46 protein-coding genes and 1 pseudogene (2 of these 47 running past the window's edge) are annotated in these 57,671 nt (G+C 69.7%); 28 read left to right on the top strand and 19 right to left on the bottom strand.

The genetic code is table 11. The features are described 5' to 3' along the window. The 23 genes from AB5J51_RS10680 to AB5J51_RS10570 form a co-directional block, all read left to right on the top strand. Positions 1–418 carry the 3' portion of a hydrolase gene (locus tag AB5J51_RS10680; RefSeq protein WP_229335867.1) on the top strand. Its footprint begins 245 nt before the window's first position, so the window shows 418 of its 663 coding nt (coding positions 246–663); the start codon falls outside the window, past its left edge; it ends in the stop codon at positions 416–418. A 5-nt stretch (positions 419–423) separates the two neighbouring features. Continuing rightward, complete coding sequence (locus AB5J51_RS10675; RefSeq protein WP_369777555.1) at positions 424–930, top strand: DoxX family protein; 507 nt, start codon at positions 424–426, stop codon at positions 928–930. 94 nt (positions 931–1,024) lie between these two features. Continuing rightward, a complete protein-coding gene (locus tag AB5J51_RS10670; RefSeq protein ID WP_369777554.1) occupies positions 1,025–1,603 on the top strand; it encodes a Dps family protein in 579 nt (192 codons plus the stop codon). Then, positions 1,603–3,030 carry an NAD(P)/FAD-dependent oxidoreductase gene (locus tag AB5J51_RS10665; protein ID WP_369777553.1) on the top strand — a complete coding sequence of 476 codons (1,428 nt, stop codon included), beginning with the start codon at positions 1,603–1,605 and terminating at the stop codon, positions 3,028–3,030. The genes AB5J51_RS10670 and AB5J51_RS10665 overlap by 1 nt, the downstream gene beginning before the upstream one ends. A gap of 121 nt (positions 3,031–3,151) precedes the next feature. After that, positions 3,152–3,982 (top strand): alpha/beta fold hydrolase, encoded by an 831-nt coding sequence (locus AB5J51_RS10660; protein WP_369777552.1) that lies wholly within the window; start codon positions 3,152–3,154, stop codon positions 3,980–3,982. Between the two features lie 47 nt (positions 3,983–4,029). Beyond that, positions 4,030–4,983, top strand: a complete 954-nt coding sequence (locus AB5J51_RS10655; protein ID WP_369777551.1) for an alpha/beta hydrolase — start codon at positions 4,030–4,032, stop codon at positions 4,981–4,983. Next, positions 4,980–6,866, top strand: coding sequence for an amidohydrolase (locus tag AB5J51_RS10650; RefSeq protein WP_369777549.1), 1,887 nt, complete (start codon positions 4,980–4,982; stop codon positions 6,864–6,866). The genes AB5J51_RS10655 and AB5J51_RS10650 overlap by 4 nt, the downstream gene beginning before the upstream one ends. Before the next feature lie 16 nt (positions 6,867–6,882). Next, complete coding sequence (locus tag AB5J51_RS10645) at positions 6,883–7,620, top strand: GPR1/FUN34/YaaH family transporter (RefSeq protein ID WP_369777548.1); 738 nt, start codon at positions 6,883–6,885, stop codon at positions 7,618–7,620. 45 nt (positions 7,621–7,665) lie between these two features. Beyond that, complete coding sequence (locus AB5J51_RS10640) at positions 7,666–7,980, top strand: GNAT family N-acetyltransferase (protein WP_369777547.1); 315 nt, start codon at positions 7,666–7,668, stop codon at positions 7,978–7,980. Between the two features lie 83 nt (positions 7,981–8,063). After that, positions 8,064–8,789 (top strand): alpha/beta fold hydrolase, encoded by a 726-nt coding sequence (locus AB5J51_RS10635; protein ID WP_369777546.1) that lies wholly within the window; start codon positions 8,064–8,066, stop codon positions 8,787–8,789. A 104-nt stretch (positions 8,790–8,893) separates the two neighbouring features. Next, positions 8,894–10,225 carry an ABC transporter substrate-binding protein gene (locus AB5J51_RS10630; protein ID WP_369777545.1) on the top strand — a complete coding sequence of 444 codons (1,332 nt, stop codon included), beginning with the start codon at positions 8,894–8,896 and terminating at the stop codon, positions 10,223–10,225. Beyond that, a complete protein-coding gene (locus AB5J51_RS10625) occupies positions 10,225–11,190 on the top strand; it encodes a carbohydrate ABC transporter permease (protein ID WP_369777544.1) in 966 nt (321 codons plus the stop codon). The genes AB5J51_RS10630 and AB5J51_RS10625 overlap by 1 nt, the downstream gene beginning before the upstream one ends. Beyond that, positions 11,187–12,074 (top strand): carbohydrate ABC transporter permease, encoded by an 888-nt coding sequence (locus AB5J51_RS10620; protein WP_345195806.1) that lies wholly within the window; start codon positions 11,187–11,189, stop codon positions 12,072–12,074. The genes AB5J51_RS10625 and AB5J51_RS10620 overlap by 4 nt, the downstream gene beginning before the upstream one ends. Further along, the gene (locus tag AB5J51_RS10615; RefSeq protein WP_369777543.1) at positions 12,071–14,839 is read left to right on the top strand and encodes an AAA family ATPase; all 2,769 of its coding nucleotides are present in this window, start codon (positions 12,071–12,073) and stop codon (positions 14,837–14,839) included. Before AB5J51_RS10620 ends, AB5J51_RS10615 begins: the two co-directional genes overlap by 4 nt. A 134-nt stretch (positions 14,840–14,973) precedes the next feature. Beyond that, positions 14,974–15,810, top strand: a complete 837-nt coding sequence (locus AB5J51_RS10610; protein WP_369777542.1) for an alpha/beta fold hydrolase — start codon at positions 14,974–14,976, stop codon at positions 15,808–15,810. A gap of 104 nt (positions 15,811–15,914) precedes the next feature. After that, positions 15,915–17,000: an LLM class flavin-dependent oxidoreductase gene (locus tag AB5J51_RS10605; protein WP_345195824.1), complete on the top strand. Its 1,086-nt coding sequence runs from the start codon at positions 15,915–15,917 to the stop codon at positions 16,998–17,000. After that, positions 16,997–17,611, top strand: coding sequence for an FMN reductase (locus AB5J51_RS10600; RefSeq protein ID WP_369777541.1), 615 nt, complete (start codon positions 16,997–16,999; stop codon positions 17,609–17,611). Before AB5J51_RS10605 ends, AB5J51_RS10600 begins: the two co-directional genes overlap by 4 nt. Before the next feature lie 61 nt (positions 17,612–17,672). Continuing rightward, on the top strand, positions 17,673–20,546 hold the full coding sequence (locus AB5J51_RS10595) for an AAA family ATPase (protein ID WP_369777540.1): 2,874 nt from the start codon (positions 17,673–17,675) through the stop codon (positions 20,544–20,546). A gap of 137 nt (positions 20,547–20,683) precedes the next feature. Next, a complete protein-coding gene (locus AB5J51_RS10590) occupies positions 20,684–21,931 on the top strand; it encodes a PucR family transcriptional regulator (RefSeq protein WP_369777538.1) in 1,248 nt (415 codons plus the stop codon). 138 nt (positions 21,932–22,069) lie between these two features. Beyond that, on the top strand, positions 22,070–22,921 hold the full coding sequence (locus AB5J51_RS10585; protein WP_345195840.1) for an alpha/beta hydrolase: 852 nt from the start codon (positions 22,070–22,072) through the stop codon (positions 22,919–22,921). A gap of 41 nt (positions 22,922–22,962) precedes the next feature. Next, positions 22,963–23,871, top strand: coding sequence for a helix-turn-helix domain-containing protein (locus AB5J51_RS10580; protein WP_369777537.1), 909 nt, complete (start codon positions 22,963–22,965; stop codon positions 23,869–23,871). 170 nt (positions 23,872–24,041) lie between these two features. Next, positions 24,042–24,755 (top strand): alpha/beta fold hydrolase, encoded by a 714-nt coding sequence (locus AB5J51_RS10575; RefSeq protein ID WP_369777535.1) that lies wholly within the window; start codon positions 24,042–24,044, stop codon positions 24,753–24,755. A gap of 226 nt (positions 24,756–24,981) precedes the next feature. After that, entirely contained in the window at positions 24,982–25,875 is an 894-nt protein-coding gene (locus tag AB5J51_RS10570) for an IS982 family transposase (RefSeq protein ID WP_369777534.1), read from the top strand. 143 nt (positions 25,876–26,018) lie between these two features. Here AB5J51_RS10570 and AB5J51_RS10565 read toward each other — a convergent pair. The 10 genes and pseudogenes from AB5J51_RS10565 to AB5J51_RS10520 all read right to left on the bottom strand — a co-directional run. Continuing rightward, positions 26,019–26,210: pseudogene (locus AB5J51_RS10565) on the bottom strand (CorA family divalent cation transporter); the annotation flags it as partial. Positions 26,211–26,888: 678 nt separating this feature from the next. Continuing rightward, positions 26,889–27,269 (bottom strand): hypothetical protein, encoded by a 381-nt coding sequence (locus tag AB5J51_RS10560; RefSeq protein WP_369777533.1) that lies wholly within the window; start codon positions 27,267–27,269, stop codon positions 26,889–26,891. 2 nt (positions 27,270–27,271) lie between these two features. Then, positions 27,272–29,248, bottom strand: coding sequence for a hypothetical protein (locus AB5J51_RS10555; protein ID WP_369777532.1), 1,977 nt, complete (start codon positions 29,246–29,248; stop codon positions 27,272–27,274). A gap of 638 nt (positions 29,249–29,886) precedes the next feature. Then, on the bottom strand, positions 29,887–30,732 hold the full coding sequence (gene drmC / locus AB5J51_RS10550) for a DISARM system phospholipase D-like protein DrmC (RefSeq protein WP_369777531.1): 846 nt from the start codon (positions 30,730–30,732) through the stop codon (positions 29,887–29,889). Further along, positions 30,729–32,600 (bottom strand): DrmB family protein, encoded by a 1,872-nt coding sequence (gene drmB / locus AB5J51_RS10545; protein ID WP_369777530.1) that lies wholly within the window; start codon positions 32,598–32,600, stop codon positions 30,729–30,731. The genes drmC and drmB overlap by 4 nt, the downstream gene beginning before the upstream one ends. Then, positions 32,597–36,124, bottom strand: a complete 3,528-nt coding sequence (gene drmA, locus AB5J51_RS10540) for a DISARM system helicase DrmA (protein ID WP_369777528.1) — start codon at positions 36,122–36,124, stop codon at positions 32,597–32,599. The genes drmB and drmA overlap by 4 nt, the downstream gene beginning before the upstream one ends. A gap of 88 nt (positions 36,125–36,212) precedes the next feature. Then, complete coding sequence (locus AB5J51_RS10535) at positions 36,213–40,328, bottom strand: DNA methyltransferase (RefSeq protein ID WP_369777527.1); 4,116 nt, start codon at positions 40,326–40,328, stop codon at positions 36,213–36,215. After that, positions 40,328–43,600 carry a DISARM system SNF2-like helicase DrmD gene (gene drmD, locus AB5J51_RS10530; protein WP_369777526.1) on the bottom strand — a complete coding sequence of 1,091 codons (3,273 nt, stop codon included), beginning with the start codon at positions 43,598–43,600 and terminating at the stop codon, positions 40,328–40,330. The genes AB5J51_RS10535 and drmD overlap by 1 nt, the downstream gene beginning before the upstream one ends. Before the next feature lie 301 nt (positions 43,601–43,901). After that, entirely contained in the window at positions 43,902–44,063 is a 162-nt protein-coding gene (locus AB5J51_RS10525; RefSeq protein ID WP_369777524.1) for a hypothetical protein, read from the bottom strand. A gap of 162 nt (positions 44,064–44,225) precedes the next feature. After that, positions 44,226–44,387 carry a hypothetical protein gene (locus AB5J51_RS10520; protein ID WP_369777523.1) on the bottom strand — a complete coding sequence of 54 codons (162 nt, stop codon included), beginning with the start codon at positions 44,385–44,387 and terminating at the stop codon, positions 44,226–44,228. 274 nt (positions 44,388–44,661) lie between these two features. Between AB5J51_RS10520 and AB5J51_RS10515 the strand changes: the two genes are divergently transcribed. Then, positions 44,662–46,716 (top strand): GNAT family N-acetyltransferase, encoded by a 2,055-nt coding sequence (locus tag AB5J51_RS10515; RefSeq protein WP_327738248.1) that lies wholly within the window; start codon positions 44,662–44,664, stop codon positions 46,714–46,716. Further along, on the top strand, positions 46,713–47,192 hold the full coding sequence (locus AB5J51_RS10510) for an ASCH domain-containing protein (RefSeq protein WP_327738249.1): 480 nt from the start codon (positions 46,713–46,715) through the stop codon (positions 47,190–47,192). Before AB5J51_RS10515 ends, AB5J51_RS10510 begins: the two co-directional genes overlap by 4 nt. Positions 47,193–47,500: 308 nt before the next feature. Here the strand turns inward: AB5J51_RS10510 and AB5J51_RS10505 are convergent, their stop codons facing one another. From AB5J51_RS10505 to AB5J51_RS10475, 7 genes are all read right to left on the bottom strand, one after another. Then, positions 47,501–48,559, bottom strand: coding sequence for a serine hydrolase (locus tag AB5J51_RS10505; protein WP_037848310.1), 1,059 nt, complete (start codon positions 48,557–48,559; stop codon positions 47,501–47,503). Between the two features lie 88 nt (positions 48,560–48,647). Then, positions 48,648–49,745, bottom strand: a complete 1,098-nt coding sequence (locus tag AB5J51_RS10500) for a glycosyltransferase family 4 protein (RefSeq protein WP_369777522.1) — start codon at positions 49,743–49,745, stop codon at positions 48,648–48,650. Continuing rightward, positions 49,742–50,278: a deoxycytidine triphosphate deaminase gene (locus AB5J51_RS10495; RefSeq protein ID WP_327738251.1), complete on the bottom strand. Its 537-nt coding sequence runs from the start codon at positions 50,276–50,278 to the stop codon at positions 49,742–49,744. Before AB5J51_RS10495 ends, AB5J51_RS10500 begins: the two co-directional genes overlap by 4 nt. Then, positions 50,275–50,811 carry a dCTP deaminase gene (dcd, locus tag AB5J51_RS10490; protein ID WP_327738252.1) on the bottom strand — a complete coding sequence of 179 codons (537 nt, stop codon included), beginning with the start codon at positions 50,809–50,811 and terminating at the stop codon, positions 50,275–50,277. Before dcd ends, AB5J51_RS10495 begins: the two co-directional genes overlap by 4 nt. Beyond that, on the bottom strand, positions 50,808–52,037 hold the full coding sequence (locus AB5J51_RS10485; RefSeq protein WP_327738253.1) for a metallophosphoesterase: 1,230 nt from the start codon (positions 52,035–52,037) through the stop codon (positions 50,808–50,810). Before AB5J51_RS10485 ends, dcd begins: the two co-directional genes overlap by 4 nt. Continuing rightward, positions 52,034–53,359: a UDP-N-acetylglucosamine 1-carboxyvinyltransferase gene (locus AB5J51_RS10480; protein WP_369777519.1), complete on the bottom strand. Its 1,326-nt coding sequence runs from the start codon at positions 53,357–53,359 to the stop codon at positions 52,034–52,036. The genes AB5J51_RS10485 and AB5J51_RS10480 overlap by 4 nt, the downstream gene beginning before the upstream one ends. Before the next feature lie 2 nt (positions 53,360–53,361). Next, positions 53,362–53,799 (bottom strand): ATP-binding protein, encoded by a 438-nt coding sequence (locus tag AB5J51_RS10475; RefSeq protein WP_327738254.1) that lies wholly within the window; start codon positions 53,797–53,799, stop codon positions 53,362–53,364. A gap of 176 nt (positions 53,800–53,975) precedes the next feature. Here AB5J51_RS10475 and AB5J51_RS10470 point away from each other — a divergent pair, with 176 nt between their 5' ends. The 3 genes from AB5J51_RS10470 to AB5J51_RS10460 are packed head-to-tail and all read left to right on the top strand — an operon-like array spanning position 53,976 to position 56,263. Further along, positions 53,976–55,244 (top strand): helix-turn-helix transcriptional regulator, encoded by a 1,269-nt coding sequence (locus AB5J51_RS10470; RefSeq protein ID WP_327738255.1) that lies wholly within the window; start codon positions 53,976–53,978, stop codon positions 55,242–55,244. Next, positions 55,241–55,795: a flavoprotein gene (locus AB5J51_RS10465; protein WP_369777518.1), complete on the top strand. Its 555-nt coding sequence runs from the start codon at positions 55,241–55,243 to the stop codon at positions 55,793–55,795. The genes AB5J51_RS10470 and AB5J51_RS10465 overlap by 4 nt, the downstream gene beginning before the upstream one ends. Before the next feature lie 54 nt (positions 55,796–55,849). Further along, positions 55,850–56,263 (top strand): NUDIX hydrolase, encoded by a 414-nt coding sequence (locus AB5J51_RS10460; protein ID WP_327738257.1) that lies wholly within the window; start codon positions 55,850–55,852, stop codon positions 56,261–56,263. Positions 56,264–56,334: 71 nt separating this feature from the next. Here the strand turns inward: AB5J51_RS10460 and mobC are convergent, their stop codons facing one another. Both mobC and AB5J51_RS10450 read right to left on the bottom strand, forming a co-directional pair. After that, the gene (gene mobC / locus AB5J51_RS10455; RefSeq protein ID WP_327738258.1) at positions 56,335–56,664 is read right to left on the bottom strand and encodes a plasmid mobilization relaxosome protein MobC; all 330 of its coding nucleotides are present in this window, start codon (positions 56,662–56,664) and stop codon (positions 56,335–56,337) included. Between the two features lie 429 nt (positions 56,665–57,093). Then, a protein-coding gene (locus tag AB5J51_RS10450) for a DUF2637 domain-containing protein (RefSeq protein WP_369777517.1) crosses the window boundary here: on the bottom strand, positions 57,094–57,671 show its 3' portion. The gene runs 286 nt beyond the window's last position; only the last 578 of its 864 coding nucleotides appear in the window; the start codon falls outside the window, past its right edge — the gene reads right to left on this strand; it ends in the stop codon at positions 57,094–57,096.

Genomic DNA, 57,671 nt, shown 5'->3' with positions numbered 1-57,671 from the left:
GGTGTTCCCCAAGCACGAGGCCATCGACCGCACGACCATGAACGCCTGGGAGGACGAGGCGCTCGTGGCGGCGGTCAAGGCGACCGGGCGCAAGAAGATCATCCTGTCCGGGCTGTGGACCGAGGTCTGCCTGGTGCTGCCCGCGCTGTCCGCGCTTGAGCAGGGATACGAGGTGTACGTGGTCTCCGACGCCTCCGGCGGCGTCAGCCCGGCCGCCCACGAGCACGCGCTCCAGCGGATGATCGCCGCCGGAGCGGTGCCGGTGACCTGGGTACAGGTGCTCCTGGAACTCCAGCGCGACTGGGCGCGCCAGGAGTCGTACGGCGCGGTCATGGAGATCGTCAAGGCCCACGCGGGTGCGTACGGCCTGGGCGTCGTGTACGCGCAGAGCGTCATCGGCGCGCACGCGGCCGGCTGACCCCTGTGGACACCGGCATTCTGATCCTGCGTCTGCTGGTGGGACTGCTCGTCGCCGGCCACGGTGTGCAGAAGATCAGCTCGCACCTGGGCGGCAAGGGACTTGAGGGCGGTACCGAGGAGTTCCGCGCCGACGGCTTCCGCGGCGGTGCCCTCACCGCCCTGGCGGCGGGCGGCGGCCAGATCGGGTCGGGTCTGCTGCTCGCGGCCGGCCTCCTGACCCCGCTCGCCGCGACCGGGGTCATCGGGGTCATGACGGTCGCCCTCACCGTGAAGTGGCGCCACGGCCTCTGGGTGCAGAACGACGGGTACGAGTACCCGCTCGTCCTCATCGGCACCGCCGCCGCCCTCGCCGCCACCGGACCCGGTGACTGGTCCCTCGACGCGGCCCTCGGCCTCACGCCGTACCCGCTGTGGTGGGCGGCCCTCGCGCTCGTGGCCGGTCTCGGCAGCGGACTCCTCACCCGGCTCGTCCTGCACCGGACCGCCGCCCCGGCGATCGCCGAGCGCTGAGCGCGAGCCGCACAGACCGGGTCCGGCCGCCCGCGTACCCCCCCGACCGGGCGGCCGGGCCCTTCCCACCTTCTCTCCCGAACAGGAGCACGCGATGGACACCCTCACGACCCCGCACGGCGGCGGCCAGCCGCTGCTGCACCAGAAGGGCGCCGAGACCCAGGCGTTCGGCACGCTCAAGCAGTTGCCGATCGGCCTCGGCCACGACACCCGCATGTACGCCTGCCAGCGGCTGAACCGCGTCCTCGCCGACACGCAGATCCTCTACTCCCTCTACAAGAAGCACCACTGGCTCATGCGCGGGGCGACCTTCTACTCGCTCCACCTGATGCTGGACAAGCACGCGGAGGCCCAACTGGCCATCGTGGACGCGCTGGCCGAGCGGGTCCAGAGCCTCGGCGGCGTCGCCGCCGGAGACCCGCGTCACGTCGCGGAGCTGACGTCGATCCCCCGGCCGCCGGACGGCGTCGAGCCGGTGCCCGTCATGCTGTCGCGGCTCCTCGACGCGCACGAGCGGATCCTGATCGACGCCCGGGACGCCGCCGCCCGGCTCTCCGGGGAGGGCGACGAGGGCAGCGCCGACCTGCTCGTCTCCGATGTCATCCGCACCGGCGAGGCGCAGGTGTGGTTCCTGGCCGAACACCTGGTGGACACCCCACTGGTGCACGGCTGATGGAGGACACGTACGACGTCGTCGTGGTCGGCGGCGGGCCGGGCGGCGAGGTCGCCGCAGACCGGGTCGTCCGGTCGGGGCTGACCGCCGTCGTCGTCGAGGCCGACGCCGTCGGCGGCGAGTGCTCCTACCGTGCCTGCGTCCCGAGCAAGGCCCTGCTGCGACCCGGCGCCGCCCGGGCGGAGGCCCGCTCGGTCGACGGGGCCCGGCAGGCGGTCACGGCGGCACTCGACCCGGCGCGCGTCCTGGCCCGCCGTGACCGTTTCACCGGGCGGGGCGACGACACCGGCCAGGCCCACTGGCTCGACGGTGCGGGCATCGCGCTCGTACGGGGGCACGGACGGCTCGCCGGTGAGCGCCGGGTGGAGGTGACCGGGGCCGACGGCACGGTCCGTACCCTGCGGGCCCGGCGCGCGGTCGTGGTCTGCACCGGCACGGAGCCCGCCCTTCCGCCAGTGGAGGGGCTCGACCGGATCGGTGTGTGGACCAGCCGGCAGGCCACCACGGCCGACGCGGTGCCCGAGCGGCTCGTCGTCATCGGCGGGGGAGTGGTGGCCTGCGAGATGGCCACCGCGTGGCGCTCGCTCGGCTCCTCCGTCACCCTGCTGGTCCGCGACCAGGCCCTGCTGACCGGCTGGGAGCCGTGCGCCGGCGAAGAGGTCGCCCGGGGTCTGAGCGATCTGGGCGTCACGATCCGCTTCGGGGTGTCGGCCGTCCGGGTCGCCCGTGACGAGGACACCCGTGCGGTGACCGTGGACACCGACGACGGCACCGCCCTCGTCTGCGACGAGGTCCTGGCCGCGGCCGGCAGGCGCCCGCGGACCGCGGACCTCGGCCTGGACTCCGTCGGACTGGCGGCACGCGACTGGCTCCCGGTCGACGACACCTGCCGCGTCACGGCAGTCGAGGGCGACTGGCTCTATGCCGTCGGCGACGTGAACCACCGTGCGCCGCTGACCCATATGGCCAAGTACCAGGCCCGCGCCTGCGCGGCGGCGATCGCCGAGCGATCCGCGGGGCGCCCGGTCGTCACCGGAGGCCGGCAGCCGTGGAGCGCGGAAGCCGACCACGTCGCCGTCCCGCAGGCCGTCTTCACCCGTCCGGAGGTCGCGAGCGTCGGTCTCACGGAACGCGCGGCACGCGAAGCGGGTCTCGCGGTGCGCACGGTGGAGTACCGCATCGACGACGTCGCCGGCGCCGCGCTCCACGCGGACGACTACCGCGGCCTCGCCAAGCTCGTCGTCGACGAGACCCGGGGAGTCGTCGTCGGCTGCACGCTCACCGGCCCGATGGCGACCGAACTCATCCACACGGCAACGGTCGCCATCGTGGGAGAAGTCCCGCTCGAACGCCTGTGGCACGCCGTCCCCGCCTTCCCGACGGTCAGCGAGATCTGGCTGCGGCTCCTGGAGGCGTACGGCCTCTGAGGCGAGGCCCCGCCCGACCGCCGCACCCGCTCGGCCCAATCGGCGCGCCCTCCCGCCCGACCGGCACACCCCCGCCCGCCCGAGCGCACCCGAATGCCTCACCACCCGACAAGGAAGCCCCATGCATCCCAAGAGGCGCACCCTCGCCCTCGCCCTGCCGGCCACACTGGCCGCCCTGATGGGCGCCGCACCCGCCGCACCCGCGAGCGTCCCGGCCGCCGCCGGCGCCGACCGGCACGGTCCCAAGCCCACGATCGTCCTGGTCCACGGGGCGTTCGCCGACGCCTCCAGCTGGAGCGGCACGATCAGGCGGCTGCAGCGCGCCGGCTACCCCGTCCTGGCCCCCGCCAACCCGCTGCGCGGTCTCGCCGCGGACACCGCCTACCTGCGCAGCGTGCTGGCCGCCGTCGAGGGCCCCGTCGTCCTGGTCGGCCACTCCTACGGCGGCGCCGTCATCAGTGGCGCCGCGCTGGGCGACAGCCGTGTGAAGGCCCTCGTCTACATCGCCGCGTTCACCCCGGACAAGGGCGAGAGCGCGGCCGAGCTCGCCGCCAAGTTCCCCGGCTCCACCCTCGGCGACACCGTGAACCCGCGGTCGTACCCGCTGCCCGGCGGTGGCACCGGCACCGAACTCGTCATCGAACGGGCCAAGTTCCACCGGCAGTTCGCCGCCGACGTCCCCATCGCCGACGCGGCCGTCATGGCCGCGACCCAGCGCCCGGTCGCCACTGCCGCGCTGGAGGAGAAGGCCGGGGAAGCGGCCTGGAAGACGATCCCGTCCTGGGCGCTGATCGCCAGCGCCGACAAGAACATCCCGCCGGCCGCCGAACGGTGGATGGCCCGGCGCGCCGGCTCGCACATCACCGAAGTGGACGCGTCGCACGCCGTGGCCGTCTCCCGCCCGGCCGTGGTCACCGACGTGATCCTCGACGCCGTGCGGGCGACCCGCTGAGCCCCCGACCTGCGCCCTCTCGTACATCCCCAGAAGGAGAACCCCACATGAAGGACCGTCCGATCCTCGAACCCGCCGCCCAGGCCTTCGCCGACGCCACCGCCCAGCCGCCGTACCTCTACCAGATCCCCGTCGCCGAAGGCCGTAAGGCCGTGGACGGTGTCCAGAGCGGTGAGGGCGTCCCCCTGCCCGAGGTCGACGAGGAGTGGATCACCGTCCACGGCGGCCCGACCGGCGACGTCCGCGCCCGGATCGTCCGCCCCCGCGGCGCAACCGGCCCGCTTCCCGTCATCCTCTACATCCACGGCGCGGGCTGGGTCTTCGGCAACGCCCACACCCACGACCGGCTCGTCCGCGAACTCGCCGTCGGCACCCGGGCGGCCGTGGTGTTCCCCGAGTACGACCTCTCGCCCGAGGCGCGCTACCCCGTCGCGATCGAGCAGAACTACAGCGTCGCCCAGTGGGTCGCCCGCGAGGGACACCACAAGGACCTCGACGGCACGCGGATCGCCGTCGCGGGCGACTCGGTCGGCGGCAACATGAGCGCCGCCCTCACCCTCATGGCCAAGCAGCGCGGCGACGTCACGCTCGTCCAGCAGGTCCTCTTCTACCCGGTCACGGACGCGAGCTTCGACACCGGCTCGTACCACCAGTTCGGCGAGGGCTACTTCCTGCGCCGCGACGCCATGAAGTGGTTCTGGGACCAGTACACGACCGCCGAGGCCGAGCGGGCCCAGATCACCGCCTCCCCGCTGCGCGCCTCCACCGAGCAGCTCAGCGGCCTGCCGCCGGCCCTGGTCATCACGGCCGAGGCCGACGTCCTGCGCGACGAGGGCGAGGCGTACGCGGCGAAGCTCCGCGCCGCCGGCGTCCCCGTCACCGCCCTGCGCGTCCAGGGCGTCATCCACGACTTCGTGATGCTGAACGCACTGCGCGAGACGCAGGCCGCGGAACTCGCCATCGGTCTCGCCACCGACACCCTGCGCAAGGCCCTCGCATGACCGGGCCGTCGACGAGCATGCCGGTGGCGGGCCTCGTCCCCGCCCCGCGTCGGGAACACGAGCACGCCGACCTCCTCGTCCGCAACGCCAAGGTCTTCACCGGTGACCCCGACCGCCCCGAGGCCCGTGCCGTCGCCCTCCGCGGCGGCCGGGTCGCGGCCCTCGGCGACGACCACGACCTCGCCCACCTCGTCGGGCCGGGAACGAAGGTCGTCGACGCGCTCGGCCGCCGGGTGATCCCCGGCCTCAACGACTCGCACCTGCATGTCATCCGGGGCGGCCTGAACTACGTCCTGGAGCTGCGCTGGGACGGCGTACGAAGCCTCCGACACGCCCTCGCGATGCTGCGCGAGCAGGCCGGCCGCACCCCGAAGGGGCAGTGGATCCGGGTGGTGGGCGGCTGGACCGCCGAGCAGTTCGCCGAGTGCAGGATGCCGACCGTCGCGGAGCTGAACGCCGCCGCCCCCGACACTCCGGTCTTCGTCCTGCACCTGTACCAGTCGGCGCTGATGAACCGGGCCGCGGTGCAGGCAGCCGGATTCACCCGCGACACCCCGGATCCCCGCGGCGGGCAGATCGTCCGCGGCCGGGACGGCGAACCCAATGGCGTGCTCCTCGCGGCGCCGAGCGCCCTCATCCTGTACTCGACCCTGGCCAATGCGCCGGCCCTCGACGAGGCCGACAAGCGGACGTCGACGCGCCACTTCCTGCGCGAGCTGAACCGCTTCGGACTGACGTCCGCGGTCGACGCCGCCGGCGGGTTCCAGAACTTCCCCGACAACTACGCCACGGTCGCCGACCTCGCCAGGTCGGGGGAGCTGACCCTCCGGATCGCCTACCACCTCTTCCCGCAGACGGCCGGGCAGGAGCTCGCCGACCTGAAGCGCTGGACCGAGATGGTCAAGCCCGGGGACGGGGACGAGTGGCTCCGGCTCAACGGCGCGGGAGAGAACCTGACCTGGGCCGCCGCCGACTTCGAGAACTTCTCCGAGCCCCGGCCCGAACTCGGCGCCGGCTACGAGACCGAATTCGAGAGCGCCGTCCGGCTTCTCCTTGAGAACGGCTGGGGCTTTAGGCTCCACGCGACCTACGACGAGACGATCCGCCGCGACCTGGCCGTCTTCGAGAAGCTCGCGGCCGAAGGACTCTTCCCCGGCGGCAACCGCTGGCTCTTCGACCACGCGGAGACGGTCTCGGCCGACAGCCTCGACCGGATCGCCGCCCTCGGCGGCGCCGTCTCGGTCCAGAACCGGATGTCCTTCCAGGGCGCCGCGTTCCTCGACCGCTACGGCGCCGGGGCCGCCGCCCACACCCCGCCGGTCCGGGCCATGCTCGACCGAGGCCTGACCGTCGCCGCAGGAACCGATGCCACCCGCGTCTCCTCGTACAACCCGTGGGTCGCCCTCCACTGGCTGGTCACCGGGCGCACCGTCGGCGGCACGGCCCTTTACCCGGCCGGGAACCTGATCGACCGGGAGACCGCCCTCGGCCTCTACACCCGGGGCGGAGCGCAGCTCACCGGCGAGCAGGACGTCAAGGGGACTCTGCGAGAGGGGACTTACGGCGACCTCGCGATCCTCTCCGACGACTTCCTCACCGTGCCCGAGGACGTCATTCCCGACATCGAGTCCGTCCTCACTGTCGTCGGCGGCCGGATCGTCTACGCGACCGCCGAGTACGAGGGGCTCGACGAGGCCATCCCGCCGGTGGCCCCCGAGTGGAGCCCGGTGGCCCACTTCGGCGGGTACCAGAGCGGTGCCCGCCAGGCATCGGCCGTGGCCGAGGCCGTCGCCGAGTCCGAGCAGCACCGCCGCTGGCGCGTCGCACGCGGCTCCGTTCCCGACACGACGCCGTCCTTCGTCGATCCCTGCTTCGATCACTGAAAGAGAGATCCACCCGATGTCCGCAGCCTCCCCCGCCGCCGACGGCGGCGACACGCCGCCAACCCTGCCGGACGTTCCCCCGGGACGCCGTTTCGAGCCGGACCTCCGGTCGATGACACGGATCAACCTGCGCCCCATCGCCTCACCCATGCCGCTCGGCTTCTTCACGATAGCCATCGGCTCCGTGATGACGGGCTGCCTGCAGCTCGGGATCTTCGACCAGACGGCCCGCAGCGCCGTCGCCTTCACCGTACTGCCGGCCTTCGCCCTGCAACTCCTGGTGAGCTTCCTGGCCTTCGGAGCCCGTGACGTGATCGCGGCGACGCTGATGGCGGTGTTCGCCGGCAGCTGGCTGCCCTACTCGCTCATCATGCTCAGCGGCGCGGCCGACGGCCTTCAGGTCCTCGGCGTGTTCAACCTGGCGCTCCTCTGCTTCGGGGCCCTGATGACCGCCGTGACCCGGCCCAAGCGCGCGCTGTGGCTCGTCCTCGCGGTCTCCCTGCCCCGCTGGGCGGCCACCGGCCTCGCGGGCATCACCGGCGCCGAATGGCTGACGCGCACGTCCGGCGCGCTCGGCCTCGTGGTGGCGCTCGTCGCGATGTACACGGCGTTCGCCCTGATGCTCGAGGACATGCGCAGCGAGCAGGTCCTGCCCATCGGCCGCAGCGGCCCCGCCCACCTCGCCGTGGAAGGCGACCTGTCCGTCCAACTCCGCAACCTGGAACGCCAGGCGGGCGTACGCCGCACGCTCTGACCGCACCCACCCACCCCGTCACACGACGACCGCACAGGAGCACCCATGGAACCGCAGGTGACGGACCGGCCCGAGAAGTCCCGGTATGAGATCCTCGCCGGCGAAGCCGGCGCCGAGACCGCCGGCTTCGCCGAGTACCACCTCTCGGAGGGCGAGATCGCCTTCATCCACACCGAGATCGACAGCCGGTCCGCCGGCCGGGGCCTGGGCGGGCTCCTCGCCCGCGGGGTCCTCGACGACGCCCGGGCCCGAGGGCTGCGCGTCCTGCCGTACTGCCCCTTCATCCGGGGCTGGATCGGCAAGCACCCCGAGTACACCGACCTGGTGCCCGAGGCGAGGCGCGCCCGCTTCGGCCTGTGAAGCACCACACGAACACCACACATCCGCCTCCCGTCTCCCGCATCCCCTGCCCCATCCCCCTTCCAGCACCGAGGAGTTCCCCCATGCCCCGACACGCCCGCCCCACCGTCGTCCTGGTCCACGGCGCCTTCGCCGACGCCTCCAGCTTCGCCCGCGTCATCCCCGAGCTGACCGCTGCCGGCATGGAAGTGGTGGCCCCGGCGGTGCCCAACCGCAGCCTCGTCGACGACGCCGCGTACATCGCCTCGGTGATCCGCGCCGTCGAAGGCCCCGTGATCCTGGTCGGGCACTCCTACGGCGGTGCCGTCATCACCCTCGCCGGCACGGAGGACAACGTCCGCGCACTGGTGTACCTCGCGGGATACGCGCTGGAGGAGGGCGAGAGCCTGGGCGAGCTGCAGGGCCGCTTCCCCGACTCCGGTCTCGCCGACGCGCTTGTCTACACCCCGTTCCCGGTGGCCGGCTCCACCGAGACCGGCACCGACGTCTCGGTGGAGATCGAGAGGTTCCCCGCCCTCTTCGCGGCGGACGTCGACCCCGGCCTCGCCGCGGTGCTCGCCGTCTCCCAGCGCCCCCTGGCCGCACGGGCCTTCTCGGAGGCGGCGCCTGTCGCGGCGTGGAAGACCAAGCCCTCGTGGGGTCTGGTCGCCTCCTCCGACCGCACGATCAACCCCGATGTGGAGCGCTACGGGTACGAGCGCGCCGGCATGACCACCGTCGAGGTCGACTCCTCCCATCTGGTCATGCTTGCCCAGCCCAAGGCCGTGGCGGAGCTGATCCAGGACGCGGCCCGGTCCACCGCCCACTGACCCGATCGTTCAGGATCGAACGATTAGTCGATAATGTTCGAGCGCTGGTAGCTTCTGATCGCCCCCGAGGACCCCTTCGGCGGGTGATCGGAGAAGATGCGCCCATGAGGTTCGGCGCGAGGCTCGCGCTCGCCGTCATCCCCCTCGCCGCCCTTGCCGCTGCCTGTGGTGTTCCGCAGGACGGTGGCTCGCGGTCGCACACCGCCGTGGACTGTGGGCCGTACGCCAGGTACGGCAAGCACCCCGGCACCAAGGTCACCGTCTACGCGGAGAACCGGGACCGGGAGGCCGACCTGTTCGAAGAGACCTGGGCGGACTTCGCGGACTGCACGGGAATCGACGTCCAGTACGAGGGGGACGGGGAGTTCGAGGCCCAGATCCAGCTCCGGGTCGACGGCGGGAGTGTGCCGGACGTGGCGTTCTTCCCTCAGCCCGGGCTCCTGGAACGCTTTGCGCGGGCGGGGAAGCTCAAGCCCGCGAGCGCCGGGGTCGTGGCCCTCGCGAAGCAGGGCTGGTCGGCTGACTGGAACAGCTACGCGACCGTGAACGGCACCCTCTACGGCACGCCGCTGGTCGCGAACGTGAAGTCGTTCGTTTGGTACTCGCCGAAGTTCTTCCGCGACAGGGGACTGAGCGTTCCCCGTACGTGGTCCGAGCTGATGGCCGTGACGGAGAAGGCCGCGGCGTCGGGCGTCAAGCCGTGGTGCGCGGGCATCGAGTCCGCCGAGGCGACCGGCTGGCCCGTCACGGACTGGATCGAGGACGTCCTGCTGCGTCAGCAGGGCACGGACGTCTACGACCAGTGGGTCACCCACAAGATCCCGTTCAACGACCCGCGGGTGATCATGGCCATGGACACCGTGGGGTCCATCCTCAAGAACGACCGGTACGCCAACGGCGGTTTCGGTCCGGCCCGTTCGATGGCGTCGATCTCCTTCCAGGAGGCCGGCACACCGGTTCTCTCCGGCGACTGTGCGATGCACCGCCAGGCCTCGTTCTATGCCGACATGTGGCCGAAGGGAACCGAGATCGGACCGGACAAGGACGTCTACGCCTTCCTCCTGCCGGGGGCAGACCCGGCCGACCGCCCCGTACTGGGCGGTGGGGTGTTCACCGCGGCGTTCGCCGACCGTCCCGAAGTGCGGGCGTTCCAGGAGTATCTGGCCTCCGCGGACTTCGCGAACGCGCGTATGAAGAAGGGCCCGTTCGTCTCGGCGAACAAGGGCGTGGATCCGGCGAACGCCGCCACCCCGGTCGACAGGCTCTCGATCCAGCTGCTCCAGGACCCCGGGACACAGTTCAGGTTCGACGGTTCGGACCTGATGCCCGCGTCGGTCGGCGCCGGGACGTTCTGGAAGGGAGCCGTCGACTGGATCGGCGGCGCGAGCACCCGGCAGGTCGCCGACTCCATCGAACGGTCCTGGCCGAGCCACTGATGTCGTTCGACGCCGTCGCCCAGCAGCCCAAGCTGCTGTACCTGCTCCAGGGCGTCGCCGCCTTCGCGGCGGTGGTCTCCCTGATCCTGCTGGCGCTGCACCGGGGGCCGTTTCGAAGAAGGGCCGCGGCCCTTCTCCTGCTGGCCCCCGCGCTGCTGCTACTCACGGTCGGTCTTCTCCTGCCCGGTCTGCGCACCCTGGTCCTGTCGTTCACCGACAGCGGGGGAGACGCGTGGGCCGGCTTCGACAACTACGTGTGGATGGTCACCGACCCCCGGGCGATGGTGGCGCTGCGCAACACCCTGGCGTGGGTGGTGCTCGTGCCGTTGCTGGCAGCCTCGGTCGGTCTGCTCTACGCGGCGGCCGTCGTACGGTCGCGGTTCAGAGCGTTCGCGCTGTCCCTCGTCCTGATGCCGATGGCGATCTCCTTCGTCGGCGCGGGTGTCGTCTGGAAGTTCGTCTACGCCTACCGTCCCGCGGAGGCCGGGCAGATCGGGCTGCTGAACCAGCTCGTCGTCGCGTTCGGCGGCGAACCGAGGCAATGGCTCGTGCACTCTCCCTGGAACGTCCTGTTCCTCATCGTGGTGATGGTGTGGACACAGGCGGGCTTCGCAGCCGTCCTGCTGGCCGCCGCGATCAGGGCCGTTCCCGGAGAGCTGACCGAGGCGGCCCGACTCGACGGCGCGTCCCCCCGGCAGATCTTCTGGCGGATCACCATGCCGTCGATCAGGCCCACGCTGCTCGTCGTGGTCCTCGCCCAGACGATCGGCACCTTCAAGGCCTTCGACATCGTCAGGACCATGACCGGCGGACAGTTCGACACGGGCGTCATCGCCCACGAGATGTACGACCAGACCTTCCGCTACGGCGAGACGGGCCGCGGTGCGGCGCTCGCCGTGCTCCTCTTCGTCCTCGTCACCCCCTTCGTCGCCCACCAGGTCCGGGCACAGCGGAGGACGGCGTGAACGGCGTCCGGGAGCGTCTGGCCTCCCGCGCCTTCACGTCGATCGCCGTGGTGATCGCGGTCCTCTGGACGACACCGACCCTCGGTCTGCTGCTCTCCTCGTTCCGTCCCGAGGAGGAGATCAAGACGACGGGCTGGTGGACCGTGTTCGGTACGCCGCATCTCACGCTCGACAACTACGGCGAGGTGCTGTCCGGGGGCGGGAACGGGTCGGGGCGGCTCGCGGAGTACTTCGTCAACTCCGTCGTCATCACCCTTCCCTCGGTGCTGTTCCCGCTCGTGCTGGCCTTCTTCGCGGCGTACGCCCTGGCGTGGATCGACTTCAGGGGGCGGGACGCGCTCGTCGTCGGCATCTTCGCGCTCCAGGTCGTGCCGCTCCAGATGGCGCTCGTCCCCCTCCTGAAGCTGTTCTCCCAGGGCTGGCTGTTCCTGCCCGCGTGGAACCTCACCGGTCCGGCGCGTTTCGGCCAGGTCTGGTTCGCCCACACGGTCTTCGCGCTGCCGTTCGCGGTGTTCCTCCTGCACAACTTCCTGGCAGGGCTGCCCCGGGACCTGATCGAGGCCGCCCGCGTCGATGGCGCGTCACACGGGACGCTGCTGCTCCGGATCGTGCTGCCCCTGGCCCGCCCGGCCCTGGTCTCCTTCGCCATCATCCAGTTCATCTGGGTGTGGAACGACCTCCTCGTGGCACTGACCCTGCTGGGCGGAACGGCCGAGACCGCGCCGATGACGGTCAGACTGGCGAGCCTGGCCGGGACGTACGGCAACGAGTGGCAGCGGCTCACCGCAGGAGCCTTCGTGGCGGCGTTCGTCCCGCTGCTCGTCTTCTTCTCCCTCCGGCGGCACTTCGCGCGGGGACTGCTCGCCGGATCGGTCAAGGGATGAGCCCCGAGCGGCCCGAGGGAGAAGGCATGGCGGTGCCCGGGAGCGCGGGGCTGAGCCGGCCCGGGCTGCGGGGCCGTGAAGCCGAGCTGGAGCGGCTGCGCGCCCTGGTCGAGGCGGTGCGCGACGGCGAGGGAGGAGCGATCGCGCTGCTCCTGGGCGAGCCCGGGATCGGGAAGACCGTACTGCTGCAGGAGACCGTCTCGATCGCGCGGGCTCACGGGTTCGTCATCAGCCATGGACGCGCCGAGGAACTGCACGAGCTGGCACCGCTCGCCTCACTGGCCTCCGGCCTCCTGCACGGTGACCCGCCGTTGCTGTCCAGCACGGACTTCGCAGACCTCGCGGGCCATCACGACCAGCGCGTCTGGCTCGTCGAACGACTGGCCCAGCTGATCGAGGAACGCTCGGCGGGCACGCCCGTACTGATCGCGGTCGACGACGTCCAATGGGCCGACCCGCTGAGCCGGTTCGCCCTGAGTGTCATGCCGACACGGCTGCTCAGCTGCCCGGTCCTCTGGCTGCTCACGGGCAGGAACGACCCGGAACTGTACGGGCAGGGGCCGCGGACGACGACCCTCCCCCTCCGGCCGCTGTCCGACACGGCCCTGGCCGAGCTGGGACGGGACGTCCTCGGGGGGGACGTGCCGACGGAGGTCGCGGAACTCCTCGACGGGGCGGGAGGCAACCCCTTCCTCGCGGCCGAGATGCTCACGGGCATCGCGGCGTCGGGCGCGGACGCGTCGGAGCCTCCGGAGCGGCTGGTCCTCGGCGTACGCGACCGGCTGGCCGACCTCCGGCCGGACACCCTCCACTTCCTGCGGATCGGCTCGGTCCTCGGCCGCGCGTTCTCGCTCGCGGACGCCGCCGCCCTGTGCGGTCGGCCCGCCTCCGGACTCAGCGCCGAAGTGGACGAGGCGATCGCCGCCGCCCTCCTCCACGACGACGGCGAGCGCCTCCGGTTCCGCCACGACCTGCTCCGCCAGGCGGTGTACGCCGATCTCGCCCCCTCCGTACGCCGGGCGCTGCACCGGGAGGCCGCGAGCCGGCTCGTCGCGGCGGGCCGGAGCTCCACCGACGCGGTCCCGCATCTGCTGAAGAGCGCCGAACCAGGCGACCAGGAGGCGATCGGGCTGCTCGGCACGGCCGCCACGGACGTGATCGCCGTGATGCCCGACCTCGCCGCCGACCTGGCCGTACGCGCCCTGGAACTCGTACCGCCCCATGCGCCCATGGTGTTCGACGTGGGAGAACGGGCCATCGTCGCGCTGACCCGCGCGGGCCGGTACACCCAGGCACGGGATACCGGCGACACGCTGCTCGCCCGGCAGCCGCCCCTTGACGTCTTCGCCCGTCTGCAGTCCGTACTCGGCGACACGCTGTGGCACCTCGACGACGTCCACGAGCTGACCCGCCGCTCGACGGCCGCACTGGCAGCCGTCACCGACCCGACGATCCGCGCCCGGCTCATCGCCCGGCAGGCCCTCGCCCGGTCCCGCGGGCGCGACCTCGGGGCCGCTCGCGAGACCGGCGAACGGGCGCTCGCCGAGGCGGAGCGGTCCGGTGACCGGGAGGCCCGTGTCCTCGCGCTGTGGGGCCTCGGCGAGATCGCCCTCAACGCGGGCGACTGCGCCGCCGCCGTCGAACACCACACGGCGCTGAGCGTGTTCGACACGGCCTTCCTGCCCGAGGAGGCCGTCGCCCGGATCCACATGGACGACTTCGACACCGTACGGCGACTGCTCCGGACGGCGGGCGGCGCTCCCCTGCGCCCCGCCATGCTGATCTGGGCCCAGGGAACCCTGAACATGGGGCTCGGCCGGCTCGACGACGCGGACGCCGACCTCGTCACCGCCGAGCGGCTCGAAGCGGACCTCCACCTGCCCGGCAACCTGGTCAACATCCGCGTCAACCGCGGCTTCCTCGCGATGCTGCGCGGCGACCGCGAAGCCGCGCGGGAACACCTGGACGTCGTGCGGGCGACCGTGGCCGATCGGCCGAACACGGGCAACCACGCCACGCACCAGTACTTCGAGGCCGTCGTCGCCGACGCCGACGGCGACCACGCGGCAGCGGCCGAACTGGTCCGATCCGTGCAGTGTGACCACCCCTTCCTCCGATGGCGGCTCCTGCGCCCCCATGTCGTCCAGGCCGTGCGGATCGCCCTGCGCGGCGGGGACCGGAACCTGGCCGAGGACCTCGCGGCCCAGGCTGTCGAACACGCCACCCGCAACCCCGGCGTGCCGACCGCCCAGGGGGTGGCCGCCCACGCGTCCGCCCTGGCGAACGCCGACCACGAACTCTTGGAGCGGTCGGTGCGCATCCTCCTCACCGGCCCCCGGCCGCTGCCCCTCGCCGCCGCATCCGCCGACCTCGGGCGCGCGCTCCTCACAGCAGGCGACCCCGCCGCGACACCCGCCCTGACCAGGGCCCACGACATCTACGCCCAGGCGGGAGCCGATGTCGAGGCCGACCGGGTCCGGGCCGATCTGGAACGGGCCACCAGCCGCTCCGGCCGGCGCACCGGAGGCCTGCGGCCGCGCCCCGCCCAGGGCTGGGACGCGCTCACGGCCTCGGAACGCAAGGTGGCCCGGCTGATCGCCGCGGGTCACACCAACCGGTCGGCCGCGGAGGCCCTCGTCGTCTCCCCGCACACGGTCAACACCCATCTGGCGTCGATCTTCCGCAAGCTCTCGGTGCGCTCGCGGGTCCACCTGGCCCGGATCGCGCTTGCGGAGGGCGACGCCGGAACAGCCAGCGGCGGCTGAGTGACCTCTGCGCCCCCGTGCAAGGTGTGGTGCGCGGTACGGCAACAGGAGGTGCGGGACCGGTCCTAGCGTGACGGGCATGCCGCGCCGCTTCGACGCGCGGACCAGCCGACCTGAATCGAGGAAGCATCCCCATGCCGTACATCACCGTGGGCCAGGAGAACACCAACCCCATAGAGCTGTACTTCGAGGACCAGGGTGGCGGGCAGCCCGTCGTCCTCATCCACGGCTTCCCGCTCGACGGCCACTCCTGGGAACGCCAGGGCGCCGCGCTGCTCGACGCCGGCTACCGCGTGATCACGTACGACCGCCGCGGTTTCGGGCGGTCCTCGCAGCCGACCACCGGCTACGACTACGACACCTTCGCGGCCGACCTGAACACCGTGATGGAGACCCTCGACCTGAAGGACGCCGTCCTGGTCGGTTTCTCCATGGGCACCGGCGAGGTCGCCCGCTACGTGTCCACGTACGGCTCCGGCCGTGTCGCCAAGGTCGCCTTCCTGGCCTCGCTCGAGCCCTGCCTGCTGAAGAGCGACGACAACCCGGACGGCGTCGCCCCGAAGGAGTTCTTCGACGGCGTCGTCGCCGCCGTCAAGGCCGACCGCTACGCCTACTACACGGCCTTCTTCAACGACTTCTACAACCTCGACGAGAACCTGGGCACCCGCATCAGCGCGGAGGCCGTTCGCAACAGCTGGAACACCGCGGCCCGCGGCGGCTCCTTCGCCGCGTCCGCCGCGCCGGCGACCTGGTACACCGACTTCCGCGCCGACATACCGACCGTCGACGTGCCGGCCCTGATCCTGCACGGCACCGCCGACCGCATCCTGCCGGCCGAGGGCACGGCGCGCCCGTTCCACAAGGCGCTCCCGTCGGCCGACTACGTCGAGATCGAGGGCGCCCCGCACGGTCTGCTGTGGACCCACGCCGAGGAGGTCAACACCGCCCTCCTCGCCTTCCTGGCGAAGTGACGCCGCACCGCCCACCCGCCGGGTGACGCCGGAGCCCCCGGCGTCACCCCGGCCCCCGGTTCCCCGGCGCGGGAACCGGACGAGCTCAGGAGAGCAGACACCCCATGCAGTTCGGCATCTTCACCGTCGGGGACGTGACCCCCGACCCCACCAACGGTCGCACTCCGACCGAACGCGAGCGCATCAAGGCGATGGTGGCCATCGCGCTCAAGGCCGAGGAGGTCGGCCTGGACGTCTTCGCGACCGGCGAGCACCACAACCCGCCGTTCGTACCGTCGTCGCCGACCACCATGCTCGGCTACATCGCCGCCCGCACCGAGAAGCTGATCCTGTCCACGTCCACGACGCTGATCACCACGAACGACCCGGTGAAGATCGCCGAGGACTACGCGATGCTCCAGCACCTGGCCGACGGCCGGGTCGACCTCATGCTGGGGCGCGGCAACACCGGTCCGGTCTACCCGTGGTTCGGCCAGGACATCCGCCAGGGCATCAACCTCGCCAAGGAGAACTACGCGCTGCTGCGCCGGCTGTGGCGCGAGGACGTCGTGGACTGGGAGGGCACGTTCCGGACGCCGCTCCAGGCCTTCACCTCGACACCGCGGCCCCTGGACGGCGTCCCGCCCTTCGTCTGGCACGGCTCCATCAGGTCCCCCGAGATCGCGGAGCAGGCCGCCTTCTACGGAGACGGCTTCTTCCACAACAACATCTTCTGGCCGGCCGACCACACCCGGCGCATGGTGCAGCTCTACCGGCGCCGGTTCGCGCACCACGGCCACGGCCGGCCGGAGGACGCCATCGTCGGCCTGGGCGGACAGGTCTTCATGCGGAAGAACTCCCAGGACGCCGTACGGGAGTTCCGTCCCTACTTCGACAACGCTCCCGTGTACGGCCACGGCCCGTCGCTGGAGGACTTCACCGAGCAGACCCCGTTGACGGTGGGCTCTCCCCAGCAGGTCATCGAGCGGACCCTGTCGTTCCGGGAGAGCGTCGGCGACTACCAGCGCCAGCTGTTCCTGATGGACCACGCGGGCCTGCCCCTGAAGACAGTCCTTGAACAGCTGGACATCCTCGGCGAAGAGGTCGTGCCCGTGCTGCGGAGGGAGTTCGCGAAGGGACGTCCGGCCGACGTGCCGCAGGCCCCCACGCACGCGTCCCTTCGAGCCGTCCGGGAGGTGTCCGCCGCATGAAGCTGATCGTCGTCTCCGCGGGGCTGAGCACCCCCTCCTCCACCCGCCTGCTCGCGGACCGGCTGGCCGAGGCGGCCCGCGACGAACTCGCCGCCCGGGGGCAGGCGCCGTCGACCGAGGTCGTGGAGCTGCGGGAACTGGCCGGCGACATCGCCAACCACCTCGTGACCGGCTTTCCGCCGCCGCGACTGAGCGCCGCGATCGACGCGGCGACGGCAGCTGACGGCCTGATCGTGGTGACTCCCGTGTTCGCGGCTTCCTACAGCGGTCTCTTCAAGTCCTTCTTCGACGTGATCGATCCGGATGCCCTCTCAGGGAAGCCGGTCGTGATCGCGGCGACGGGCGGTACCGCCCGCCACTCCCTGGTCCTTGAGCACGCCGTACGCCCGCTCTTCGCCCATCTCCGCGCCGTCGCCGTCCCCACCGCCGTGTTCGCGGCCTCCGAGGACTGGGGCTCGGGGGGAGACGAGTACACCGACGGCCTGCCCGGCCGCGTCCGCCGGGCGGGCGCCGATCTCGCCGCGCTCATGGCGGCGCGCCCGGTCGGTGAAGAGCCCGAGGACGACGTCACCATCCTCGAACGGCAACTCGCCGACCTGCGCTTCGACTGAGAGTCGGCCCCTGGGCCGGGCGACGGCGATGTGGTTCATATGGTTCATACTGTTCCGCCGTATGAGCGTGAACCGAGTGACGACAAGGACCGTGCCCGAGGAAACCGAGGGCGTACGGACGCCGCTGCGCGGCAGGGACGCAGAACTGGCGTTCATCGAGGCGCGGCTCGAAGCGCTCGACCGGGGCGAAGGCGGGATCATCCGCGTCGAGGGCCCCATAGGCATCGGCAGGTCCAGGATCCTCGCGGAGGCCGCGGCAGCCGCGAGGCGGCGGGGGACGAGGGTGTTCGAGGGAGCGGCGGACCCCGACGAACAGTTCGTGCCGCTCGGCCCGCTCCTCGACGGTCTGCTCTCCGGCGAGGAACCGCTGTCGGGCGCCGTCCGTCTCAGGGGCCTCGCCACGACGCCCGGCCAGCGCTTCTGGCTGCTCCAGGAACTGGGGGACCGCCTGCGGGAGACGGCTCGAAACGGCCCCCTGCTCGTCGTCCTCGACGACCTCCAGTGGTGCGACGACCTGACCCTTCTCACCTTCAACACCCTCGCGGCCGGACTCTCGTCGCACGCCATCCTGTGGCTGGTCGCCGTGCGCGGCGGCAGCGTGCCGTCGGGAGTGCGCACGACCCTGGACCGGATCCGCCAGGCAGGCGCACACGAGCTGGCGCTGGGAGCGCTGGACGACCAGGCGACGACACGGATCATCGAGGGCGTCCTCGGCGCCGCTCCCGACCCGGACGTCCTCCGCGTCGCCCGCCGCGCCGAAGGAGTCCCGCAGCTGCTGGTCGAGCTGCTCGGCTCGCTGCGGGAGGCAGTGACGATCGAGAACGGCACGGCCAGGCTGTCGGCCGGACCACCCGCCCCACGGGAACTCCCCTCGGTCGTGCGCCGCCTCGGCCAGCTGTCCGACGAGGCACGGGAGCTGGTGCAGACGGCGGCCGCCGTGGGCGCCCCGGTCACCGTCGCGCTGCTGGCCGAACTGCTCGGCAGGTCCCCGGCGGCGCTCATCACAGCGGTCCGGGAATCCCTCGACGCCGATCTGCTCACCGAAAGCGGCGATCGCCTCGCCTTCCGCCACGACCTGATCCGCGAGGCGGTCCAAGCCGGCCTCCCCCTGTCCCTGCGTCAGGCCCTGCGTGGTCAAGCCGCCGAGCTGCCGCCGGGGAGCGCGGCCTCCTCTGTCGAGCATCCCGGGCCGTCGGCCGGGAGAGCACCGGCAGATGCGGCGGAGGCCGGGAGAGCGGGTGCGGGAGACGTGGCGGAGGCCGACCGGCTGCGCACCGCCGCGGCGGAACTCGCGGCCACCGCTCCCGGACCCGCCGCGGAACGCAGCCTCAAGGCTCTGGAACTCACGGTGGCGGACGCTCCGGAGCGGCCGCGGGTCATCGCCGAGACGATCCCGCTGCTCTGGCAGACGGGCCGGGCCGCCCAGGCACGTGAGCTGGGTGTCTCCGCCCTGGCGACCGGCGGTCTCGGACCTGAGGACGAGGCGCGCATACGCCTTGCCCTGGCACGCCTCGCCGTACCGTTCGACTTCTCCGAGGCGGTCCGGCAGGCCCGCGCCGGGGCGGCACTGCCCGGGATCCCCGTGGACGTGAGGGGGCGACTGCTCGCCATGCTCGCGGTCGGCCTCTCGATGTCGGGCGAGCACTCGGCGGCCGAGCAGGTCGCCGCGGAGGCGTGGGAGACCGCAGCGGCAGCGGCGGACCGCTCCGCCGAGGCCACGTTGACGACGGTCCGCTCGGCCGTGAGTTTCCACCGCATGGACTTGACCGAGGCGTTCCGGCAGGCCGAGCGGGCCGCCGCGCTGGCCGACGCCCTGGGCGTCAGCACCTCGCTGTGGGTTCCGGAGGCCTTGTGGCACGCTCTCCTGTCGAACACCACCGGACGCTCCGCGGAGGCGCTCGCCGCCGCGGAGGACGGCATCCGGATCACCAGGGAGCAGGGCCGGACGGCGGCCACCCGTATGTGGCTCATGACCCGCTCCCGCATCCTTCTGGAGGCCGGACGGCTGACGGACGCCCGGGCCGACGCCGAGGCCGCGTCCGCGACGACCGACGATCTCGGCCCGGGAAACCTCGCCGACGTCACGCTCCGGTACGTGATGATGCGCGTCGCCCTCCACACCAACGACCAGCAGACCGCACGAACGTACGCGGCGGAGGCGAGGCGCATGCGGAGCGACGGCGCACCCGTCGTCCGGTACTTCGGCTCCTGGATGCTGGCACTGATGGCCGACTTCGAAGGCCGGCCCGACCGTGCCATGGCCGAACTCGACGAGGTGATGACGTCGCCCGCCGCGGACCGGCCGGCCTACGCCGGCTTGGTCGACCCTGCCGACGCCCCGTTCCTCGTCCGCCTGGCGCTGCGTGCCGGCGCGCACGAACGGGCCGCGCAGGCAGTGGCCCTGGCCGAGCGACTGGCCGTGCTCAACCCCGACCTCACGTTCCTCGCCGCCACCGCCGCGCACGCCCGGGGGCTCCTCGACAACGACCTCGCCCCTCTCGTACGCGCCGTCCGGCTGTACGAGGACTGCCCTCGGCCGTTGGCCCGGGCGTCGGCACTGGAGGACGCCGGACGCAAGCTGGCGGCCACCCGCATGCCCGAAGCGGTGCCGTACTTCGATACGGCCCTCGCGCTCTACGCGCGAGCGGGCGCCGAGCGGGACGTCGCACGCGTCCGCCGGCGCCTGCGGGCCGCTGGTGTCCGCCGCCGGCCCTCGACGGCCGGACTCTCCGGTGCATGGCCCGAGCTGACGGCCGCGGAGATACGGGTGGTACGGCTCGTGGCCCGTGGGCTGACCAACCAACAGGTGGCCGAGCACCTCTCCCTCTCGCCGCACACGGTGGGTTCGCACCTGCGCCGGGCCTTCACCAAGCTGGACCTCACCTCGCGCGTGGAGCTGGCCCGGCTGGTGAAGCATCGCGACAGCGGAGAGTAGTCGCTTCGTATCCCCCGTGGGCGTCATGGCAATGGACGATTCGTGTGATGTGCCGACGTCGTCGCTTCCTCAGAATGATCAAGAGCCGCGGACTGGAAAAGTCCGCGGGGAGCCGTTGGTCGAGAGAGGAACAGCGCATGACCGCAAGGCTCCAGCGAGCCCGCCCCGGCAGCCCCGAGCTCCAGGCGCTTGTCGACGAGCTCGCGGAGCGGCTCGGCCGGTCCGTCGCCGTCGACGACCCGCTGGTCCGCATGGTCTGCACGAGCCGCCACTTCGGCGACGAGGACCCGGTGCGCATCGGCACCCTGTTGCAGGGCCGCGCCGACAACGCGACCATCCGCTACGTCCTCGCCCAAGGCGTGACCCAGTGGTCCCGAGCCGGATTCATCGATGGCCGTGACGATCTCGGACTGCTGCCCCGTTACGTCGTGCCCCTGCGCGAGCGCGGGCACCTTTTCGGACTGCTCCTGGTGGTCGTGCCCGAGAAGACGCTCGCAGAGCACGAGACACGTGCCATCGCCCGGGCCGCGGACGCCATGGCCGCCCAGATGCACGGAGAGCACATCGCCACCGACACCCGGAAGGCCGACGAGCGGGACCTCGTCCTCGAACTCGTCGGCACCGACGTCGCCGCCCGTACCACCGCACGGCGGCGAGGTAAGGAACTCGGACTGCTCGGAGCAGCCGAGCACGTCCTGGTCACCGTCGTCCAGCTGAGCTGCGCGACGGAGCACGTGCGGCAGTCCGAGGCGGCCCTGTGGGGGGCGCTGGAGGGGTTCCGGCAGACGCGTTCGGCCACGGGCCTCATCGCGATCGGCAAGGAGCGGGCGATACTGCTCCAGCTGCGCGATCGCCCACCCGGCCAGGACGAGGTCACCGCACAGTCCGCTCGCATCCTGGACGAACTCCGCACCTTCCTGGGCCCGTCGGCGGGCCCCGTGATCGGCGTCGGCGGCCGGCACCCCAGCCTGGACGGTGCATGGACGTCGTACGAGCAGGCGCTCGTGGCGGCACGCGCGGCACGCCGACTGCCCACCCTGAACAGCGCCAGTGACTGGGAGCTGCTCGGGGAGCTCGCGGTGCTGCTCCAGCTCCCCGAGCACGCCCTGAACGCGTCTTTGGTCCCGAAGCCGCTCCGTACCCTGAGCGGCGCTCATGGCGGCGACCGCCTGCGGGACACCCTGCGCTGCTTCCTCGAACACGCGGGATCGATTCCCCGGACCGCGGACACGCTGGGAATCCACCGCACCTCGCTCTACTACCGCCTGCGCCAGATTCAGGAGATCACCGGACTCGACCTCGACGACGGCGCCCACCGGCTCACTCTGCACCTCGGCCTCAGGATCGAGGAACTCCTCGCCCCGGGCGGCGACGGGGCCGTCTGACCACGGACTCGCTTCGACAAAGCGAGGAGGATCCACGGCCCGATTCCTACAGCTCGCGGTGGTGCGGGCGGCGGGCCCCATTCGATGATGTTCGGGACGGGCGGGAGTGATGTACCGCCTCTGACCAGGGGAGAGGTCATGAAGGAACTGATCACGACGGACGGCGCGCGGCTCGCGTACCAGGACACCGGCGGGGAGGGCGTCCCACTGGTGATGCTGCACGGCTGGGGGCAGACGCAGGCGATGTTCCGCCACCAGATCGAGGGGTTGGCGCCCGGCCGTCGCGTCGTCACCGTCGACCTTCGCGGCCATGGGAAATCCGGCAAGCCGCGTCACGGCTACCGGATCGCCCGGCTCTCCCGCGATGTGCTCGAACTCGTCGACCATCTCGGTCTCGACCGTTTCGACGCACTGGGCTGGTCCATGGGCGTTTCGGTGTGGTGGAGCTTCATCGACCAGTACGGGACCGGACGGATCCGGCGCTTCGTCGCCGTCGACCAGCCCGCGGCGGTCGCCGCCGTGCCCTGGATGACCGAGCGGGAACAGCGGGACTCCGGTGCCATCTTCGATGTATCGGGGCTGTTGTACCTGGGTGCGGCCCTCGCGGGGCCGGAGGGCGACGCGGTCCGCGCCGACTTCGTGCGCGGCATGTTCTCCGGCGAGCCCGACTCCGAGGTACTGGCCTTCGTCGGCGAGGAGATCCGGTCGACACCCGCCTACGCGGGCGTACCGCTGCTGTTCGACCACTGCGCGCAGGACTGGCGCGACGTGCTTCCCCGGATCGATGTGCCGACCCTGGTGATCGGCTGCGAGGGAAGCCATGTGCACCCCGATTCGCAGCGCTTCGTCGCCGAGCGGATTCCCGGCGCACGCCTGCACGTTTTCGCCTCCGACGTCGCGAGCTCGCACTTTCCCTTCCTGGAGAACCCGCCGGCCTTCAACGCCGTGGTGGAGAAGTTCCTGGCCGAGGAGCCGGCGAACGGGGCGTGAATCCGCCCTCCGCCCGCACGCACCTACGGCTAGGAATCCCCATGACCCTCACACTGATGTCACGTGCGCCCCAACGCGTGCCCCGGCAAGCGCCGGATCCGACCTCGCCCTCCTCCCGCTCGGGGTGGCTGGTCCAGATGCTCTCCGAGATGCCGGAGACGAACGACCGGACCCACGTCTACCTCGGCGTCCATGTCCGTGGGCCCGTCACCGTCGTCCACGAGCGCGCCAAGACCTTGTTGGAGCCGAACGACCTGGTCTTCTGCGACTCCGCCCGACGGCATCTGCTGCAGTTCGGAGAAGACTGCCAGATGATCTTCTTCCGAGTGCCCCGGTGCTATCTGGGCGTCACGGAGTCGGAACTGAACCAGGTGCTCGGCGTACCCGTACGCGGCGGGGAGGGGATCGGGGCGCTGGCGTCCGACTTCCTGACCGCGCTCGCCGCCGAGGCGGAGTTCCGACGGTCCACGATCGGGGACCGGCGTGCCCGGACGGCCGTACACCTCCTCTCCGTCCTGGTCATGGAGCTCCTCGAAGCGGACACGACGGACGAGGCCGACGACGCGTCCGGGGCCGTCACCGAGATGCTGTCCCGTATCCACGGCTACATCGAAGAGCATCTGATGGACCCGGACCTCTCACCGGAGTCGATCGCACGCGCCCACCACATCTCCGTCCGGTACCTGCAGAAGCTCTTCCAGAACGACGGCAGCACGGTGAGCCAATGGGTGCGGCGGCGCAGGCTCGAGTTCTGCCGGCTCGAACTGGGCCGCTCCAACCGGAGGATCACCATGGCCGCGGTGGCACACCGCTGGGGCTTCAGCAGCCCCTCGCACTTCAGCCGCACGTTCCGCGGGGCCTACGGCATGAGCCCCAGCGAATGGCAGGCGCTGGCGACGTCGGCCTTCGCGACGACGACTGCCGGCGCCCAGGACGAGCGAGGGCGCTGAGACGCGTGTGCGCCGTCGTGTCAGCGCGGATGCACGCACGTACAAGAGGTACCACTTGCACGGCCCTACCGTGAGTAACCGTCGCACGGACCTCTTGCCGCATTCCGGGCCGCGCCCTGACCGTCGTGACGACGCCCCACACGTGGCCCGACACCGAGAAGAGAACTCGCATGACCAACCCCACCGTCGTCCTCGTGCACGGTGCCTTCGCCGACGCGACAGGCTGGATAGGCGTCATCTCGGAACTGCGGAGCAGCGGTATCCCGGTGATCGCTCCGTCGAACCCGCTGCGGGGCCTGACGTCGGACGCCGCCTACCTCGCCTCCGTCCTGGCCCAGGTCGACGGCCCGGCCGTACTCGTCGGCCACGCCTACGGCGGTGCGCTGATCACCGTGGCCGGCACCGCGGAGAACGTCGTCGCGCTGGTCTACGTCGCCGCCTACGTGCCCCACGAGGGCGAGAGCCTCGGCCAACTCCAAGGGAGCTTCCCCGAGTCCCCGCTGACGGGCAGCCTGAAGGAGTGGACCTACCCGCTCCTCGACGGCGACTCCGGGGTCGAGGTCACCATCGAGGAGACGGCCTTTCCCTCCGTCTTCGCGGCGGACGTGCCCGAGGACGTCGCCGGCGTCCTGGCAGCGGCCCAACGCCCGCTCGCCACGGCCGCCTTCACCGAGACCGCGTCCGCGGCGGCGTGGCGGTCGAAACCGTCCTGGGCGCTGGTGGCCGGGGCGGACCGCACGATCAGCCCCGAGGTCCAGCGCTTCGGCGCCGCACGAGCCGGAGCCGTCGTCGTCGAACTTCCGGACGCCTCCCACGCCGTCGTCCTCTCCGAGCCCACACGGGTCGCCGACCTGATCAGGGACGCGGTACGGGCGACGAGCTGACCGACCGACCTCCGCGACGACAGGACCGGGACCGGGCCAGTCGTCGACCGACCGGCGGGCCGGCTTGATGGCGCAGGCGTGAGGAGCGGTTAGCGACTGCGCTTCTCCCCAGAGGCTCCCCAGCGTCCTTGGAACCTCGAAAGCCCAGGTCAGGTGCCCCTTTGGGGCTAGACGAGTAAGTCCGAAGTCTTCGAGCGCATGAAGCGAGGGTCTCGTTGGTTCGCTTGTGACGACAAACCTCGAAACCCTCGCGACAGCACTGTACGTGAGGATCGATGACTCTCTGGCAGGCACGCGGCGGCCGGGCCGTCCTCCGAGGCTGACGGATGCCGAGCTGTTGACGCTTGCGGTGATGCAGGCCGTGCTCGGCTTCGTCTCCGAGGCCAGGTGGCTGCGTTTCGCTCGCTGCCATCTGGCCGCCGAGTTCCCCTACCTGCCCGGGCAGTCCGGCTACAACAAGCGCCTGCGGGCCGCGAACAGACTGATCGGCCGGTTCATCCGAACCCTGGCCCGGGACACCGATCTGTGGCACGACGACGTGTGGATCGTGGACTCCACCCCGGTGGAGTGCGCCCGGTCCCGGCCCACCGTCAAGCGGTCCGACCTGGCTGGCTGGGCCGCTTACTCCTACTGCCCCTCGCACTCGCGGTTCTTCTGGGGTCTTCGCCTGCACCTGCTCTGCACCCCCGGCGGACTCCCGGTCGCCTGGGCCCTGGCCAACCCGAAAACGGACGAGCGGGAAGTCCTGGCCGGCATGCTCACCCAGGACGCCGATCTGCTGGCCACCCACCCCGGGCAGACCGTCATCGGCGACAAGGGCTACGTCTCCAAGCACCTCGACGCCTTCATGACCGACCACGGCCTGACCCTGCTCCGGCCCAGCTACCGCAACCGCACACCGCGGCCCGGCGAGCACCTGCTCAAGCCGGTCCGCCAGCTGATCGAGTCGGTCAACGACACCCTCAAGGGCCAGCTCGACCTCGAACGCCACGGAGCCAGGACCCCAGCCGGAGTCCTGGCCCGCGTCGGGCAACGGATCCTGGCCCTGACCGCGGCGATCTGGCACAACCGGGCCAACGGAACACCGTTAACCAGGTCACTCATCGCCTACGACCACTGACCAGCACTTCGGACTTACTCGTCTAGGCGAGGAGATCGCCCGCATCTATTCCCCCCCCCAGCGCCCCCGCGGCTGCTTCTGGGTCGATCTGTGAGTGAGGTGAAAGTGAAGTGCGAAGGATGACTGAGCGTCATGCGATGGACTTAGAGCCAGTCCCGCCGCTTGAAAATCACGTACAAACTGACGCAAACCATCCCCATGAGGCAGATCGCAAGGGGGTATCCGAAGCTCCAACCCAACTCAGGCATGTACTCAAAGTTCATGCCGTAGATGGTGCCGACCAGGGTGGGGGCGAAGAGGATGGCGGCCCAGCTGGAGATCTTCTTGATCTCCTCGTACTCAGGGGGCTGACCTGCGGAAATCGACTAGATAGGCGGTCTGACCTGCGGCGATCCGTCTTTCGGGCCCTTTCGCCGTGCTGCCCGTTGATGCGGCCGATCCTCCCCAGCCGCCCCCCAACGGGGCTTCATTCTCCCCAGATTCTCCCCAGCGGAGGCTGCTCACGGGGAGGGATCGCGGCTGGCTGGGACCGTGATCCGGGTGTCATGACAGGCTAAGCGATGTAGCGGCAGCAGGGCCGGAGCAGGTGGCCGCCTTTTGCTTTGCGGTCGATCGCGGTTGGGGCCGACAAAGAGGTGCACGGCGCGGTTTGCGGCGACCACGTGCTCGTACCGGCGTCACGCAGTTTCTCGGCGCCGCAGGACGCACCATACTTGTGCAGGAGGTTCCGGTAGGACTCGCGGGCCTCCCAGTCCCCGAGGGGCATGTCTTGGCCGGGGCAGTTATCGTCCGCGCAGCGGAAGCAGTAGTGGAACTCCAACGGGGACCCACTCCAGGCGGCGCCAAGACGGACCGCGGAGATCAGCTCCCGCCCTGTAACGCAGGTCAGGATCCCGACCAGGCAGTACTGCTCGTGGCTCGCCTCGTGGAGGCGGTGCGGCGGGAGCCAATCGGCTCCCCGCCGGCTCCCGGGGGCAGTCGGTCGGCGGTCCGGCGAGGACTGCCCGGTGGAGCTACCCGAGCAGAGCGGCGACCGCGGCAGTGAGACCCTGCAGCACAGTGACAGCTGCTGCGGCCGACCCGATGGCGAGCCCGAGGTCTTCGAGGTTGTCCCGGATGCGGCGCTGGTCGGGTTGGGCGCTGTTCAGCTCCTCGCCGATGCGCCCGGCCGTGCGGCGTGCCAGATCGGCGTTGCTCAGCTCCTCCGCGTGTTCCTCGATGGCCGCGCCGAGCTCGGAGAGCTTGGCCAGTGCGGCCTGGAGGCGGGTGTCGTCTTGGCCTGAGCCGACGTACGACTGCTGTTGATTCCCGCCGATCCGGCCGGTGTTGACCTGGTTTCCGTTGCCCGTGACCTGCATGCCGCCACTCGCCTCGCGGCCCCGCCAGATACTCATGATCATCCCTTCTGCTGTGCGCTGTCGGTCTTGGTGCTCTGCGTCTGATCTCCGTGCACGGTCCCGGTGTTGACCTGGTTGTGGTCGCCACTGATGAAGAACTGGGTGACGACCTCCTGCGCCTGCCGTTTGAAGTCGCCCGTGTAGACACCGTGGTCATCGAGGAAGGCGCTGACCGTGCTGAACATCCGTGACTGGAGGATCGAGACATGCCGGGCTGCGTCCTCGACCTGGTGCATGTCCTCTGGTTCGTCGAGGGCGCAGTGCTCACGGAGGCCGACTGGCTTTCCAGTGTCTTTCTGCTCTGTCTTGTCCAGGACAGGGGCCACCTGCTGCTGCACGGAACGCCCGAGCAGGCCGTTGACGATCGCGTCCAGGGCCTGGACAAGCCCGGCATGGGACCGGCGTGCCAGCGCGGCTGTGTCACCGAGGGCGTGAACCGGAGTGAGCAGGATCTTCTTGGCGAGCTCCCATCCCTTCGCGGACTCGGAGCGAGCCTCGTCCTTCAGAGGGGCCAAGACGTGCGGCCGGGTCACGAAGTGGAGCGTTTTGCCCTCCAGTGCGGCGTGGGCGAACACCGTGACGACGATGTCTCCGTCCCAGTCGACTACCTGCGCCGCCAGATATCGACGTGAATGGTGGCCTGAGGGAGCTCTCCCCCCTTCCTCGATCATTTCCCGTGCTTCTGGCCACGTGCCATCGAGCCCCTTGCGCATTACGCCGGCCTTGCGGCTGGGCTTGCGCGGGAGCTTCTTCCACCGGGATTCCGGGACGGCGAGAGTCTCAAAGATGTCGCAGTTCGGCAGTGCGTGGGTCTCCACGAGAACGCCACTGAGGCGCTCGACCTCGTCGCGGACTTTGTCCAGCAACTCGTCCGCCTCGAACTTGCGGATGCCCGCCCCCTCCTTCCCCCACGGGTCTTCTACCTCGGAGGGTGGCCGTGACCGGCGTGTCAGGTCTTCGCTGTCGTGCTTGTCGTCCTCCGCGTCGTCGGCACGACGGGCGGCGGTGAGCTGGATGCGTGGCCCAGTGGCGCGCCAGGCATCAAGACCGGCGCCGACGAAGCGGTTGATCCGGTCTTCCTTCCGGTACGGGACGCTCTGCCACCGCTCGTTCACTTCACATTCGGCAATCCGGGCCGCCGCGCGCGGGGCAAGGCGTGGCCGGGTGGCAGGGCTGTTGCGCCACGGACCCAACGAGGCCAGGTAGGCCAGGGCCGTGCAGCGGTCCACCGTGTAGACGACGGCGAGTAGGAGGGCCGTCCACACAGCAGTTGCGACGGAGTCCCGTAGCGCGAATGTGAGGGTGGGCATATGTGGCTGTAGCCGGGTCCAGGCCAGGTAGCCACCCGCGATCACGAGGAGCATGGGAACGAGGGAGCTGAAGCCCCAGCGAAGCGTCGCGCGAAGGAGACCTGCTTTGAGGAGGTAGTGGTGGAGCAGTGTCATCACCACCAGCGCCAGCGCGCCCCACGGATGGCGCACCGCCACCAGGCCCACCACACCCGCCAGGAAAACACCGCGTAGCCGGCGCTGACGGTGGGCAGCCACGCCGTGCGTGAGGACGAGGGCAAGGCTGAACCCGAAGGAGGGGACAGACCGCTTCCGTGCGTTGAGCACGTTGTCCAAAGTCCATCGGACGAGTTCCTCGCCGGCGAACGGGCCCAGGTGCCGGATGTCCCGTCTTTTGCGGCCCCGGACGCGGTCCTGCCACTGGCCCATCAGGTCGCGTGCCTGACCGATCCGGTTCACGCGCTCGTGCATGGCCCCTGCGAGCAGACGGGTCACCTTGTTCGTGGAAGGCGGCTCATCGCGTTCCGCGTAGGTCGTACGCAGCGACCGACGGCCATCGGCCTCGGTGTCCTTACCGGGGACCCTCTGGAGCGGAATACCCGGAACTGCCTCGGCATGACCTGGCTCGGCGGTGATCGCGTGGGGCGAACCGCTGGGCACGGAGGCTCGCCAAAACAGCAAGGACATAGGCCATCTCCCCCGAGACCAGCTGCTCTTTAGCGGTCCATCCTGCCCACGAACGATTGGATCAGTCCGGGAAAGTAGGAGACGCGCCACCAAAACGGTCGAAGCTGTGGCGGGAACCATCACCCAGCGGATCCACATTGCCGCAGGTGGGAAGCGCCCGCATGCGCCGGGAGGTCCCATTCACCGTAACGCCATGTTGGCTAGTTCCCGCTCCTGGCTGCCGTACCGGCGCTGGCCCTTTGCTGGCTGAGTGGCCGCCGTTCCGAGGCGCCGTCTCCCGGAGGCTCCCCACGTAGTGCCGTGAATGGTCCGTATCTGCTTCGTGAGGTCCGCCTCTGTCTCCGCGCGGGCCTGGCGGACCGGGGCCCGCTGCGGCGGCGCCGAGTCGATCTGCCGCGTGCTTACCGAGCACGCCGCAGCATCGCACCCTCCACCACTACGCCCATCACCACAGCCAGGGATCTTCGGCTGCCCGCCAGGTGAGAGACATCGAACTCAGGGGCGTGATCTACGAGGCCAACTACCCTCTCTACAGGGGGAGAAAACTCTAGCAGGGGCTGAACCGGCAAGGAACTGGCCGGTTGTTCGTTCGATCGCACCAGCCACCCACAGGGTGTGGCAGCGGTTTGCGTGTGGCCCTATGAGGCTGGTTGCCAGGGCAGTCGGATCAAGGGACCGTCCGTTGAGTGCATCAGGTTGATGAAGTGATCGACGAGACTGGTGACGGCGCTGGGGTCGCGGATGACAGCACCTACCTCCAGGTTGTCGCTGTATGCGTTGTCGGTGAGGTTGGCGCTGCCGAGTAGGGCGATGTTGCGGTCGGCGGCGATGACCTTGGCGTGCATGCTGCCGTATCGGCCACCGGGCCCGTGCCGCTCGTTGTTCGCCCACTGCCACAGGCGTACGTCCGGATGGAAGCGCAGTTCGTAGAACGCAGTGCGCCCGTCGCCCTCTCCGTGCAGTCGGCCTCCGGAAGCGCGGGCGGTCTCCAGGACCAGATCCACGCTTACGCCGCGGTCTGCGGCTGCTCTGATCTCGCTGACGATCTCCTGGATGCCGAACGCGGCGTAGCTGGTGACCAGGAGCGTGGCGTTGGCAGCCCGGATTACCTGGATTGCGGCGGATGCGGTGAGCCTGACCGACACCGCGTCGCTCATTGGTCCTGAGACGGCGATTTCGACGTGATGGGTGGCGAGGTCCTGCTCGTATCGGTTGCCGGCGGCTTCGAGGGCCAGGGCCAGGGCACATCCCGGCAGTTGTGGATCAGTGGACCGCCACGCGGACAGCAGCAGGTCAGCGCGCGGTCCGAGACCTACGCCCGGGTGCGCGGCGACGAGGCGGGATTCCGTGCGTCCGTCAGGGGCATGCATCGTCCGCAGGACGTTGATCCAGGCAGCGAGGTGCGTTGCGGGGAGAGTAGCGACGAGGCCGGAGAGTACTTCGGGCAGGCTGGGCGCACTTTCGTAGACGCTGTGGCCGGTCATGCTGTGAAGAACCCGCCTGGTCGGCCGCTGAATGTTTCTACGAGCAGTTCGCGATCGAGGAAGTGGTTGCCCCGTTCGCAGGACGTTTCCGCCGCGAACAGACAGGCGTGACAGGCAGCACCGTGCAGGCGACCGTGGGCGACCGGGTCGTGGTCGGCGCACAGCGGATCCGAGCCGCACAGCCGCGCAGCTTCGAGCGCTTGATCGATCAACGCACCAAGTCTGTGCTGTCCACCGAGGCTGACCAGCCCGCCGAGGGTGCCCTCGCTGTCGGGGGCTGCGGTGTAGAGCAGGATGCCGGCCATTGGATCTGCACCGGAGCGCGCGTAGATCCGCTCGCCTATTCCGGAGGCGCCGTACCCGCACTCAAGAGCGAACTCTCGGATCAGGACGTGGGAGAAGGTGTGCAGCAGCACATAGCGGATGCCTGGCCACTCTGCGGCGGTGCGGCGCTGGGTGCACCACTTCTCGTGTGCCTTCATCAGCGTTCTGGTCCGGCGGATGACATTCGGGTCCTGTTCCCAGGCGCTGATCCGCTTCTCGTCGAAGCGAAGGAAGATCCCCTCGCCGCGGGTTTCCGCGCAGGGCAGCCAGATCGGCGCGGAGCTGGAGAGGGGCGCGCGGTTCTCCTCCAGGGCCTCGCCTCCGCTGGTCGCGGAGCCCCATTCCGGCGCGTCGATCCGACTGAATCCGTATAGCGCGGATACCTCGCGCAAGCGCTTGACCAGGCGCACCTGGCCGAGCCAGTCGCGGTGTACGGCTGGGACGGGCTCGTTGCTGACGCTGAAGTCAGGGTGGTTCTGCGGGCTGCCGATGAAGGCAAGCCATTCCGGTCCGGAGATGTCCAATGCGTCGGTGTCTTCGGCGGTGCTGGCCTGGTTCTCTCCCTGGTGTCGCGAGATCGCGTCCAACACCTCGTCCGCGCCGAAGCGTTCGAGTTGTGGCCACATAACCTGGGTGGGAAGGACCAGGCGCGCGGTCTCGCGGGGCAGCTGTGCCACCACCCGGAGCCCGGCCCAATGTTCGGCCACGGCGCTGTCCACCGGATTCTCGGCGTGCGGGATGGAGAAAACCCGCAACTGCATGGCGAACCAGCCGTTCGTCGCGCCCAGTGCCATGGTCCGGGTCTGTTCGGTGCAAGATTCGAAGGTTCCCAGGTGCGGGTGCCGACCCCGGCAGGCAGGGAGTACCTGTTCGCTACGGGTACCGATCGCCTCGGCCATGGATCGGGCCTTCACCTCGCAGGAGCATTCGACGAAGATGTTCGCGGCCTCGCCGGTGGTACCGCGCTCGACGAGCTTCAGTGTGTGGTCCGCCCCGTAGGGGGCGCCACGGTGGACGAAGTACATCCACGGGAAGTCGTCCACATGGCCGGCCGGGCAGGCAGAGACGAACCTGGCCGGCACCGCGGTCGGCCGTTTACGGCCGGTCTCGCGGCAGGAGTGGACGAAGCGGGTCTGGTCGGGTGCCACGCTGTTGGGCAGCAGGTGAAAGAGCCCGGAATCGGCCGGGGCGAGCCGGTTGCACCGAGTGTCGGTGCAGCGCAGCCAGCCCGGGAACACCGCGACCGGCACACCGATCCGGGACCAGGCGCCGGTGAAGTCGTTTGGATCCTCCGGCGTGTACGGAGGCATCCGCAGGTTCTGCACCTGGGCGCCGACCTTGCTGCGCACCGCCGCCAGCAGCCGTTCCTCCGGTACGATAGCGGCCTTCTCCAGCTCCCACTCGTCGAGCCCGAGGACCATCACAGAGAGATTCGGGAGGTCCGCGACTGCGCCGACACCGTAGGTGTGAAGCAGTTGGCTGGGCCTCAGCTCCCCGACCCGCAGGTTGCTTGCCGAGCGCGTCCCGTCGGCGGTGATGGTCATGAGAGGTCCCCTTCGTGTCCGGCGCCGTTGGCGTCCGGGTTCGGGCGCGGGAGGAACGGGTGCTGCTCGTGGTCGTCGGCGTTACCCGGAGCGGTCCGCAGCACCAGTCGGATACCTGGCTCGACTTCACGCAGCGAGGTGGGACAGGATGTGCGCTTCCACGGGCCTGAGTCCGGGCTGTGGAGCAAGCCAACGATGTCGTCGGCCTTGCCCTTGGCGTTGAACGCGAGTCGGGCGGCGGGGCGGCGCTGTTCGCGTGCCCACAAGTCCAGGATGCTGTCGAGTTCCTCGCGTACCCGGCTTCCGACGGACCGGTCGGTGGCGACCTCGCCGGCGCGGCGCTCCAGGTAGCGGACGATGTGGTCGGCCTTGCTGCTGTGCGTATCGAAGGTCTGCGCACCGAGGTTGCCGTTGTCGCCGGCCTCGAGGTTGCGGGCGAGCGCCACCAGTACCCCGGTGAGGCCACGGTCTATCGCGCGTTCGGCGAACGGGGTGACCGAGAGCGCTTCGACATGCCGGTACACGGTGGCGTGGAAGTGTTCGAAGGTCTCGTAGTGGGACAGGTCGCGCGGGCGGGCCCAGTTGAACACGGTGAAGACGAGGCCGGGGGCGGCGCGGCCGACGCGGCTGGTGGCCTGGATGTACTCGGCGGTGGATTTCGGCTGGTTGGCGACAATCATGACGCCGAGGCGGGAGACGTCGACTCCGACGGCGATCATATTGGTTGCCAGGAGCACGTCGATCGGTGTCAGTTTGTTCGCCCGGGGGAAGGTGTACTCCAGTTGCTGCAGGATGTCCGGGATCTTCTCCGAGGTCAGGCGCGAGGTGAGTTCCTCAAGCCGCAGGTCGTAGCGCCTCGACAAGCCGCGTTCGTTGATCCGCTCCAGTCGGGTGGAGACATCGTCCTCGACCGACAGACGCATGCCGCCCAGATCGCGCAGGCTGTTGAAGTAGCCGACGAGGGTCATGTAGGGATCCGTCACCGGGTTGTGCCCGTACTTCTTGTGCACGGTCTGCGCGGCGGCGAGCACCGCGACGTACACCCGGATCATCGTGGACTTCGTGCGCACTCCCTGCGCGCAGATCCCGATGTAGCGGCGGCCGGGGTGCGAGTCCTTGGGCCGCTGTCTGGCGAAGAAGCTGTCCCCGATCTCCAGGCCCTGTGGTGGGAAGACCCCGGTGCGCCGGTCGAACAGGGCATGAATCTGCCGTTCGGCGCGCCTCACAGTGGCCGTCGAGGCGATCACCTTGGGCCGCGCCGTCTTGCCCGGCGCGTACTCCCAGGTGGCAAGGCGGTCCACGGCAGCTTCGTACAAGCCGGTCAGCGAACCGAGCGGACCGGAGATCAGGTGCAGCTCGTCCTGCACGATCAGGTCCGGGGGACGCACCGGCATGGCCGCGGTGAGCGTAGCGGCGCGATAGCGTCCTTCCGCGAGATGGCTGGTGGCTTCCCAGTCCTCCTCGGCGATCTGGGCGGTGACGTAGCCGTGCCGGGAGCAGTGCTGGGAGGCGCGGCCGAACAGGGCCTGGGTGCGCCCGTTCCAGGTGAGCTGCGCGAACTTGTCGACGGTCGCGATCACAAGGCTCGGCAACAGCCGGTAGATTTCCTCGTCAACGACGACGACCGGCAGACCTTCACCGTTCGGGTCGCCACCGCCGAAGGGGCAGCCGAACAGCTCGGGGCAGCGCAGGAAGGTGCGGCGAAGGGTCTTGTCGACCTGGACGTCCCGGCCCTTCTCGATCTTCGTTCCGCACCATGGGCAACTGGTGAGCTGGTAGGGGCTGCCAGAGTTCTGATGGGGTTTCCCGCTCGCCCTGCGGACGTCCTTGACCCAGTCCATGGCCTTGTCGGTCGTGTTCGGGGACACCTTCCCCCCGACCCACAGGCCGATCCGGAACGGTTCTGCACCCCATCGAGCCTCGTCGCCGCGGCGCAGGACCTCGCACGCGCAGATCAGCGCCGTGGCACGCTGGAACTGCTGGATCGTCAGCAGCCGCAGGGTGTAGCGCATCAGGACGGCGACCCCGTGGCCCGCGTCGAGACCGCCGAGGTCCGGTCGCAGCCGGCGGATGGCGAGGGTGTACGCGGTCAGGCCGAGGTACGCCTCGGTCTTGCCGCCACCGGTGGGGAACCACAGGAGGTCCGCCACTGCTTCGGCTCCCGTGGCACGTTCCGGATGCGCCGGATCGGTCAGCGCGGGAAGGTTCAGCAACAGGAACGCGAGCTGGAAGGGACGCCAGGAGCGGTTGGCCGGCTTGTCCTCGTCGCGGAACACCGAGTCAGGGTCGCGGGATCCGTCACGGCGTCGGGCGGAGGCGACCCGTGTGTGGATACGCTGCAGGTGCATCGCGCTGTTCGCGAAGCGGAAGGCGGCCAGGGCATCCGGGTCACCGAGCACCAGCTCGATGCCCGCTTCGATCCGGTCGGCTGCCCGCTTCGCCTCGGCCAGCGCCTCCGCGGCCTGATCTGCGTACTCGTCGAGATACTGGCCGTCCTGTCCGATCCGCGCCTCGGCCCGCTCGATCCACGCCCGATAACCGGCCACAAGCGGCATCAGTCCCGCTCGCAGGCGCTGCGGCTCGCACGCGCCGAGTTCCTCCATGTCGACCAACAGGTCCACCAGCTCCGGGAGGTCCGGATCGCTGTCGAACGACGGCGCGTCGGTTTGCGCGATGTCGTACTCCGGCGCGGCCTTGGTGTAGACAGAGACCGCTCTCATCGGGTCGGAGCCACTGGCCGTCGCGCTCACCCCTGTCGCGTGCCCCACCGCGAACTCCGGGCTGAACCGGTAGGCCATGGCCAACCGCCGCTGCTCGCCCTGGTCGAGGGCATCGCCTCCGGATCCAGGCTCGTGCCGGGGCAGGAACACCGCCGCGCCGTCCACGCCCTCCGCTGACAGCTCGGCCTGGAACACCCAGTGCAGCGCGGAGTTGGAGTCGGTCTCGGTGGTATTGACAAGGAAGAGCGTGACCAGCCAGTCGTCATGGAAACGCCGCACCCGGCCGCGCAGCACTACCTTCTCGTCCTCGGAGTCGAGCACCAGAGCCTCGACCAGGCCCTCGACCAGCTTGACCGGAACGCAGCCGGTGTGGGGCGTGCGCCGCCAGATCAGCTTTTCGATGCTCGGATCCGTCGAGTGTGAGCGGACGTAACGTGCCCACCGCCCGGTCACCTCCAGCCGGTCGGCATCACCGCGTACCCGCGCGGTGAATCCGACCGATGACGGGGCCAGACTCGGCACGTTCGGCGCGTCCGTGTCCGGCGACCCTTCATCCGTGCCCGGCAGCTCACTGTCGCCGAGCGAGGCGTCCATCTCCTCCGGCACGATCGTTGTGCCGTTCGGCGCGAGCCGCCCGAGCACGTACCAGTCGGTCGGGGAGTCAGCAACCTCCTCCTGGTCGCCGCCCACCGGTCCGAGCAGGTCCAGCACCACGAGCTTGGCCAGCTCGTCACGTATCGAGCCTGGGGACGGGACAGCCAGCACCGGGCTGTTCGACGTCGCGGGCGGCAACTTATCGCTCATGGGTCACAACGATAGGACGAGCCACTGACAGCGCGGCGCAACGCAGCCAAAGCTTGTGCCGCACGTGGGCTCCGGTGCTGGAAGGCCCCTACCAGAGCCCATCACCGGGATCCGGGGTCGCTGCGGGGACAACAGTCTTCCTGGGCTTGGCGGGGCCCTTTTTGTTGTGGAGGCCACGGCGGACCTCGTCTTCGTACAGGGCGTGGTTGAGTTCGAGGAGACGGTCGTTCATCTCGATCTGGACATCCGGGGCGACAGTCCAGCGCAGGCCATGGACTGTCTCGTGGAAGCCGTGGTTCAGCACGAGCGGCGTCCAGCCGAAGTGCGCCGCGAGAGGGTGGGCGAGGTAGGACTCAGTGACGGCTTCGTCGATCTCGACATGGATATCGCGCAGGCGCTGGATATCGGCGTCGAGGTTTGCTGGGTTGTGGACCTCGTTGTAGAGGTCGGTCATGCCGAGTTGTGGTGTCCGCGATAGCTGGACATGGCGACGGTAGGTATCTAGATCCTCGCCGGCAGCCCGGGTGCGCGGGGTGAGTTCCGGCTGCGGGAACGTGTCGAAGCCGTCGGAGGGGGTGTAGCGGGGGTCTGATTTCATCGTCGACTCACCCTTGACCGTCCACCAGTTGAAGTGCCAGGCGCTGGTGAGTAGTGCGAGCATGGCGGCGTGATCAGATTCATAAAAGACGACCAACTGATCAGAGTAAATCTGGCCAGTTGGGACAACGTTCGGGAGGCCGTATTTGCTTACCCGGCCAATAACGACTACCTTATCGAGACTCGAAATGGCGTCACGCATCGCCTTTCGCTTATCCCCGTACTGCCACCAGCGCTGCGGCAGCGGCTTGCGGCGTACATATTCACCATTGGGCTTGACTTCTTGCCGCCAAGGCTTGACTTCGCGCTCGACAATGGCGAGCGGATCCGGATATTCTTGCGCCTCCGAAAGGGACATTTCAAAGAAATCGATAGCCCAGCGACTCGCCAGTGATTGCGGATCGTTATTAACGTCATCGCCGATCAGGTATGGGCGGACTACTTCGCGATTGCGTTGGTCGGCGGCGATGAGCGCCTGGGCTTTGCTCGTTTCAATCACGAAGCCCGTGCCAACCGTGATGCACCCCTGCGAGGATCGCCCAGAAAACATCTTGAGCTCATGCGGGTCGCCAGTTACTCGGGATGGTCGAGTCAGGCTCGAGTCGATCCTTGGCACGCTGACACCATCGAGAATTGCCTGATCGTCGAGTCCGTCACTTCTCAACCAAATCAGCGATACGAAAACATTTGCCGCACCGATCCACGGCTGAGATTTGATTGCGCGAAAGATCTCCCAGTCATGCGCCATCGCCCTCGCGATGCCAACCTCCCGGGAATCTCCCTGGGCAATCGTGTTGCTTGCGATGATTGCCATACGCCGCTTTGGGGCAAGCTGGGAATTTCTTAGTAGGAAATAGGTGCACAGATCTGCCCTGCCTCCAGCTGTCGAGCCATTTGCGACAACCTGCCCAATATAGCTCAAGCAATCAATACCAATTCGGCTGCGGATATCCATTGCGCCCGAGAATGGTGGGTTTCCCACTACAGCGTCGAAGCGGTGATCGCCGCGCGTGAAATCGGCAAAGATCTCAGGGAACTCGAGCGGCCAATGCAGCGGGCGCAGCGGGACCGTGCGCGACCCGCCGCTGGACCCGAGGAGCCAGCCATCGACGATCGTGCGGGCCTCGGCTGCTGCGGCCTTGTCTCCCAGCAGCGCCTGCTCAACGAGGTCGGCGATGGAAGCGAGGCGGTTATCGTACGCATCATTGGACTTGGTCGTTGCGGTGGATAGTTTCGCCGCAACCAGAGCGTCGGCAGCAAGGCGAAGTTGTTCCGTCAGCGCTTCGGCCTCGACGAGCTTCTTAGCCTTCGCCCGGGCGTCTCGGATGTCGACGACCTCGTGTTGCTCGATGTCACGGCGCAGCTCCGCTGCCTGCGAGAGCAACGGGCCAGTGATCTTGTCGATTTCCCCGCTGAGACGAGCGTTGAGGCGATGGCCTTCACCCGGGTTGAGGTGGAAGGCTTCGATCTGGTCCGCCGTCAAGCAGCCGATGAGGGAGTCGCCGCAGCGTAGCGCGTGGTCAACAAAGTTGAACGGACGGCCCTTCGCCAGAGTGACCAACCAAAGAGAGAGCTTGGCGAGTTCCACCGCCATCTCATCTGTGTCGACACCGTAAAGGCAGCGGTCGGCAACCATGCGACAGGCTTCAAGGAGTTTCGCGTCGCGGTCCTCGCGATGCTCGTCGAGACGCGCACCGACCGCGTCCGGCAGCCCATCGCGGTCCCATGCCTCCACGACCCGCTCCGACAAGTACCGGCATGCCGAGACCAGGAACGCGCCGGAGCCCATTGCGGGGTCGAGGACCTTGAGCGCCAGGAGTTCCGATGCCGGACGAACTTGCCACTCGGGCGGCTGGCTCCCATCGGCGGGTCGCGGAACACCGTCCGGGGAGCCGGGTGAGAAGCACAGCGGGTCGAGGGTATGCAGGATGATCTCTTCGGCGAGCGCGCGCGGTGTGTAATGCGTGCCGGAGTCGCGCCGGTCGCCGACCTGGGTGACGATGACCGTCCCGGCAGGGTGAACAACCGGCTCGTGACGCAGGTCGGAGCGCAGCAGGCCGAAGAATGGCCGCACTCGGTCGGCGAGCTCGGGATCGTTGTCGCAGGCTGCGTCGAGGGTACCGATCTGTGCGCCGGTCGGCTCGGTCGCGATTGCGGCGGTGAACTGCTTCGCCGTCAGGCCGGCGAGCTTGACGGTCTTGGCCTGGAGGTGACCCGCCGCGCTCCACTCTTCAAGGTCAGCCAGCTTGACGTCGACACCAGCCTTGCCCTTGAGCCCGAGGCGTGTCTCGTCGAGCCGAATGGCGGAGTGTTCGAGCAAGCCCTCGTAGACATGGCCGATCTGCTCGACGTCGAGGCCCTTGTAGGACAGGCGTTCCGTCGAAGTGACCTTGCCTGCAGGCGTGGTGCGCTTGAGTTTGATTAGGGCGTCAAGCATGGCGAAGACGACACGATCGGTGACCTTAAGGCGTTCCAGCCAGGCAAACCGCTTCGGGTCGAACAGCGATCCGCCGTATGCGGGGATCCACATGTCCGGGTGCCGGGCCCCGCCGTGGATGGCCTGGAAGGTGGCGAGCAGGGTGGGCCAGGCGGCCTTCCAGCGGTCGGCGATGTCAGCGTCGTCCTGATCGAGGCGGTCGTAGAGCTTCGTGACCGAGTACGAGTCGGCGTACAGCTCGTCGTCGGCCGGGAGCAGGCCCTGTTCCTCCGCGTAGAGGAGGAACACGATCCGCATCATCACGGTCAGCGCAGCGCGGTAGACGGTCCGCGGCGCGACGCCTTCCAGCACGACGCCGTCGGCCTCACGGTCGAGGCGGGAGAGCTCCGCGACAAGGAGTTCGACGGCCGCGCGGACCTGCTTGCCGAGGGTCTTGGTGACGGCGGTCGTGTCGTCGGCTGTGCGGGTGAACAGGGCGGCGAGGGAGTCGGTGTCTTTGCCCTCGCTGTCCTTGGGCGCGATCGCGGCGCAGCGGACACCGAGCAGCGAGGTGAAGGCGCGCAGCAGCAGCGGTTCCTCGAACCAGGTGTCGGCATCGAAGACCGCCACCGAGGTCGGTGCTTTGGGCCGGGCGTGGACGAGGACCCAGAAGGTTCCGTTGGTGAGCAGCGCGAGGGGGACGGCACGACGCCGGCACAGCTCGGCGGCCTGCTCGGCCGCCGACGGCAAGCCCTTCGTGGCGCGGGTGAGGGGTTCGCCCCAGGGGCGGCGGTAGATGAGGGCGCGTTCGGCCGCGCCGGGCATGCCGCTGGTCGGGTCGGGAGGGCCCATGAGCAATGCGTCGGGGGCTGTGCCGGGGTGGTCGGTGAGTTCGCGGGGCAGCATCGAGCCTTGGCGCAGTGCCTGGCCCTGGTAGCCGAGCAGTTCTTCCAGGATCAGGTGCTGCCAGGCGCTGCACAGCGTCGCCGGTTCGGCCTGAAGCTCGGCCCAGGCCTGCCGGAGGCGGCCGCGCAGGGGAGTGTCGACAACGTCAAGGCCTTGCGGGAATGCGTCCGCGAGGATCTTCGCGGTGAGGAACGGCCCGTCCGGACGAAGCAGGTTGAGCCACTCGGCGTGCTGCTCGATCGGGGTCTGCTGCTCCGTTTTCGGGAAGCGGGTGCGCGTTGGCATCAGTGGCCTGCCTGGTGGGAAGGAGCGGCTACGGTCAGGGAGGCGGGGACGAGGAAGGTGACCGCCACGGGGAAGCGGCGGGCGACCGGGTCCGCGTACCGGTGGCGAAGGGCCGCCGCCTCGGACACGAGCTGTTCAGGGACGGCGGCGAGGCGTGCCTCCAGTTCCGTGCGGTCCTTCCTGAGCTGGTCGCGTTCCGGGTCGGGGGCCAGCAGGGAGTCCTGGCGCCAGAGCGGGTTGGAGTTCAGGGAGTCCCGGATGCTGCGCTCCAGCTCGGTCAGTACCGACTGCATTGCTTTGACGTCTTCCTCGCAGCGCTTGTCCAGGACTTTGCGCTGTTTGCGTGCGATCTTGTTGGACTCGGTCTGCAGCGCCTTGCTGAGAGGGGTCTCCAGTACGCCCCACAGCGCGGTGAGCCGGTCGAGGAACTCGGGCGGCGGTGCCTCCTGCGACGCGGCAGTGAGCCACTGTTCCAGGGCTTCCGGGTTCTTCTCCACCACCAGTTTGCCGTGTTCGATGGATCCTCCGGCCAGGGCGATCTGCTCATGCAGACGCACTCCTCGGTTGCCGGTGAGCACGACGCGGCCGTGAGCGATCACTGCAGGGTTGCGCAGCAGGTCGCCGGGGACGATCCGGGCGGTGACACGGGACAGATACGCGCCGTGCTCGTCCTGGGACCACAGTTCAGCGCGTAGCAGACGCAGGCACAGATCGACCAGGCGGTGGTTCAGGTGCAGCAGCACGACGTCAGTACGTCCGGCGTAGTTCTGGTCGAAGGTGACAGGGCGCTCCTTGCCACTGACCGGGTGCCGCAGGCCGTCGTTGCGTGCCTGCGCCCAGCCTTCCTTCAGTTCCGGGAGCTTGAAGCACCGTGCATTGACTCCCCTGGGCGACGAAGTCTCGATCAGATCCTTCTTGTGGGCCAGGCGGAGCGCGGTCCGTACGACCCGCTCGATCGTCTCCGGGTTCAGATTCAGCTCGGTGCGGGTCCGGGTGAGCTGTTCCTGGGCCTGCTGGAGGTCGTGCGCCAGATTCCGTTCGATCTTCAGTACGGCTTTGCCGGCCAGACGCTGGATCTCCCTGTCGGTGGTCTGCCAGCTGGAGCGCTTGCCGAGCATTTTCTGCTCGACCTGGCTGGCGATCACTTCTCCGGCACTACCGAGGTCGGTGCGGATCTGCTCGACCTTGCGGACCGCGACGCCGAGGAACGCCATCGCGTCCTCCAAGGTGCCCTCGGTGAATCCGGTGTCCTCTTCGCGCTGCTGGTCCCAGCCCTCGGGCACGAAATGGACGATCTCGACCTTCGCCGCGGTCTGTCCGTGCCGGTCCACTCGGCCGTTGCGCTGCTCCAGGCGGTTGGGGTTCCACGGAATTTCCCAGTGCAGGACCCGGTGGCAGTGGTTCTGCAGGTTGATGCCCTCGCTCGCGGAGTCGGTGGCGAGCAGGATCCGCACCGGGTCGACGCCCGGGTCGTCCTGGAAGACGTTCTTGACGCGCTCGCGTTCATCGCGGTCCTGGCCGCCGTAGAGCTGGGCGATCGCCTCGTTCGGCACACCGGCGCTGATGAGTCGTTCGTGCAGCCAGCGCTGGGTATCGCGGTATTCGGTGAACACGATGACCCGCTCGCCGTCCCAGCTGCCGCTCACCCCATCGGTTCCGTTTCGCTGCACGGTGGCGCGCAGCCAGCCGAGGAAGGCGGTGAACTTGCCGTCGGACTTCTCCGAGTTGTGGTCCCCCCAGTCGCGCAGGTCCTCCAACAGCTTCTGTTCGGCGGGGGTAAGCGGCGGGGCGAACCGACGAACTGTGGCAAGGGCCTCCTGGGCTGTCTCAGCGAAGGCGGCATCGTCCTCAGCCGTTTCGTCCAGCTGCCCGATCATCTTTGCGAGGACCTTCTCCGCCACCGTGTACGTGCCGCGGTCGTACTCCAGCTCGGCTTCGTTGTGCCTCCCCCGGGCGAGCATCGTCTTCAGATGGGTGTCCACCGTATTGGCAAAGGCCTTCGGGCTGGACAGGAAGCGGCGCTTGAGTAGCGTGACGACGAAGTCCGCAGCCCGGCTTGGCGCAGTGCCCTGCAAGGTCAGCTGTCCGGAGATCGTCTCGCGGCGGGACTGCGCGTACAGGTCGAGTTTTGCGTAGGCGTCGCGGGTCGCGGCATCGTAGACGACTTCTAGAGGATGGTCGAGATCACGTTCTGGGAAGCGCGGGCTACCGTCCCAGTTCGGCGGCAGATCCCGCTTCAGTCGGCGCACCATCACCTGCGCTTTGGCCTCCTCCGAGGGCTCCAGGGTGCGGGCGAAGCGGTGGCCGTCCAACAGAGCCAACAGGGCGGTGAAAGATTCCAAGTAGCCGTTGTGCGGCGTCGCCGACAGGAACAGCCGGTGCTCGCTGTGCGGGGCCAAGGTCTTGATCGCGTCGGTGCGCTGTGAGTCGACCGCGTACTTCCCGGAACCCGAAGGCGCGCATGTGTGTACCTCATCGACGACGAGGAGGTCGAAGGCGCGCGGATACTGCGGGGCCGGCGGCAGGATCGAGCGCAGCAGCGCCATGGGCCGCTCCCGCTTGAGCCAGTCGATCGAGACGATCAATCGCGGGTAGTGCGTCCACGGATTCGCGTACAGCCCGCGAGACCTGCGGAGCTCCTTCAGGAGCTCCGCATCCACGATCTTGAACCCCAGGCCGAACTTGTCGCGCATTTCATCACGCCACTGCAAAGTGAGCGAAGCCGGGCACACGATCAGCATGGTCCGCGCCCGGTGCCGCAGCATCAGTTCCTGCATTACCAGACCTGCCTCGATGGTCTTACCGAGACCAACGTCATCCGCGATCAGCAGGTTCGTACGCGGCATCTGCAGCGCCCGCACCACAGGGTCGAGCTGGTAGTCCTCCGGCTTCACGCCGGAGCGGAACGGCGCCTGCAGCAACGTCTTGTCCGCTGTTGCCACCGAGCCCCAGCGCACAGCGTCAAGGAAGGCATCCAACTTCGCCGGGTCATCGAACCCGCTCACCGGAGACGGCAAGGCGTGCTGCTCACGGGCGGTGGCACCGGGCTCCAGCTCCCACAGGACGCGCAACTCTTCGTCACCGGAGTCACCGTCCACCGAAACCAGGGAGACCAGGTGCTGCGCCTCGGCAAACAGTGGACTGCCCGGCTCTTCGACCGTGATCGAGGAGCGCTCCACGGCAGTGGCTACCCAGTTCCGATTACGTACCGTAACTAGTTGGCCGACGGTTGGCACCGCCTCGTCCGCCTCGTCGACCTCTTCGATACCCACCCGTGTCAACTTCCGCTCCCGGATCGCCTGTCGTTCCGTGCATCGTGGCGCGAGCCCGAGTCTTGCCCGAGTCCTATGTCACCAGTTGCATCCCAGCCCGGCAGACGCCGCTGGTAGGACACAGAGAGAGCCTACTGGCCCCCGTGGGCCTCGAGCGGCTGTACGGCGATTCGATGGACGGCATCGATGAGAGCGGGGTCGGCTCCGCCTTGGGGTGGCGCCCATGCCGTTCGGTGCTTGGTTCACCCCGTTCAGTGAGGGCATGTACGCGCACCCGCCAGCAACAGACGAGCCGAGCGTCTCAGCGGGAGTTCCACAGTCCTGAGCGGGTTAACGCCGCCGACCGTGGGGGTGCTGTTCCGGCCTGGAGCGACGTGTCGACGTCCCGGGCGTCCAGCCGCAGGGCGAGGGGATGGCCCCGGGTGGCGAGGGCCGCCGTCACGCGCCGAACAGCACCGTCCACGCTTTCGTGCTCCCAGACGCGGAGTGGTAGCCAGCCCAGGAGCGCGAGGTGCGCGTCGGTCTCCTCGTCCCGGCGAACGTTGGTGTCGAACTTCCTGCCCCACCACTCGGAGTTGTGCTTCGGAGCGTGCTGATGTGTCGGGCAGGCGTGCCAGAAACAGCCTTAGACGAACGCCGCCGTCCGCCAGCGTGTGAAGGTGACGTCAGCGCGCCGACGCGGCATTCCTGGGATCGGCAGGTCCACGCGGTAGCGGAAGCCCAACGCGTGAAGGGCGCGGCGCAGCGCCAGCTCCGGCGCAGTGTCCCGGTTGCGTTGGGCGGTCATCACCTTCCGGACGTTGGCGTCCCGCGGCGCTGGCACGCCCCTACGACTGCCTTTTGTTTCCACCTCCGGACAACTGCTCAGCGTTCATTCGGTAACCCCGTAGGGTCGCGCTCCCGTGTCTGCTTGGGGTGGCCGCCGCCGCACCGCCGCCGTGGAGTGTCAATTCAAGCCAACACGGCTGAAATTGGTCAAACGGTGGCCCGCTCACCCATGGTTCGACACCATGCGCTGGGAGTGATCGACCCGATCCTCACGGAAGCGGAGGGGGAACACGGTGATCGAAGTGCTGCCGGTGACCGGAGAGCAGTCGGAGATGCTCGGTGCGGCCATCGCCCTGGGCAACCGCTACACGAAGCGGCTCGGTCTGCTCACGCCACCCGCGTACCGGAAGTACGCGGACGACGGTGGCTTGCTCGTTGCGTTGGACCACGGTGAGCTGGTCGGATACGCGCTCTTCGGACTGCCCAAGCGTAGCCAGCACGTTCGCCTCGTGCACCTGTGCGTGGCGGAGGAGCACCGGGGCAAGGGGGTCGCGAGGCTCCTGATCGCAGAACTGCGGCGCAGTCAAAGTCACAGGCTCGGGATCAGGGCCAGGTGTCGCCGTGACTACGGGCTCAGCGCCACCTGGAGCGGCCTGGGCTTCGTGCCGAAGGGCGAGGGCCTCGGGCGGGGTAGTGACAAGGAGACCCTCGACACCTGGTGGCTCGACCACGGTCACGACGACCTGTTCACGGGAGCGCAGAGCGACGCCCTGCTGGTCGTGACGGTCGACCACACGGTCTTCTCCGGGCTTCACGGCACGGGTGCCGAGAGTGCGGTCGAGGAAGCGAGGGCCCTTGAGGCCGGGTGGCTCGCAGACCTGGTCGAGCTCGCCTATACGCCGCAGCTCCTCCTGCACGTTCAAGCGGTGGAGGACCGGGAGGAGCGGAACCACCAACGTGCCGGCCTGTCCAGGCTCCGCTCCCTGGCGCCCGACACCGCCGCGGTGGTCAGCCGCCAGCAGGAGTTGACCGCAGCGGTGGGCAAGGAGATGCCCGGCGTTGTGATCGATGTCGGCCTGCGTGCGCGGCTGCGCTACGTGGCCGAGACGTCTTGTGCTGGCCTGCAGGTACTGGTGACCCGTGATTCCGACCTGGCGGCGCTGGCAGACATCGCCTGGGAGGTGGCGCGCGTCAGGGTGGTCTCTCCCGAGGCCGTGACGCTCCATGTGGACGAACTCCGCCAAGCCCAGATGTATCGCCCTGCCGATCTCATGGGAACGGCCTTCTCCGCCGCCGAGGTCGAGCCCGGAAGTGAAGAGGGGCTCGTCGCCTTCTTCGACGAGGCCGGTGGTGACGGTGGAGTCGGCTTGTCGGAGCGTCTGACCAGCCTTGCCCGTGACGGTGTCTTGTGGCGCAGGGAACTCATCCGGGACGGCGATGGGCGCCCTGTCGCGCTGTACGCCTGGGCGCTGGACGGCCGCACGCTGAACGTTCCTCTCCTGAGGACCGCATCGCACGCTCTGGAAGAGACGCTGGCCCGCCAGTTGCTCTTCATGCTGAAGAGGCTCGGGCGGGACCGGGGCGCCCAGGCCGTGCGCATCATCGACCCCGGCCCCTCAAGGGCGGCTGTGGTCGCAGCAGGCCCCGACGGCTTCGTCGAGGACGAGAAGGGCTTCACCGCGCTCCTGGTAGACGTGTGCGGGCCGACGGAGGCGGTCTCCGGGGCCGCCGGGCAGATCGCGGGGCGGACCGGCGCTGTGACGCCGGTCCTGGACACCCGTGCGCCAGCGGAGATCGCGAGCATCGCCGAGAGGGTGTGGTGGCCGGCGAAGCTGGTCGATTCTGCCTTGTCGACCTTCATCGCACCCGTCAAGCCGCGCTGGTCCACGGAGCTCTTCGACGTTCCGGCAATGCTCGTACCGCGCGACGACGTACTCGGAATCAGTCGCGAGCACGTGTACTACCGGTCGGCCGGCCATCGGGGCGAGAGCGTCCCCGCTCGGATCCTTTGGTACGTCAGTGAGGGGTCCGCAGGGCAGCAGGGCAAGATGGTGATCGGCTGCTCGCGCCTCGACGAGGTGGTCATCGGCGACCCTGACGCCCTCTTCTCGCGATTCGAACACCTGGGCGTATATGGTCGTGCCGAAGTGCGTGCGGCAGCCGATGCTACGGGCCGGGTCATGGCGCTGAGGTTCTCGGACACGGAGCTGTTTCCCGTACAGGTGACGCATTCGCGATTGACCGCGCTGGCGAACGGGCTGGGGCTACGGTTGTCGCTGATGTCGCTGTCGAAGATCGACAACGCGCTGTTCCAGGCCGTGTACGAAGAGGGGCACCGAAAGACGTGAGCGATCCGGAGCGCGCGATGCTGTTGTCCGTCCACCCGAGGTTCGCGACGGCGATCCTGGCCGGCACCAAGACGGTGGAGGTACGCCGCCAACGCGTCGCCGCTCCTCCTGGGACGCCCGTACTCCTCTACGCGACCGCGCCGACGATGGCCATCGTCGGCATGGCGAGGATCGCCTCGGTGCAGGTGGCCAGCCCTCGTGAGGTGTGGACCGCCAGTCGCACGAGCACTGGCATCAGCCGTCGGGAGTACGACGACTACATGAGCGGCGCGACCCGGGCCAGCGGCCTCTCCTTGGAGGAGCCGGTCGCCTTCGAGGAGCCGGTTCCTCTGGCGGCTCTCAGGGCCTCCGGCTCGTTCCATCCACCGCAGAGCTACCGCTATTTGACTGGCGAGGATCTGCGGAAACTGGCTGCGGCGACCCTTCTCAAGAGCGAAGCCCTACAAGGGGCCCTCAGTGAGTTGACGCCTGCGTAGGCTCCTGTACGCGTAGTGGGGACGTCACGCTGGTAGTGATCGGCCACCTGGTGCCGTAGCAGGACTTCCGGGTGGCCTCCGAGCTGCCGTCTCCCCGATGGCTGACTGCCGCGTCGGTCACCCAGGATGAGAGCGCCGGTGGGATACGGCAGCGGGCCCGTGGCAGTTCGCGTTCCAATGGCTCTACAGGTAAGACGCTTGGAGCGTGCGGGCCTTGTGCCCGGACTGCCCGATAGGCAGTCTCGGACACGGCCGAAGAGAGGTCCTCCGCCAAGCCGATCAAAGCCTCCGCGTGGACGGGGTTGCCGTCAGGCCTGGAGCCTCGGAACAACCACCGTGAATGCGGCGAGACGGAAAGCGTTGCGGATTTCCGTCAAGGGCTCCCGATCGCGGTTGAAGCGGAGTTTGTTCGTGAGGAGGACGGCCCACCGGTCTTGGGCCGGGCTGATCCACATGCCCGTGCCGGTGAAGCCGTAGTGGACCCAGACGTCCGCGGCGGGGTCGGTGCCGGGGGCGGGGTGCCAGAAGAGCCCACGGGCGGGGGTGAGGGCACCGGTCTGGAGGTGGAGGGAGTCCTTGACCCAGGTCGGGCCGAACGCGGCCCGGGTGGGGGCGAGCATGTGGCGGAGGAAGAGGGCGAGGTCGTCGAGGACGGAGAAGGTGCCGGCGATGCCGCAGACGCCGCCGAGGAGGCGGGCGGAGAAGTCGTGGGCGGTGCCCTTGAGGTGGGTGCCGGTGGTGTCGTCGTACTCGGTGGGGGCGCAGCAGGTCGTTTCGGTGGTGGGGAGGGGGCCGAAGTGGGTGCGCGTCATTCCCAGGGGGTGCCAGACGCGGTCGATGGCTAGCTGGTCCAGGGGCTGGCCCGAGAGGTGTTCGGCGAGGTAGCCGAGGATCAGGGCGGCCCGGTCGGTGTACTCGACGGCCTCGCCCGGTGGGCGGTGGAGGGCTTCGTGGAGGACGCCGTCGCGGATGTCCTGGGGGTCGGTGCCGTAGAGGTTCTTCAGGTTGGCGCGCAGGGGCAGGCCCGCAGTGTGGGTCAGGAGGTGGTGGGCCGTGGCCCGGGTCAGGGGGTGGCCGGCCACCTCGTCCCAGAAGGTGCCCAGCGGGGCGTGGAGGTCGAGCTTGCCCTCTTCGACGAGCGTGCCGATCGTGGACCAGACGGCGAGGATCTTGGTGAGGCTGGCCACGTCGAAGACGGTGTCCAGCCGCATGGGCTCGTCGGGCCGGTCGGGGTCGAGGAGGCCGACGGCTCCGCTCGCGCGGACGCCGTCGGCGTCCCCGACCGCCCACACCGCGCCGGGGTAGACCTCCTCGCGCACGCCGGTCTTGAGGAGGTCTTCGATACGGGCGGTGGAGGGCGTGGTCATGGTCTCCCGATCGTCGTACGGCCGCGGGTGGTCCGCTGGCCAGCCTAGTGACGTGTCAGGGGTCGGCCCGACTGCGCCACGGGTGGTGTCAGGTGAGCCGTCGGCCGAGTTCGGTGATGGCCGAGGCGGTGGCGCTGAGGGGGAAGCGGGCGGCGTTGGTGCGGCCGGCCGTGCGGAGCAGTTCGAGCAGGCCCGGTGTGGTGCGGAGGCGGTTGAGGTCGTGGGCCGCGGTGGCGGGGGTGGTGAAGTCCGTGGCCATGCCGGTGCCGGCGAGGGCCTCGGTGAGGCCGGGGACGGGCTGGTAGAGGACGGGGAGGCCGCAGGCCTGGGCTTCGAGGGCGACGAGGCCCATGGCCTCCAGGGTGGTGGAGGGCACGGCCAGGACGTCGTGGTCGGCGAAGACCTTCCACAGCTGCTGTCGGCGGAACCAGCCGAGGTAGCGGACGTGGACACCGAGCTGGCGGATGACCGGTACGAGGTCCTGGAACTGGGACCGGGGTGCGGCGACGCTCAGTTCGATGGAGGGCGTGGCCGCGACGGCTTGGAGGAGGGGTTCGAGGCCCTTCTCGGAGCTCACGCGGCCTGCGAAGAGGACGCGCAGGTGGCTGGTGCGGCGGTGTGCGGGCCGGGGCGGGGGAGCACTCAGGAGCTGGTCGGGGACGCCCCACGGGATCTTCTCGATCTTGCGCCTGTCGGTCTTGGGAGCGAGCTTGAGCAGGCGGTCGGTCATCGCGTGGGTGGGGACGACGATCGCGTCGGCCGCGTTCGCGGCCTCGCGCAGGACGCGGAGCTGGGTGCTGTGGTTCTCGGCGTAGAGGAGGTCGGTGCCGTGGACGAACGCGATGCGGGGGTGGCGGGGGAAGGCGCGCAGGAGGGCCGGGGTGGCGCCGAAGGCCAGGTGGTGGAGGTGCAGCACGCTGATCTGCCGCGGGTCGACGGCGGCCGTGAGGGCGTGACGGAGGTCGGTGACGTACCTGTTGAAGCGGTCGCCGCCGATGCACTTCCCGGTGGCGTGGAGGAGGTCGAGGCCGGCGGGCGTCCGGGGGCGGGGGCCGTCGGGGGCGAGCATGAAGGCGCGGGCGGGGACGGCGGGCCGCTCGCCGGTGTAGAGGTCGAGGAAGAGTTCGACGCTCCCGCCTGGGCTGGGGTACGGGAGGTCGAGGGCGGTGGCGACGAGGGGGTTCACCGGCGTCCTCCGGGGTTCTCCTCGTAGAGGCGGGAGGTTTCGATGCCTTCGCTGGTGCGGTACTTGAGGCCGTGCTGCTGGTAGCTGGCCGGCGTGCCGTGGGTGCGGAGGAAGACGAGCTTGCCGAAGGTCATGCCGGGCCGGACGCGAACGGGGCGGGTGGCCCTGATCTCCAGGGTCCAGCGGATGGCGTGGCCCTGGTGGCCGAGGGGCGCGGAGACGTGGACCCAGATGCCGAGGCAGCCGGTGGTCCGGTCGCCGTTGAGGAGTTGGGCGTAGGTCTCGGATCCGGTCCGCTCCAGGGTGTGGCCGAGGTAGAGGTTGTCGGGTTCGAGGACGTAGCCGTCGTCGGGGAGGGTGAGTTCGCGGAAGGTGGTGGGGGCAGCGGCGTCCAAGTCGCCCTGGCAGACGCGGAGGGTGCTGCCGAGGCGCCAGTCGTAGGCGTTGGGGGAGAGGCGGTCGGGTTCGTACGGGTCGATCGTGATGTGGCCCGCATCGCGGGCGGCGGCGATGGCCGGTCCGGTCAGGATCACGACGTCACCGCCGAGGGGTCGAGGTCGCGCCAGTAGGCGGAGGGCTGCGGCCCGGCGGACGCCTGGTACTTGCCGGAGTACAGGTCGATGGCGCCCTCGGAGACGAAGAACATGATCTGTCCGATCTTCATCCCGGCGTAGACGCGGACGGGGCGGGTCGGGGTGAGCATCAGCGTCCACTGCCCGTGGAAGCCGATGTCTCCGATGGGCGCGGTGATCTCGACGAAGAGTCCGAGCCGGCCCACGGAGGAGCGGCCGAAGAGCAGCGGGACGAAGCGGTCCGAGCCCACCTCCTCCATCGTGTGTCCGAGGTACAGCTCGCCCGGCTGCAGGGTGTGGCCGTCTTCGCCGACCTGGATGCGGTGGGTGGGGTTGGGGCGGTGGGCGTCGAGGACGTCGTCCGTGTAGGTCAGCAGGGTGGGACCGAGTCGGACGTTGTAGCTGTTCGGGTTGACCTGGGAGGAGGAGAAGGGGGCGATGCGCAGCCGCCCGTCGCGCGAGGCGGAGATGATCTCCGGACCGGTCAGGATCACTGGTCGTCTCCGTTCGTGAGGGTGCTCCGGATCGCCGAGCCCACGCTCAGGCCGGTGGGACGGGCCCGGCCGCCCAGGCAGCTGTCGGCCAGGTAGTCGGTGGTCAGCACGCTCGTCAGCCCGGCCGGAAGCGGGTCGGGAGAAGTGACGAGCGGCCCGACTCGCTCGGTGAGGTGGGCGAGGAGGGCTTCGGTGTCGTGGGGGTGGGCCGGAGCGATGCTGGCCTCGACCAGCGAGTTCGCGAACGGCTCGACGATCAGCAGATCGCCGGTGGTCAGGATTTCGCCCAGGATCGTGGTGCGGAGGGCGGTCTCGTTCAGGATGACGGCGTCCCTGCCCAGGCCGCTCCGGAGCTGGTCGGCCAGGTCTTGGACCAGGGCCCGGCGATCGAGCTGTTTGTTCCGGTACGGTTCCGCGATCCGGCCCAACGGCTCGGTCAGCTGTGCGTCGAACGCCGCGATCCGGTCCCGTACGGAGGCCAGCTCGGGCGGCAGGACGGATGGGGCGGTGTCCGCGGTGTCGGAGAAGAGGGCGGTTCGGCCGACCCAGCGGTCGGGGGTGTACGTGGCGACGGCGTAGCCGACGCCGAGCTCGCGGCCCTTCAGGACGAGGGTGTTGCCGATGCGTGCGGGGCCCGTGTGATCGCTGTGGCAGTGGCCCGCGAAGATCACGTCCAGGAAGGGGCAGGTATCGGCGAGCCCGAGGTCCTCCTCGAAGCCGCAGTGGCTGAGGAGCACCCAGGAGTCGACCTCATGGTGGTGCGCCAGCATCAACTCGCGCAGGGCCTTCACGGGCTCGACGGCCCGTTGCCCCGGCCGCTGGGCGACCGGGATCGAGTCGAACGCCTGGAGCCCGATCACCCCGGTGACGGCCGTGGGCCGGCCCGCGACCTCCACGATGCGCAGGCGCCGGAAGAGCGGGGTGCCGGTCGAATCGTCGACTGCGTTCGCGCAGACGGTCCGCTGGTGGAGGGCGGGCTCGAAGTAGTGCGCCCAGCCGTGGTTTCCCGGGGCGATGACGTCGTACAGGCCGAGCAGGACGTCCCGTTCGAGAGTGCCCTTGCCGAGCCGGTAGTAGCCGGTGCCCTCGAAGAAGTCGCCGCAGTCCACGAGCAGGCTGTCAGACCGTGCCTCGTGGAGTTGGCCGAGGAAGGCGGCGCCGACACCGAGGGCGGAGTGCACGTCCGTGGTGGCGAGGATCTGCCGGACCGAACGGCCCGCGGTCACGGGGTGACCTCGCAGATGTCGGCGCCGAGCTGGAGCAGCTTGCCGGGCAGATCGGCGTGGCCCCGGCGCAGCTGGGCGACCCCGCCGAGGGTAGTGATCCCGCGGGCGGTCAGGGCGGCCACCATGAGGGCGGAGCCGGTGCGGATGTCCGTGGCTTCGACACCGGCTCCGGTGAGGCGCTGGGGACCGGTAAAGCGGCACTCGGTGGGTGAGATCTCCTCGATGTCGGCTCCGAGCCTCGCCAACTGGGGCAGGAGGTTGCCGTGGCGGCCGGGGTTGATCGAGTCGGCGAACAGGTGGGTGCCGGCCCGGCCGAGGGCCAGGGCCATCAGCGGCGGCTCGAAGTCCGCGTCCAGGCCCCCAGGAGAGAGGGTGGCGATGGCCCGCAGCGGCCGGCTCGTCGGGCCGGCGTTGCTACTGCCGTCGACGAGGAGCGCCTCGCCCCGCACCGATGTGGCGATGCCCAGCCGCTGAAGTGCCGCCTGAAACGGCACGAGGTCCCGGCCGTGGATGCCGTCGATCCGTGCTTTGCCGCCGGTGGCGGCGACGGCACAGGCGAGGGTCCCCGCCTCGACCTTGTCGCCCGGCACGCGCCAGGCCGGAATCTCGTCGGCGAGTGTGGGTGCCGGATCGAGAGCGAGGAACCGGTCGCTCACCTTGGCCTGCCAACCTGCCGAGCAGAGTGCATCGAGCACGGTCAGGACTTCCGGCGAGAGGTTCGGGCGCCCCAGGCGCAACGCCCGGTCGGCGACGACCGCCCGCAGCACTGCGGCGATCGTCGCGCCGCGCGACCGGAAGGGCAGCGCGTGCGAGACCGTGCCGCCGCTGCCCTGCCCGCTGGCCTCGACGGAGTACCCGGCGTCCTGGATGGTGACTTGGTCCCCGAACGCCTCGTACACCTTGAAGTGCAGCTCCATACCGCGCTGTCCGATCCGGCACCCGCCGGGCCAAGGCAGCCGGGCAGTGCCCCGTAACGCGAGGAGGGCGGGCACCATGTAGTACGAGGCCCGAATGACCGAGGCGCGGCTCAGGTCGGGAATGGCGGGCGCGTGTTCGGGAGCGATGACCAGCAGGGTGTCAGGCCGTCCGACCGCTCGGGCCACGTGCCAGCCGGTCCCCTGGAGGAGGGCAACCATCGCCTGGACGTCGGCGCTGGCCGGAACGTTCTCCAGCTGGACGTTTCGACGTACGGCCGCCGCGGTCGCCAGCATGGGAAGGGCGGCGTTCTTGGAGCCGTCGACGGTGACGGAGCCGGCGAGCGGGCTGCCGGGGCGTACGGCGATCACTTCGGCGTTCGAGGCCGAAGCTCGGGTGAGTGCCACGATCAACTCCTTCGGTCGAGAGGTTGGGGGAAGACGGAGGTTGTGGGGCGGGCGGCGAGGTCGAACTCGGCCCAGCACGACTTGCCCGAGGAGCCCTGTTCGACGCCGTGCTCGTCGGCGAGGGCGGCAATGATCAACAGACCTCGCCCGTGCTCGGCGTCCGGGTGGCCGACGCGCATCCGGGGGACGGCCGAACTCTGGTCGCGGACCTCGAAACGCAGCCGGTCACCGCGTAGGCGAGCAGTGATGGATGCGGTCCCAGCGCCTCCGTGCCGGACGGCGTTGGCCAGGAGCTCGCCCGCCACGGTTTCCGCTCCGTGCAGTTCGTTGGTGACCGCGCCCCGTCGCCAGCCACTGACTTCGTCCATTACCGTGCGTCGGGCGTGGGCGGCGCCTTCCGGCGTACCCGTCACAAGCAGGGTGACTTCGTGCACTTCCATCGGGGGCCTCCTGGAGGGGTGCGGTTCCACCAGGCAACCGGTCCGGGGGCGCTGCCCGCGACGCCGTGGGCAGGGCGTGCATCGTCCATGCAGGTTCTGCATGGCGGGCAATTTCCCTACCGATAGGCTCGGTTGAGCAGGCAGGATCGGTCTCGGCAGAAGGGGCCGTGGCGCAGATGGCCGACACACAGGGCGAGGCGCACCGCATCGGTGTGCTGATCCGCCGGGCAAGGGTCTTACAGAGCCGCTCACAAGCGGACGTGGCCGCTGAACTGGGTTACCACCAGTCGAAGATCAGCCGCCTGGAGGGCGGCCGCGGAACCGACGACATCCGGGTCCTCCGCGACGTCGCCCGGGTACTGCGGATCCCGCCGGTCCAGCTCGGGCTCGCTGACGCCGGCCCGGAAGCAGAGCCCCACGATCCGGAGACAGACGACATGCGCCGCCGTACCTTCCTCGCCGCGGGCGTCACTGCGCTGGCCGCCCCCGTGCCCGCCGCGCACCCGGCGCTGGTCCAGGCCCTCCTGCCCGGCGTCCTCGCAGCCCCGACGACGGAGCCGGCCTCCACGGATCGGCTCCGCCTACGAGCCACCTCCATCCGCAGGCTGCTGACCACGTGCGACTACGCGGAACTGGAGCGCACGCTTCCTGGCCTGATCACGGATCTGCGCCATGCACTCGGCAGCTCGTTGCGGCCCGAGGAGGTGTCCCGCTTCCTCGCCACGGCCTACCAGACCTCGGCCAGCCTCTTCCTCAAGCAGGGTGACGCCGGAACGGCCTGGCTGGCTGTCGGCCGGGCCATGGCGGAGGCCGAACGCTTCGGCGACCCCCTCGTCCTCGCCGCCAGCGTCCGGCTCCACGCGCACGTCCTCGTCCGTGAGAAGCACCCCGGACAAGCCGTCACGCTGATCCGGCACACCGCTTCGCAGCTCACCGGCTCGTACGACCGTCGCTCTCCGCACCACCTCGCCGTCCTGGGTCTGCTCCTGCTGCGTGGAGCCACGGCCGCGAGCCGCGCGGACGACCGTGCCGCCACCGGGGAGTTCCTCGCCGAAGCGGAGGAGGTGGCCCGGTACGTCGCCCTCGACCGGCCGGACGCCTGGGCCAACTTCAGCCCGACGAACGTCACCCTTCACCGGATCAGTGCGGCGGTCTCCTTCGGCGACGCGGGCATCGCCCTCGACGCGGCCCGCCCGCTCATGCACCGCCACATCCCGGTCCCCGAGCGCCGTGCCGCACTCTGGATCGAGGCCGCCCGCGCCTATACCCAGCAGGGCCGCCTGGCAGACGGCTACCAGGCCCTGCGGATCGCCGAGACCTGCGCCGCCCAGGACGTACGCCGTCCCGCCGTCCGCGAGCTGGTCGCCGACATGGCCGCGCGGGACCGTCGACGTACGCTGCCGGAGCTCCACCACTTCAGCCGCCGACTGGGAGTATCCGCGTGACCGAGCCGCAGCCCAAGCCCTTCCTGTACGTCGTCGTGTGCGCCGCCGGGATCGCCGGCGACGTCGGCAGGCTGATCACCGCAGCGCAGGAACGGGGCTGGGAGGTCGGGGTGATCGCCACGCCACAGGGTCTCGAGTTCCTCGACACCTGGGCTATCGAGGAGCAGACCGGGTACCCGGTCAGGTCCGCCTGGCGTTCGCCCGGCGAGGCGCGGACATACCCGCCGGCTGATGCCATCGCGGTCGCGCCGGCCACGTTCAACACGGTCAACAAGTGGGCCGCCGGCTTCGCCGACAACCTGGCGCTCGGCATCCTCTGCGAAGCCCCCGGCATGGGCGTCCCTATGGTCCTGCTGCCCTACGTGAACACCGCGCTCGCCGCCCACCGGGCCTACCGGCGCAGCATCGACGAGCTCCGGGAGATGGGCGTGCTGATCGGCAGCTACGAGCCACACCGCCCGAAGTCCGGTGGCGGGGCCGACCGCTTCCCGTGGGAGGAGGTGGTCGATCTGCTCACCCCGCTCCTCCGGACCGGAGCCGAGCCCCAGTGAACGTGCCAGTATCGCCCCTCGGGGCAGCCGGCCCGCCCGATCTGGAGGAGCAACGTGGAGCAGCAGAACGCTGAGGGCCGACCGGCCATCGCAGCGGCCGTCGTGGTCCACGAGGGCCGCGTTCTCATGGTGCGGCGCCGGGTCAGCGAGGGGCGGCTGTCCTGGCAGTTCCCCGCCGGTGAGGTCGAGCCGGGCGAAGCCCGGGAGGAGGCCGCCGTACGCGAGACCCTGGAGGAGACCGGCCTCGCCGTGAGGGCGCTGAAACCGCTGGGGGAACGGGTCCACCCTGACACCGGCCGCTTGATGTCGTACACCGCCTGCGAGGTGGCTGGCGGCCACGCGCACATCGCGGACACCGACGAGCTGGCCGAACTCGCGTGGGTGGCCCGCGCCGACATCTCTGAGTACGTCCCGTACCGCCTGTTCGAGCCGGTGCAAGAACACCTCGACGTCGTCCTGGAGTATTGACGCGGATCGACCGCGCGCATGGGGATAACACGCGGGGAGGGTGGATCTCGGGGACCTCGGTGAGGCAGGTACTAGCCGTGTTCGAGGAGCTGGTCGGTGGCGTCCTGGACGCGCGCGGAGGCCTGGCGGACCGAGTCGAGCACGGCGTCGAGTTGGATGTCGGTCGGTCGGCCGCCGGAGTTGACGGCGCGGGTCAGCTGGTTGAGGTTGTTGCCGATCTGACCGAGGTGTCTGCGGGCAGTGAACAGTTCGATGACGGTCTCGCGACGTCCGGCGATGGCCGCGGCGCTGGTGTGAGGGTCGTGGGCCGCGTTGAGGGCGGCTTTGGCGAAGAAGCCGGCGACGGTCACGCCGACAGCTTTGGCGGCGGTCGCGACGAGCGCGTGCTCGGCGTCGTTCATACGGACGCTGCACACTTTGGAGCGTCGGCTGTGCTTGCGGGTGCGGCGTCGTGTGCGGGGCTCTGGAGGGGTAGCGGAGGTGTTCGGGGCTTCGCACGGGGGCTGTTGATCTTCTCCCGGCTGCGCCCGCGCTGCGGTCGCAGCCTCCTCGTCAGGTGTCCCCCGGCGCTGGCCGAGGCTCCGTCCCCCTGGGGCGGAGAGCCCTTTGGACACTCCGCCGATGGTGGAGTGTCCAAAGGGATAACTTGCTCCGTCTCGGGCTTGGGTAGGGGCCGCCTGTCGGTGGTCGTGGGCATTTGCGGTGTTCGTGCAAGAGCGTGTCTCCTGTTGGTCGGGCTGGAACGGCTTCGGTGCTGCGGGGATGGGGCGTACGAACGCCAGCTCGCTCCGCGATGGATGCGCGGGGGCAGCGTGACTTTCGGGCGGGGCCTACGCGGCGTCCGCTTGGCCGCTGTCGAGTTCGGACTGGACCTGCCGTGTGATCTTGTCTCGGCGGTCCCTGCCGAGGGAGAGGCCGCGGGAGCGGACAGCCGTCTCGATGTGGCGGCTCGACGCGCGTCCATCGCGTCCGAGCGGGGCGGTGAGAGCGATGGCGAACAGCTCGTCGTCGGTGGCGGCGGGCTTGCGACCGGTGCGCTTCTTCGGCGGGACGTGGGCTTCCGCCACTTGATCGGTCTCTTCCGCCACATCGCCTGGTGCGTCCTGTCCGGCGTCAGCCGAAGTGGGGCGGTCACCCTCGTGGTCCGAGTGCCGTTCCGGGTCCGGGAGCTGCGGTGTGGCGGAGTGCCCGCGGGGACGGCCCAGGTCCGCGGGATGGGCCGAGGGTTCCCCTACCGGACGGCGACTGTGGGTGGACTCCTCGGCAGCGACGTGGCGGTGGATCTGCCGCATGAGGACGCCGAAGGCGAAGAGCGCGGCTGCTGGTGGGACAGCGGCGACGACGTAGTCGAGGGCCGGGGCCGGGACGCCGTCGGACCTGCTGACGCCGGCGACGTTCAGGGCGATCG

This window comes from Streptomyces sp. R33 (assembly GCF_041200175.1).
GTDB classification, from domain to species: Bacteria; Actinomycetota; Actinomycetes; order Streptomycetales; family Streptomycetaceae; genus Streptomyces; species Streptomyces katrae_B.
Note: the sequence above shows the minus strand (reverse complement) of the source record. Positions and strands in the feature narration are given on the sequence as shown.

Bases quoted from the DNA above. Each gene is read 5' to 3' on its own strand.
- AB5J51_RS10600 (WP_369777541.1), top strand. From the start codon at position 16,997: ATGAAGCTGATCGTCGTCTCCGCGGGGCTGAGCACCCCCTCCTCCACC.
- AB5J51_RS10595 (WP_369777540.1), top strand. From the start codon at position 17,673: ATGAGCGTGAACCGAGTGACGACAAGGACCGTGCCCGAGGAAACCGAG.
- AB5J51_RS10585 (WP_345195840.1), top strand. From the start codon at position 22,070: ATGAAGGAACTGATCACGACGGACGGCGCGCGGCTCGCGTACCAGGAC.
- drmC (WP_369777531.1), bottom strand. From the start codon at position 30,732: ATGACCGGCCACAGCGTCTACGAAAGTGCGCCCAGCCTGCCCGAAGTA.
- drmB (WP_369777530.1), bottom strand. From the start codon at position 32,600: ATGACCATCACCGCCGACGGGACGCGCTCGGCAAGCAACCTGCGGGTC.
- mobC (WP_327738258.1), bottom strand. From the start codon at position 56,664: ATGAACGACGCCGAGCACGCGCTCGTCGCGACCGCCGCCAAAGCTGTC.
- AB5J51_RS10575 (WP_369777535.1), top strand. From the start codon at position 24,042: ATGACCAACCCCACCGTCGTCCTCGTGCACGGTGCCTTCGCCGACGCG.
- AB5J51_RS10470 (WP_327738255.1), top strand. From the start codon at position 53,976: ATGGCCGACACACAGGGCGAGGCGCACCGCATCGGTGTGCTGATCCGC.
- AB5J51_RS10670 (WP_369777554.1), top strand. From the start codon at position 1,025: ATGGACACCCTCACGACCCCGCACGGCGGCGGCCAGCCGCTGCTGCAC.
- AB5J51_RS10555 (WP_369777532.1), bottom strand. From the start codon at position 29,248: ATGTCCTTGCTGTTTTGGCGAGCCTCCGTGCCCAGCGGTTCGCCCCAC.
- AB5J51_RS10665 (WP_369777553.1), top strand. From the start codon at position 1,603: ATGGAGGACACGTACGACGTCGTCGTGGTCGGCGGCGGGCCGGGCGGC.
- AB5J51_RS10660 (WP_369777552.1), top strand. From the start codon at position 3,152: ATGCATCCCAAGAGGCGCACCCTCGCCCTCGCCCTGCCGGCCACACTG.
- AB5J51_RS10610 (WP_369777542.1), top strand. From the start codon at position 14,974: ATGCCGTACATCACCGTGGGCCAGGAGAACACCAACCCCATAGAGCTG.
- AB5J51_RS10475 (WP_327738254.1), bottom strand. From the start codon at position 53,799: ATGGAAGTGCACGAAGTCACCCTGCTTGTGACGGGTACGCCGGAAGGC.
- AB5J51_RS10615 (WP_369777543.1), top strand. From the start codon at position 12,071: ATGAGCCCCGAGCGGCCCGAGGGAGAAGGCATGGCGGTGCCCGGGAGC.
- AB5J51_RS10625 (WP_369777544.1), top strand. From the start codon at position 10,225: ATGTCGTTCGACGCCGTCGCCCAGCAGCCCAAGCTGCTGTACCTGCTC.
- AB5J51_RS10580 (WP_369777537.1), top strand. From the start codon at position 22,963: ATGACCCTCACACTGATGTCACGTGCGCCCCAACGCGTGCCCCGGCAA.
- AB5J51_RS10520 (WP_369777523.1), bottom strand. From the start codon at position 44,387: ATGACCGCCCAACGCAACCGGGACACTGCGCCGGAGCTGGCGCTGCGC.
- AB5J51_RS10635 (WP_369777546.1), top strand. From the start codon at position 8,064: ATGCCCCGACACGCCCGCCCCACCGTCGTCCTGGTCCACGGCGCCTTC.
- AB5J51_RS10560 (WP_369777533.1), bottom strand. From the start codon at position 27,269: ATGAGTATCTGGCGGGGCCGCGAGGCGAGTGGCGGCATGCAGGTCACG.
- AB5J51_RS10645 (WP_369777548.1), top strand. From the start codon at position 6,883: ATGTCCGCAGCCTCCCCCGCCGCCGACGGCGGCGACACGCCGCCAACC.
- AB5J51_RS10505 (WP_037848310.1), bottom strand. From the start codon at position 48,559: ATGACCACGCCCTCCACCGCCCGTATCGAAGACCTCCTCAAGACCGGC.
- AB5J51_RS10535 (WP_369777527.1), bottom strand. From the start codon at position 40,328: ATGCCAACGCGCACCCGCTTCCCGAAAACGGAGCAGCAGACCCCGATC.
- drmA (WP_369777528.1), bottom strand. From the start codon at position 36,124: ATGAGCGATAAGTTGCCGCCCGCGACGTCGAACAGCCCGGTGCTGGCT.
- AB5J51_RS10640 (WP_369777547.1), top strand. From the start codon at position 7,666: ATGGAACCGCAGGTGACGGACCGGCCCGAGAAGTCCCGGTATGAGATC.
- AB5J51_RS10650 (WP_369777549.1), top strand. From the start codon at position 4,980: ATGACCGGGCCGTCGACGAGCATGCCGGTGGCGGGCCTCGTCCCCGCC.
- AB5J51_RS10590 (WP_369777538.1), top strand. From the start codon at position 20,684: ATGACCGCAAGGCTCCAGCGAGCCCGCCCCGGCAGCCCCGAGCTCCAG.
- AB5J51_RS10630 (WP_369777545.1), top strand. From the start codon at position 8,894: ATGAGGTTCGGCGCGAGGCTCGCGCTCGCCGTCATCCCCCTCGCCGCC.
- AB5J51_RS10655 (WP_369777551.1), top strand. From the start codon at position 4,030: ATGAAGGACCGTCCGATCCTCGAACCCGCCGCCCAGGCCTTCGCCGAC.
- AB5J51_RS10605 (WP_345195824.1), top strand. From the start codon at position 15,915: ATGCAGTTCGGCATCTTCACCGTCGGGGACGTGACCCCCGACCCCACC.